We start from the raw sequence: 57,671 nt of genomic DNA, 5'->3' as shown, positions 1-57,671 counted from the left end.
GCGGCTGAAAGGCGGCGTCATTGCGCGGAGCCACGCAATGACGGCCGCATCACAAAAACTGCGACAGGCCCGGCACGCTGTCGGAAATTTCCTTCAGCTTCTCCTTGCCGATGAGGCCCTCTGCATGGGCGAAGAATTCCTTGGCGAGCGCCTGGCTCTGGTCGATCGAGAGGCCGATGCTGGAGAGGCGCCCGGCGAGCGCCATCAGATCGCCCTTGGAGCCGCCGACGAGGCCGCCGAGCCCGCCCAGCAATCCGCCGAGCAGACCGCCATCCGCGGCCGGAGCGGCCTCGGCGGCGGCGATCGTCTCATCCGCTCCGGGCAGCTTGGCGATGAGCTCGGCCACCGGGCCGTCGGGAAACTCCTTGCGGAAGAAGCCGAGCACATGGCCCACGGCGAGGCGCGCGGTCTCGGGCGCGACGCCCAGCGCCGCGGAAATGCGGGCGATCAATTCTTCCATGCTCTACTCCTCTTTCGAAAAAAGCTCGGCCTCGACGATTATTCGGCGATTGCGACAAATTCGCAGCCGGCTGCCTCGCCTCACTCGGCGTCGAGGCCGTAGAGCGAGTGCAGCGTGCGCACGGCGAGCTCCGTATAGGCGGCGTCGATCAGCACGGAGAATTTGATTTCCGAGGTGGTGATGGCGCGGATGTTCACGCCCTTGTCGGCGAGCGCCTTGAAAGCGCGAGCGGCGACGCCGGCATGGCTGCGCATGCCGATGCCGATCGCCGAGACCTTGGCCACATCCTTGGCGCCCGCGAGCCCGGCGTAGCCGATCGACGGCTTGGCCTTCTCCAGAATAGAGAGGCAACGCTCATATTCGGCGGCCGGCACGGTGAAGGTCATGTCGGTCATCGTATCTTCCGAGGCGACCTGCACGATCATATCGACATTGACGCCGGCCTCCGCCAACGGCACGAAGACGGCCGCGGCGACGCCCGGCTTGTCGGCGACGCCGCGAAGCGTGATCTGCGCCTCGTCGCGCGAGAAGGCGATGCCTGTCACGACCTGGGCTTCCACGATATCCTCCTCTTTGCAGATCAGCGTGCCGCTGTTGGGACGGGCCGGATCGTCGAAGGACGAGCGGACGAAGGTGCGGACCCCATGCACCATGGCCGCCTCGACCGAGCGCACCTGCAGCACTTTGGCGCCGAGCGAGGCCATTTCCAGCATCTCCTCGAAGGCGATGCGGTCCATGCGCCGCGCCTTGGGAACGACGCGCGGATCGGTGGTGTAGACGCCGTCGACATCCGTATAAATGTCGCAGCGGTCCGCCTCTATCGCCGCGGCGATGGCGACGGCGCTCGTGTCCGAGCCGCCGCGGCCGAGCGTCGTGATGCGGCCGCTCGGCTGGTGAATTCCCTGGAAGCCGGCGATGACGGCGACCTCGCCGCGCTCGAAGCCGGCGACGAGGGCGGAGCCGTCGATCGACTGGATGCGCGCCGAGCCATGGGCGTCGGAGGTCAGGATCGGGATCTGCCAGCCCTGCCAGGAGCGCGCCGCAATGCCGATGTTCTGCAAGGCGATGGCGAGAAGCCCGGCCGTCACCTGCTCGCCGGAGGCGACGACGGCGTCATATTCGCGCTGATCGTGCAGGGCGGCGGCGTCCTTGCACCAGGCGACGAGCTCATTGGTCTTGCCGGACATGGCCGAGACCACGACGGCCACGCTGTGCCCCGCCTCGACCTCGCGCTTCACATGCAGCGCGACATTGCGGACGCGCTCCACATTGGCGACCGAGGTGCCGCCGAACTTCATCACCAGACGAGCCATGACCGACCTAGATTGGAAAGACGGGCCCGGCTCGCGGGCGAGCCGGATGGCCGCTCGCATCCGACCAAAAGCGGGCGTATATGTGACGCCCCCGCCGCCGGTGTCAACGCCGCGGCGGAGTTCCGCGTGCTTCGAGACGCCCGCTGCGCGGGCTCCTCGGCATGAGAGCACCAGTGGTGAAGGGAGCAATCCGCTCCCTCATGCCGAGGTGGCTCCAAAGGAGCCGTCTCGAAGCGCGAGGGAGAGTTCCAGATGGCGAGAGCGGCCGCCGAGGCCGAACGAAAGAGGACCCGCGTGCCGCAGCATCATGACCGCCCCCGTTCCGCCAGCGTCGATCCCGCCGACGTCGACCGTTTCGACCGGCTCGGCGAGCTCTGGTGGGACGCCTCGGGCAAAATGGGCATTCTGCACGACATCAATCCGGTCCGCGTCCATTATATTCGCGATCTCGCGTGCCGGCATTTCCGCGTCGACGGCGCGCCGCGCGACCGCCATGAGGCGCAGCCGCTCGAGGGCCTGCGCCTCGTGGACATAGGCTGCGGCGGCGGCATTTTGAGCGAATCGCTGGCCGAGATCGGCGCGCAGGTGAGCGCGATCGATCCCGCCCCCAACAACATAGAGGTCGCGCGCCGTCACGCCGAGCGCTCCGGGCTCGACATCGTCTATCGCAACACCACCGCCGAGGCGCTGGCCGAGGACGGCGCCCGCTTCGACATCGTCGTCGCCATGGAGGTGCTGGAGCATGTCGAGGGCCAGCGCGACTTCATCGCCACGCTGGCTTCGCTCGTCGAGCCTGGCGGCCTGCTCTTCCTCGCCACCATCGACCGCACGCTGAAGAGCTATGCGCTGGCGATACTGGGCGCGGAATATGTGCTCGGCTGGGTGCCGCGCGGCACGCACGACCACGACAAATTCGTGCGGCCGGACGAATTGTCCGCCTGGCTGCGCCGCGCCGGAATGCGCGAGATCGACCGCGCCGGCATGAGCTTCCAACCGCTGACGCGCAGCTGGCGGAGGAGCCGCGACACCGACGTCAATTACATGATGGCGGCCGGGAAGCCGGAATAACGGCGACCTGTGCTCGGCCGGGCGGCGGACCAGAAGAGCGGTCAGACCAGCCTGACGTCAGCTCCGGCCGGCAGACTATGTCCCGATTGTTTCGGGAGCATAGACTAATGAGTCTGCATATTTCTCCGCCGTCGCCGCCGGACCTCGTCGACACACTCGCCGTCTGGCGCGCGCGCTTTCCACATTTCGCTGAAATGATCGACGCCGGCCAATCGCCGGTCAAGGCGCTGCGCTATCTCGGCCTCGGCCTCTGGCGGGAGGGCGACGTGACCGGCGCGGTCGCCGCGCTGACGACGGCGGCCTCGCTGACGCCGGAAGACCCCGCCCTGCTCGCGGACCTCGGCGCCGTGCTCTGGCTCGATGGCCGCAAGGCCGACGCGCTGGCCTGCTTCATCGCCTCGATCGAGCGCGATCCGAGCCGGATCCAGGTCTGGCTCACCGTCGCGAGCCTCTGCAACGACATCGGCGAGACCGCGACCGCCGAGCACGCCTACCGCGCCGCGCTCGACCTCGACCCCGCCTCCCCCGAAGCGGCGACAGGCCTCGGCCTCATCTGTCTCGAAAGCCGGCGCTATGACGAGGCGGTGGCGCTGCTGCGCGCCGCGATGGAGCGCGGCGCCGCCACTCCGGCGATCGCCGCCTGCTACGGCCAGACGCTTTATCTCATCGGACATTTCGCCGAGGCGCGCGCCGCATTCGAGCGCGCCGCCGAAGGCCTGCCCGACAAAGCGCCGATCATCCGCAAATATGCGCTGGCGCTCTGCGTCGAGACGGCGCTCCGGGAAACGCCCGAGCAGGCCTTCGCCGCCTATCGCCGCGCCGCCGGCCCTCACGCGGAGAGCGAGGAGCGCATCGGCCGCTTCGTTTTCCATGCGCTCTGCGGCTTCGGCCACAAGGAAGCGGCGACCCGCTTCGGCGAGGCGCTGCTGCGCGCGACGCCCGAGGATACGATCATCCCCTTTCATCTCGACGCGCTGCGCGGCCGGCAGCCAGAACGCGCCTCGCGCGCCTATATCGCCGACTGCTTCGACAAATTTGCGCCCCACTTCGACCGCCATGTCGTCGAGACGCTCGACTATCGGTTGCCGGACACATTGCGGCCGCTGCTGGCCGCGACCGGCCGCTCCTTCCCCCGCATCCTCGATCTGGGATGCGGCACGGGGCTGGCGGCGACAATGCTCGCCTCCTTCGGCGCGGAGCTCGTCGGTCTCGATCTCTCCCCCAAAATGCTGGAGAAGGCGCACGAGCGCCAGATCTACGCCCGGCTGATCGAGCAGGACGCCGAGGAGTTTCTCGCCGCCGCCGGCGAGCGCTTCGATCTGATCGTCGCGCTCGACATGCTCATCTATCTCGGCGATTTCTCGGCTTTGTTCGAAGGCGTGGCCTCCCGTCTCGCCCCGGACGGCGTCTTCGCCTTCAGCTTCGAGGCCGGCGTAGGAGCCGATTATACGCTCGCGCCCTCCGGCCGCTTCGCGCATGATCCGGCCTATGTCGCAAGGCGGTGGGAAAAGGACTTCGTCCCGCTCGCCTTTGAGGCGACGACGATCCGCATCGAGGCCAACCGGCCGGTCGACGGCCGGCTGGTCCTGCTGCGGCGGCGCGAGAGCCTATAATTCTTCGAGCGCCGCCTTCGCCTGCTTCAGCAGCGCGTCGGCGGCGATTATCTTGTCGGCGTCCGGATCATGGACGACGGCGCCGAAATCCACGGCGAGCGCGGCGCTGAAGGCCAGAGCCGCGATCTTCTCGCGGGGATCGCTCGACCACTTGATCGCGATCTGGGCGTCGCGGCCGCCGATCGCCTCGGCGAGCGACGGCGACAAGGGCGCCGCCGGATCGCGCTCGGAGAAACGAATGTCGAAGCCGGCGTCCTCGCCGTCGAATGTGCAGGGCAGATAGCCCTCGACGGCGAAGGGAGCATAGTCGTGATCCAGCGCGACTCCGATCTTGGTCGCGTCGATCGCCTTCTGATGCGCGGCGCGGTCCGGCAGTCCGCCGCGCTCGATATAGAGAACATGCCGTCTGGCCATGGAAACGCCCCGTCTCGCGCGAGAGTTTCGCGCGCTCGCTCCAAGCAGGAAACATTCCATACGGGCGACCATCGGACGCGTCTCCGCCACTGGTTCGCCACAGGCTCGGACGATAAACTTTGCTCCATGATTCGCCAGACTTTCCTTCCCCTCGTTCTCGCGGCCGGCCTCGGCCTTTGCGTCGCGGCTCCGGCGCTCGCGAAAGAAAAGCCGGCGGCCGACGAAGCGGCCTCCGACGCCAAGGCCGACAAGAAGAAGGCGGCCAAGCCGGAGGCGAAGAAAACGGACCTCGGCAAGCCGAGCGAAGCGAAAAAGCCCGACGCTTCGAAAAAGCCCGCAGACGCCAAGAAGCCGACGGACACGAAGAAAACCGCCGAAGCGAAAAAATCCGAGGCCGCGGAAGACGCCGGCGGCAAGGACAAGACCGGCAAGTCCGCGAAGGGCAAGGACGCCAAGAACGGCAAAGACGCCAAGAATGGCAAGGACGCCAGCAACGGCAAGGACAAGCCCGCCGAGAAGGAGAAGGCCGCCGCCAAAACGCCGACCGCCGTCGGCTCCTACGGCGACTGGAACGCGATGACCGCCCATGGTCAGGGCAAGGACAAGACCTGCTATGCGCTCGCCGAGCCGAAGGACCGCCAGCCGGCGAAGCTGCAACGCGACAAGGCCTATATTTTCATCTCGACGCGGCCGGCCGAGGGCGTGCGCAACGAGGTGGCGATCATCCTCGGCTTCACGGCCAAGGACGGCGGCGCGGCGAGCGCCGACATAGACGGCGACAGTTTCGAGCTCGTCACCAAAGGCGCCAACGCCTGGGTGAAGAATCCGGCGAAGGAAAAGGAATTCGTCGAGGCGCTGAAGAACGGCGCCAAGCTCACCGTCAAAGCCCCCTCCGCCAAGGGCAATATGACGACCGACCTTTATTCGCTGAAGGGCCTCTCCGACGCGCTCGGCCGCGTCCAGAAGGAATGCCCCTGACCTACGCCGTCATTGCGAGCGCAGCGAAGCAATGACGGGCCGGAAGCCGCGTCACTTCACGGCGATGACCATCGAATCCGGCCCAATGAGATGCTCGACGCGCGTCTGCGAGAAGCCGGCCTCGCGCATCCAGCCCTGGCAGTCCGCGCCGGTGTAATCGAAGCCGCCGGGCGTCTCGATCAGCATATTGAGACTCATCAGCAGGCCGAAGGCGTTGGTCCTGCGCTCGTCGTCGATGAGCGCCTCATAGACGATGAGCGCCCCGCCCTTCGGCAGCGCCGCATAGGCCTTGGCGAGGAGATGCCGCTTCTCATCGAGGTTCCAGTCGTGGAGAATATGCCCCATGACGATGACATCGACCTTCGGCAGCTCATCCTCGAAGAAATCGCCCGCATAGAAGCGCAGCCGATCCGAAAGCCCGTTCTGCGCGACGAAATCCTCGAAGATCGGCCGCACCTGCGGCAGATCGAAGCCGCCGCCCGTCAAATGCGAATGGATGCGCGCGACAGTGACCGGAACCATGCCCTGCGCCGCGCCGACGTCGACGAAGCTCTTATAATCCTTCCACGGAAATTTCGCGGCGATGGCCTGCGCCGGCCCGGCGCTGATGCCGCTCATCGCCGTCAGAAAGCCGCGCAGCCGATCCGGATCGGCGTAGAGGGAGCCGAAGAAATCCTTGTCGGCGGCGTTCTCGCTCTGCGCCTCGCCGGTCCTCAGCGCCTCGGTCAAGCGGCTCCAGCTCGCGAACAGCCGCGCATTGGACATTTCCAATATTTGCCCGACATAGCTCGGCTTGGCGCGATCGAGGAAGAGGTCGGTCTCCGCCGTATTGCGATAGAGGCCGTTCTCGCGCTCGAGCATTCCGAGCGCCACCAGCGCGTCGAAGAAGTCGCGCGCCGAGCGCTCATGCAGGCCGAGGCGGCGGCGCAAGGTTTCGGCGTCGGCCGGCGCTTCGGCCAGAACAGTGAAGAGGCCGAGCTCCACGGCCGAGAGCAAGGTTTTAGAATTCCAAAAGCCGAAACCGAGGCCGAGAATTTTTTCCGGGGAAAGCTCGTTCGTCATCTTTGTCCTCACAAGCGGCAATCGGCGCGCGTCTCCTTCTCCCACTCGTGGGAGAAGGTGGCCCCGCGAAGCGGGGTCGGATGAGGGCGGTCGCGGCTCTTCGAAAATTTTTCGAGATTGCCGCGACGGGTCGGTCCCTCATCCGACCCTCGCTGCGCGAGGGCGCGCCCTCTACTTTGAAATGACCGGGTCGTCTTACCATTTCGCGACACATCGGTCGACATGGCGAAGATCACTGCCCGGTGCGAGAAAACCATTCCTCCTCGCTGATGACCTCGACGCCGAGCTCCTTGGCCTTGGCGAGCTTGGAGCCCGCGCCCGGCCCGGCCACGACGAGATCGGTCTTCTTCGACACGGAGCCGGAAATCTTGGCGCCGAAACGCTCGGCCTGCGCCTTGGCCTCCTCGCGCGTCAGCCGCTCCAGCGCGCCGGTGAACACCACCGTCTTGCCGGCGACGGGCGAGGCGCTCTCGATCTGCGGCATGGGCTCGAGCGAGACATGCGCCAGCAGCGCGTCGATCTCGCGCTCATTATGCGGCTCGGCGAAGAAATCATAGAGCGCCTCGGCGACGACGCCGCCAATGCCTTCGATCGATTCGACGCGCTCGCGCGCCTCGCTTCCCGGCGCGGCCTCGCGCGCGGTCTCGCGCAGGCTCGCGAAATCCGCAAAATGCCGCGCGAGGCGCTTGGCGTTGGTCTCGCCGACATGGCGAATGCCGAGCGCATAGAGGAAACGATTGATCGGGGCGCTGCGCCGCGCGTCTATGGCGGCGAAAAGATTGCGCACCGAGGTCTCGCCATAGCCCTCGCGATTCTTCAACTTCGTGAGGCTCTGCTCGTCGCGCGCCTCGAGCGTGAAAATCTCGGAGGCCGTGCGGATGAGCCCCTCGTTGAAGAAGGCCTCGATCTGCTTGTCGCCGAGCCCCTCTATGTCCATGGCGTTGCGCGAGGCGAAATGCTTCAGCCGTTCGATCGCCTGCGCCGGGCAGACGAGCGAGCCCGTGCAGCGGCGCACGACATCGGCCTCGCCGGTCTTCTCGTCGATCTCGCGCAGCGCCGCCGAGCCGCAGGCCGGGCAGACATGGGGGAAATCATAAGGCTGCGTCCCCTCCGGCCTTTTATCGAGAACGACCTCGACGATCTGCGGAATGACGTCGCCGGCGCGCTGCACGACCACAGTGTCGCCGATGCGCACATCCTTGCGCGCGATCTCGTCCTCATTGTGGAGCGTGGCGTTGGAGACGACGACGCCGCCGACCGTCACCGGCTCCAGCCGCGCGATCGGCGTCAGCGCGCCGGTGCGGCCGACATTGACGTCTATGCCGCGCACGATGGTCATCGCCTGCTCGGCCGGAAATTTATGCGCCACCGCCCAGCGCGGCGCGCGCGAGACGAAGCCCAGACGAATCTGCAAGCCGATGTCGTCGACCTTGTAGACGACCCCGTCTATGTCATAGCCGAGCGTCGCGCGGCGCGCTTCGATATCGCGATAATGCGCGAGCATCTCGTCGGCGCTGGAGCAGATCCGGGTCAGCGGATTGGTCGGCAGGCCGAGGCTCGCCAGCGCCTGCACCATGCCATATTGCGTGTCGGCCGGCATGACGCTCACCTCGCCCCAGCCATAGGCGAAGAAGCGCAGCGGCCGGCTCGCGGTCACGCTCGGATCGAGCTGGCGCAGCGAGCCGGCGGCGGAATTGCGCGGATTGGCGAAGAGCGGCTTGCCCGCCGCCGCCTGCCGCTCATTGAGCGCGAAAAAATCCTCGCGCCGCATATAGACCTCGCCGCGCGCCTCGAGCGCGTCGGGCCAGACCTCGCCATGCAGGCGCTGAGGGATTTCCTCGAGCGTGCGGATGTTGGCGGCGATGTCCTCGCCCTCATAGCCGTCGCCGCGCGTCGCCGCGGAGACGAGAACACCCTTCTCATAGCGCAGCGAGCAGGAGAGGCCGTCGATTTTCGGCTCGGCGGTGAAGAAGAGCGGCGCTTCGTCGGCAAAGCCCAGGAACCGCCGCACGCGCGCGACGAATTCGTGGACCTCTTCATCCGCAAAGACGTTGCCGAGCGAGAGCATCGGCACGACATGGCGGATTTTGCGGAATTTTTCCGCCGGCGCGGCGCCGACTGTGCGCGTCAGTGAAGCGTCGGAAACGAGTTCGGGAAATGCCTTTTCCAGCGCCTCATAGCGCTGGCGCAGCGCGTCATATTCGGCGTCGCTGACCGCCGGCGCGTCTTCCTGATAATAGCGGCGATCGTGCTCGGCGATCTCCTCCGCGAGCCGCGTATATTCGAGCTTCGCACGGCGCGGCGAGAGATCTTCGATCGGCGTGGGGTCCCTTTCTCCGCGCTTACGGGAAGGACGACCATCATCAGCGCTCATGACGACTTCCGAGCTTCAAAACCAGCGCGCGCCCCTTCTCCCGCCTGCGGGAGAAGGTGGCCCCGCCAAAGGGCGACCGTGAGGACGCCCGTCGCAAACGACGGGCTCTGGCGGGGTCGGATGAGGGCTCGCGCCACATCAGCCGTTTACGATCATTCGCGCGGCGACGCAAAGAGGTCGAGATTGCGATATTCGCAGCGGCCCTCATCCGACCCGACTTCGTCGGGCCACCTTCTCCCACAGGTGAAAGAAGGGGACGTCCCAGGTCCGCGTCCCCGCCCTACGCGGCCTCCGGCGCCGCGCCGACGAGCCTGCGCGCCTCGACCGGGCTGATCGGGCGGCCGAAGGCGTAGCCCTGCGCATAGGCGCAGCCGAGCTGATAGAGCTCGATCGCATCCGATTCCGTCTCCGCGCCTTCCGCGACGACGTCCATGCCGAGATCATGGGCGAGCGCGATGAGCGAGCGCAGGATCACCGCGCGCGAGCCCTTGCCCGTCTGGCGCGTGAAGGAGCGGCCGATCTTGATCGTGTCGAACGGAAAGCTCTGCAGATAGCCGAGCGAGGAATAGCCGGAGCCGAAATCGCTCATCGCGAGGCCGCCGCCGAGCTCCTTGATCCGCGCCAGCATCTGCGCGGCATATTCCGGATTTTCCATCACCAGCCCCTCGCTCAGCTCGAGCTTGAGGCTGCCTTTGACGATGTCGTTGCGCATCAGCACGCTCTTGACGTCGCGCAGCAGATCGTGACGGAGCAATTGGCGCGAGCCGACGCCGACGCAAGCGAAGATCGGCGGATCGACGGCGAGCGCGCGTTGCCATGCGGCGAGCTCGCGCGCGGTGCGCTCGAGCGCCAAAAGGCCGAAATCGACGACGAGGCCCGTCTGCTCCGCGACCTGGCCGAATTCGCTCGGATCGAGCTGGCCGAGGCGCGGATGCTCCCAGCGCAGCAGCGCCTCGAAGCCGGCGATGGTCCGATCCTCGAGCCGCACCACCGGCTGGAAGAACACTTTGATCTCGCCGCGCTCGAGCGCGCGCCTCAGATCGGCTTCCAGCGTCAGCCGGTCGGAGCGCTGCGCGCGCATCGCCGGACGGAAGACCTCTATGCGATTGCCGCCGAGCTTTTTGGCGTGGCGCAGCGCGATCTCGGCGTCCTCGAGCATGTCGTGGCGGTCCGGATGCAGCTCCTTGTCGAAGAGCGCCACGCCGATCGACACGGAGAGGGAAATCTCGCGATCGGTGAAGCGCACCGGCGTCGCCAGCGTCCGGCGCACCGAATCGGCCAGCGCGATCACATGGTCGACATCGGTCTCCGAGACGAGGATGATGGCGAAACGATCGCCGTCGAGGCGCGCCAGAGTGTCCTGCGGCTGCAGCAGCCGGGTCAGGCGATGGGCGATGGTGAGCAGGATCGAATCGCCCGTCGCCACGCCGACCTGCTCGTTGATCTGGCGGAAACGGTCGATGTCGACGGCGAGCACGGTGGGCCGCAGGCCGGCCTCGAGCCCGGCGAAGACCAGCGCCGCCTCCAGCCGGTCGAAGAACAATTCGCGATTCGGCAGGCCGGTCAGATTGTCATGGACGGCGTCATGGAGCAGCCGCTCCCGCGCATTTCGCTCGTCGGTGACGTCGGTGAGCGTGCCGACGACGCGAATGACCTCGCCGTCCTGCCCGATGACCGGCCGCGCCCGCAACCGATAGCAGAAATAATGGCCATCCGAGGCGCGCAGCCGGAACTCCTGATTGATGCGCCCGCGCCGCTGCTCGAGCAGGGCGTCGAGGCAAGCGCGATAGCGGTCGTGCTCGAAAGGATGCAGCAGGGCGAGCCAGGAGGAGGCCGCGCCCTCGAGCCCGCCGCGATCGAGGCCCAATTGCTCCTCGACCTCCGGGCTCACATAGATGTAGTCGGCCGGCACGTCCCAATCGAAGACGATCTCGTTCGCGCCCGTCAGCGCCAGCGCCTTGCGCTCTATGTCGGAGATCGCGCCATGGGCGAGGCCGCCGCTCGCGAAGGCATTCTGCATAACGGTGAAGCCGATCAGCATCACGATGAGCACGAGACCGCCGACCAGCGCCGGCGAGACCAGATCATTGGTCAGCCAGCCGGCCACGGTGAAGCCCGCCGCGCAGACCCAGAGCAGAAGAAGAAACCATGTCGGAATCAACATGATAGCGCGATCGAAGCCATGCGTCGCCAGATAGAGGACGAGCACGAAGCCGACCGCCGAGACGGTGGCGAGCGAGATGCGGGCGACGCCCGCCGCCACCGGCGCGTCGAAAATGGCGAGGCCGACGAGATCGGCGAGGATGAGCAGCCACAGCGCCGCGACGTGCCAGGCGCGCACATGCCAGCGGTTGAGGTTGAGATAGGCGAAGAGAAAGACGACGAGCGTCGCCGAGAGCACCGTCTCGGCGCCCGCGCGCCAGATCCGGTCGGCGTTGGGATCGACGCCGAAAATCTTGGCCCAGAAGCCGAAATCGATGCAGACATAGGCGAGCACCGACCAGGCGAGCGCCGCCGCCGCCGGAAAGATCACCGCGCCCTTGACGACGAAGACGATCGTCAGGAACAGCGCCAGCAGGCCGGCGATGCCGATCACTATGCCCTTGTAGAGCGTGAGGCTCGTGACCTTGTCCTTATAGGCGTCGGGCTCCCACAGATAGAGCTGCGGCAGATTGGGCGTGCGCAGCTCGGCGACATAGGTGATGGTGGCGCCGGGATCGAGGGTGAGGCGAAAAACGTCGGCGTCCCCGCTCTCCTCATGCTCGGGCGGAAATCCCTGGCTCGCCGTGATCGCCGAAATGCGCGTCGCGCCGAGATCCGGCCAGATCACTCCCGACCCCTGCAAGCGGAAGTGCGGGGCGACGATCAGCCGCTCCAATTGCTCGTCGGTGTCGTTGGCGAGCGCGAAGACGATCCAGCTGGGGCGGGTCCCCGCCTCTTTCGCGCCCACTTCTATGCGTCGAATGATGCCGTCGGAGCCGGGGGCGGTCGACACCTGCAGGCGATCGCTTTCGGAGGAGTATTTCTCGACCGCATGGGTGAGATCGATCGCCGCCGCGTCCTGCGGCACGCGCACGGAGTCGATGGCCTGGGCCTGCGACCCGCAAAGGACGAGAAAGAGGAGAGCGATCAGATATCTGGGTAGCGGCACGAATCTCGTCTCTGGCGCTCAGGCCCGAAAATTCCGAATGTCGCGGGGCGGACCGATCGGCTTTCGGATTTCTTCTTGTCTGAAGTTTGACTGGTACCGGCTAAGTCGCCGGTCTGCAAGCCGGTATGGTCTTTGCGTATCGGCGCCCAGCCGATCGGCCGCGCTTGCGGAGGTCGGACGGCCCCAATATACGCTCAATCGGGAGCAGGCGGTATTTTAGAAATGCTCCAGATTTGGGGAAGTGCGGCCTCGCGGCGCCCTCGTCTGGCGGCTGCGGCGTGTCGAAACTAAGGAAAGTGGATGCGTAGCGCTCTCGGCGGACCCCGCTTGCTGCTCCGCCGGCTTCGCGAGGTCATGGCGGAGCCGGTGAGCGCGCAGGCGCGGCTCGACAAGATCGTCGTGCTCATCGCGTCCAATATGGTGGCGGAAGTCTGCTCGGTCTATGTGCTGCGCGCCGATCAGCGGCTCGAGCTCTTTGCGACCGAAGGCCTCAATCGCGAGGCCGTGCATTTGACCACAATGCACGCCGGCGAGGGCCTCGTCGGCCTCATCGCCAGAAACGCCGAGCCGCTCAATCTCTCCGAGGCGCAGGAGCATCCCGCCTTCTCCTACCGGCCGGAGACGGGCGAGGAAATCTACCACTCCTTCCTCGGCGTGCCGATCCTGCGCGGCGGCAACACGCTCGGCGTGCTCGTCGTGCAGAACAGGGTGCGGCGCATCTATTCCGAGGAGGAGATCGAGGCGCTGCAGACGACGGCGATGCTCGTCGCCGAGATGATCGCCTCGGGCGAATTGCGCTCGATCGCCAAGACGCCGGAGAGCCTGGCGCTCGACCGGCCCGTGGTGGTCAAGGGCGCGCCCATGTGCGAGGGCGTCGGCCTCGGCTACGCCGTGCTGCACGAGCCGCGCGTCGTGGTCAAGCAGCTCATCGCCGAGGACATAGCCGCGGAGGTCCAGCGCCTCGATTCGGCGATCGAGGCGATGCGCGTCTCGATCGACGAATTGGTCGCGCATGGCGACCGCATGGGCGCCGGCGAGCATCGCGATGTGCTGGAGGCCGTGCGCATCTTCGCCAATGACCGCGGCTGGGTGCGACGGCTGCACGAGGCCGTGCTGAGCGGCCTCACCGCGGAAGCGGCGGTGGAGCGCGTGCAGAACGACGCCCGCGCCAAGCTGCAACGCCAGACCGACCCCTATCTGCGCGATCGTCTCCACGATCTCGACGATCTCGCCAACCGCCTGCTGCATCAGCTCACCGGGCAGAGCTATGTCGCCGACCGCGAGTCGATCCCCGAGAATGCGATTCTCATCGCCCGCAACATGGGCCCCGCCGCGCTGCTCGACTATGACCGCTCGCGGCTGCGCGGCCTCGTGCTGGAGGAAGGCGGGCCGGCGAGCCATGTCGGCATCGTCGCCCGCGCGCTCGGCGTCGCCACTGTCGGGCTCGCCGCCAACGTGACCGATCTCGTCGAGGCGGGCGACGCCATCATCGTCGACGGCGTGACCGGCGACGTCCACATCCGCCCGCCGCCGGACGTGCAGACCGCCTATGGCGAGAAGGCGCGGCTGCGCGCCCGCCGCATGGAGCAATACGCCAAGCTGCGCGACGTGCCCGCCGTCACCAAGGACGGGGTGGAGATCGCGCTGCATATGAACGCCGGCCTCATCGTCGACGTGCCGCATCTGCACGAGACGGGCGCGCGCTCCATCGGCCTTTTCCGCACCGAGCTGCAATTCATGCTGGCGCCGCGCTTTCCGCGCATGAACGAGCAGTTCCTGCTCTATAAGGCGGTGTTCGACGCGGTGCAGGACCGGCCCGTCACTTTCCGCACGCTCGACATAGGCAGCGACAAGATCCTGCCCTATATGGCGACGATCGACGAGGAGAATCCGGCGCTCGGCTGGCGCGCCATCCGCATCGGCCTCGATCGGCCTGGCCTGCTGCGAATGCAGATCAGAGCCATGCTGAAGGCGGCCGGCGGACGCGACATTCGCATCATGTTCCCGATGATCGCCAATGTCGCCGAGTTCGAGGCGGCGAAGGCGATCACACAGCGCGAGCGCGCCTATCTCGAGCGCCATGGCCACAGGCCGCCGACCGATGTGCAGCTCGGGGCGATGGTGGAGGTGCCCTCGCTGCTATGGGAGCTCGACACCATCGCCGCGCGCGCCGATTTCCTGTCGGTCGGCTCCAATGATCTCGTGCAATACATGTATGCGGCGGACCGCGACAACACGCGCGTCTCCAAGCGCTATGACGCGCTCTCCCCGCCCGTGCTGCGCGCGCTGGAGCGCATCGCCGCCGCGGGCAAGCGCGCCGGCAAGACGGTGACGCTCTGCGGCGAGATGGGCGGTCGCCCGCTCGAGGCGCTGGCGCTGCTCGCGCTCGGCTATCGCTCGCTCTCCATGTCGCCTTCTTCCGTCGGACCAGTGAAGGCGATGATCCTCGCCGTCAATCTCGAGGAGGTCGAGGTGTTCCTCGCTTCGCTTCTCGCCAAGGAGGACGGCGCGCCGAGCCTGCGCGAGACGCTGCGCGAATTCGCTGCGGCGCGCGATATTCCGGTCTAGCGCCTTGCATCGTATCGCACGAGGAAAGGCCCCCTCCACCCTCCCCCGCGTTCCGCGGGAAAGGGGAGCGGCCGACGCGACGCCAAACCTCGATGACATGCCGAATCTGCCCCCTCTCCCGCGCAGCGGGGGAGGGCTTGGGAGGGGGCGTCCCCTGCCCTGCGCGTCGCTCGACGAAGGACGTTAGCGCCGCTCGCGCACGTCCGCCGTCCCCTTATCTCTCGCTCGGCAAGCCCCATGTTCGCCCAAGACAAGCTCGACCTCATTCTGCGCCGTCACGAGGAGATCGCCGCCAAGCTCAGCGCCGGTCCCGACGCCGCGAGCTTCGTCGCGCTCTCGCGCGAGCTCGCCTCGCTCGACGATGTCGTCGCCAAGATCAAGACCTATCGCGCGACCACGGCCGAGATCGCCGGCCTCGGCGAAATGCTCGCCGATCCCGCGATCGATCCCGATATGCGCGAATTCGTCGACGGCGAGTTGAAAGTCGCGCAAGAGGCGCTGACCAGCGCCGAGCGCGAGTTGAAGCTCGCTCTGCTGCCCAAGGACGCGGCGGACGAAAAGGGCGTCATTCTCGAAGTGCGCGCCGGCACGGGCGGCGACGAGGCCGCCCTCTTCGCCGGCGATCTCTTCCGAGCCTATCAGCGCCACGCCGCCTCCAAGGGCTGGAGCGTCGACATTCTCTCGGCCAATGAGAGCGCGCTCGGCGGCTATAAGGAAATCGTCGCCGAGATCGCCGGCCGCGGCGTCTATGCGAAATTGAAGTTCGAATCGGGCGTGCATCGCGTGCAGCGCGTGCCGGCGACGGAGACGCAAGGGCGCATCCATACCTCCGCGGCGACGGTCGCCGTGCTGCCGCAGGCCGAGGATGTCGACGTCGCCATAGACGACAAGGATCTGAATATCGAGACGATGCGCTCGGGCGGCGCCGGCGGACAGCATGTCAACAAGACGGAATCGGCGATCCGCATCACACACATCCCTTCCGGCATAGTGGTGATGATGCAGGAGGAGCGCTCGCAGCATCGCAACAAGGCCAAGGCGATGGAGGTCTTGCGCTCGCGCCTCTACGACGCCGAGCGCCAGCGCGTCGACAGCGCCCGCGCCGCCGACCGCAAGGCGCAGGTCGGCTCCGGCGATCGCTCGGAGCGCATCCGCACCTATAATTTTCCGCAAGGCCGCGTCACCGACCATCGCATCAATCTGACGCTCTACAAGCTCGATCGGGTGATGGAGGGCGAGATGGACGAGATTTTCGACGCGCTGACGACGGATCATCAGGCCAAGCTGCTAGCGCAGAGCGAGGAGTGATCAGCGGGGTGCGAAGACGCACATCCCCGACGCCTCACGCTTCGTAAGTTCGGGACGTTCACGAGAGAGGTGAACGACACCGACCCGATGGAGCGCGACATGACCAAGAAATTCCTCACCGCCGGCCTGCTGGCCGTCGCCATCGCCGCCTCGACCTTCACCGCCTCCGCCGCCCAGGCCGATCCCTATTGGCGTCATCGTCATCACGGCCATTATTGGGGCGGCGTCGCCGCCGCGGGCGCGCTGACCGCGCTGACGCTCGGCGCCATCGCCGCTTCCCAGGCGCCCGCCGACTGCTATATCGCCCGCCGTCCGGTGACCGACGATTGGGGTAATGTCCTCTATTTCCGCCGCATGCGCGTCTGCGAGTGAGCATTGCGGATGTTTGAGCGAAACGCGCGGCCCTTCGCCCGACGAAGCGGCCGCGCCCGCCGTCGGCTCGCGGCAAAGGCCGGTCAGTGCCGGAAGTGCCGCACGCCGGTCAACACCATGGCGAGGCCGGCCTCGTCGGCCGCCGCGATCACATCCTTGTCATTGACCGAGCCGCCCGGCTGGATGACCGCCGTCGCGCCGGCCGACGCCGCCGCCAGCAGCCCGTCCGCGAAGGGGAAAAACGCGTCCGAGGCGACGACCGAGCCCTTGGCGAAACTCTCCGTCACGCCGGCCTCGCGCGCCGCCTCCTCGGCCTTATAGGCCGCGGTGCGTGAGGAATCGACGCGCGACATCTGCCCCGCGCCGACGCCGACCGTCGCCAGATCGCGCGCATAGACGATGGCGTTGGACTTCACATGCTTGGCGACGCGAAAGGCGAATTTCAAATCGGCGACCTCCCCCGAGGTCGGCGCGCGCTTCGTCACCACTTCGAGCGTCAGATCGTCGACGACGCTATTGTCGCGCGACTGCGCCAGAAAGCCGCCCGCGACGCTGCGGAAGGTCAGCCCGCCGGCGCGCGGATCTGGCAGGCCGCCGGCCAGCAGCAGGCGCAGATTCTTCTTGGCGGCGATGATCTCGATCGCCTCCTCCTCCGCCTCCGGCGCGATGATGACCTCGGTGAAGATCTTAACGATCTCCCGCGCGGCCTCCGCGTCGAGCCGGCGATTGAGCGCGACGATGCCGCCGAAGGCCGAGACCGGATCGCAGCGCAGCGCTTTTCGATAGGCTTCGGCGAGCGTTTCGCCCTCGGCGACGCCGCAAGGATTGGCGTGCTTGATGATGGCGACGGCCGCCGCGCGCGCCGGATCGAATTCGGCGACCAGCTCATAGGCCGCGTCGGTGTCGTTGATATTATTGTAGGAGAGCTGCTTGCCCTGGCGCTGCGTCGCCGTGGCGACGCCGAAACGCTGCTCGCCGGTCAGATAGAAGCCGGCGCTCTGATGCGGATTTTCGCCATAGCGCATCGGCTCGGAAAGACGGCCGCCGATGGCGCGCCAGGGCGGCGTCGCCTCATCGAGCTCGGCCCCGAGCCAGTTGGAGATCGCCGCGTCATAGGCCGCCGTGCGCGCATAGGCCTTTTGCGCGAGTCGTCGGCGCGTCGCCAGCGTCGCCGCGCCGCCATTGGCCGAAAGCTCGGCGAGGAAGGACACGTAATCGGAAGGCTCGACCAGCACGGCGACATCGTCGTGATTCTTGGCGGCGGCGCGGATCATTGCCGGCCCGCCTATGTCGATATTCTCGACGCAGGTCTCGAAGGGCGCGCCCTTGGCCAGCGTCGCCTCGAAAGGATAGAGATTGACGACGAGCAGATCGATCTGCGGAATGTCATGGGCGAGCATGGCCGCCTCATGCTCGGGATTCTCGCGGATCGCCAGCAGCCCGCCATGCACCTTGGGATGCAGCGTCTTGAGGCGCCCGTCCATCATCTCTGGAAAGCCGGTGACGTCGGCGATGTCGCGCACCACGAGGCCCGCCTCGGCGAGCGCCTTGCGTGTGCCGCCGGTCGAGACCAGCTCGACGCCGTGGGCGGCGAGAGCCTTCGCCAATTCGACGAGTCCGGTCTTGTCGGAGACGGACAGCAGAGCTCTCGTGATACGGCGCAGATCGACCGGCATTCAGGTCCCTCGTTCAAGGAGCGAAGACGTCGCGGGAAACGATATCGACCCGGCGCTTAGCATAGATCGCCGGGGGGAGAAACCAACTGGCCGCGCGGTGTGTGGGTCGCTTGGATTTCTGCTGAAACTTTGCCGATTTTCGCCGGACCCAAATCAGGGCTTGATTTTTGCCAAGAACGTTAGACGCAGCGTAAACCATTGAAAATACGTGCTGCTAAAACTCTTGAATTTCCGACAACATTACGCTCGCACAGGTTCAAACTTCCGCTTAAACTCTTTGCGTTGGCAACCCAGCTCCTGATTCGGAGCCCAAACGAAAGCCTGGAACGATCAAGATGTCTTCGTTGCTTGAACAGCTTGGATTCATTAACAATCCGTTTGAGCATTATACTGCTGAAACAGAACCAAATATCGCGGAATACGCGGTTCGCCCTCCGTACTTGCAAACAACAAGATCTAGAGCAGTCAGCATTTCAACATTCATCCTTTTTGGTGACAGGGGTGTTGGAAAAAGTGCCACCCGCATAACGCTATTTGATGAACTGTGGGGAGTAAAAGATCATGCGCAGAGGCCGCTCGTTCTTAATTTTATCGATTTCTCTAACTTGCTTAAATCTCTCAAGGACGGAGAACCGCTCGAACGCAAAATTGTTGATGAGGTAGCGTTTCTAGTAATCGAACAGGTTCTTGGGTGGCTGGCGTCATTGACGGATGACGAACGAGATACTTACACACTAGCAATGGATGACTCTGAATCTGAGCTTTCGGTAGCTCTTTTGAAGAGTTTTTATCTTTCAAAGCCAGAAATAGATCGCCAAAATACAGCCAATAGTGCTCTTCGCCTACTAAATCGGGCCTGGAAGACAAAAAGCTCAGTTTGGATGTCCCAACGATGGGATGCTCTTGCCCGTCTAATGGGGGTGATCGGCGAGCTTATTGGCAAACGTCTCGGCTCAGCCGGTGCCGGCGAACCTATCGAACTGCTTATGAGGTCATTTGCGTCACATGAAAGCTCATCGTCACGACTAATTTTGACAAAACTTGTAGATTTTGTTAAAATATTTTCTTTTTCTGGTATAGTTATTTTAATTGACAAGGTTGATGAGACGGATGCCACACAAAGCTCGTCTGAAATGACCTCTCGCCTCGTCCATCCTATTTTGTCAAATATCCAGCTACTTGAGATCGATGGGTTTTCGTGGATGTTTTTTCTATGGGCTCAGGTAAAGCCTTATTTCGAGGGCAACTCGTATCCAGTTAGACTAGATAAAATTGCACATTCAACCATCGAATGGGAATATCGCTTTTTTCAGGAGATGCTGGACGCTAGAATTAGATATTTTTCTAATAGTCGCTTTCTGTTCAAGGATTTATTTTTACATACTGTAGACGTAAACGCAGCGCTTAAGTCTCTCGTTACGATTTCTATGAGGTCGCCCAGAGAACTTGTTAGATTGATGGACGTCATTATTTCTGAACATGATATCCGCAACTCCGAGACAAGTGATACGGTTTTCCTTGATGAGGAGGCGATCGAGCTTGGTCAAGATAAATATGTAAAAGAAAGGATAGGGTCTGTGTACGCAGACAAAACTCTGGGCCAGATATACCGCCTAAAAGATACAAAATTTATAAACAAAGATGTTCAAGGCGCTTTTCGTATCAACGCTCAAAGCGCGCGCGCAAGAATAAAAAATTGGGAAGATGCCGGAATCGTGAAAAGAACCGGGACAAGAACACCTGAAGGCGATCTGGGTGGTCAGCCTGCTCATGAGTTTTCGATCGTAGATGCGAGGGTTGAAAGAATTATCACTCGCAAGCTTATCCAATATGATGATTTGTCGGATGACGATACCCCATCTGACAATTAAAGCGTCCGCATTTGTTTGAAACAGTTTAAAGGCTTACGCCTCCTGACGCAGGATGGTCCGCCTCGGCGCATCGCACGATTCAACCCGCCCCCAACCCCTCCTCCTCCACCCGCGAAAACGACCACCGCAGATGCGCGTCCTTCACGCCGCGCCCATCCACCACGAGCTGCGCGCTTTTTCGCGCCGCGCCCACGCCGGCGAAGAAGACGCTCTCCTCCACCGCCACATCGGCGTTGGCCTCGAAGGCGAGTTCGACGCCGCCGCTCGTGAGCAGGACCTTGCGGCCCCCCGCCGCCACCGCGCGCACATTGGGATGGAGATGGAAGCGCAGAACGAAATTCTCGGTCCGCGCGCCGCGCCGCTGCGCGACGAGCCTGTCGTCGCCGAAGAGCTGTGAGCCATCGTCCGCCAGCGCGAGCGTGCGCTCATGGACGAGGCCGAGCTCGCGAACATAGCCGTCATGGGCGAGCTCGAGCTCATGGCTCGACGAGGTCGCGCGCCGCGCCGCCTTCACTTGGCTAGGGCCGGCGACGATACGCTCCTCGGTACGGCCGCGCCCGGACCGCGCCTCGATGCGGCAGGTGGAGCGATCCTCGACGACGAGGGTGGAATGGGCGGCCGTCGAGCGCGCCAGCCGGCGCAGCGCCTCGGCGCCGGCCGGCGGCGCGCCGCAATTGACGATGATGCGCTCGGCGCCGATCGAATATTCGAAGGCGAGGCACCCGGCGTGGGCCGCGCCGGAGAAGGCCGGCGGCGGCGGCGCGCCGGCGTCGACGATGACCACCGCCGCGCCCGCCTCCAGCCGGCGATAGCCCGATTGCGGCGCGTCGAGAACGGGCGCGGCGGCGGCGTCGGCATGGGCGAGGATCGTCGCCAGCCGGTCCGGCGGCGCGCGGCCCATGCCGTTGAACAGCGCCAGCGAACCGTCGCCGTGCTTCAGCACGCGCAAAAAGGAGATCATCGCGCCGATCGAGGCGAGCAGGCGCTCCGGCGGCCGGCGCCCGCGCGTGGCGTAGGCCTGGCGTAGCGGCAGCAGATCGAGCAGCAATTCGACCGGCGTCTCCGGATTGCGGCCGATATGGCCGCCGTCCGGCAAAATCTGGCGGAGCAGCTCGGCGTCGAGCAGGCCGGTCGCGCGAAGCTCGAATTTGCGGCCGGCGTCGGCGCTAACGCCGAAAGCGGCGAGCGCGATCGCGCAGAGCAGCCGGTCGGAAGCGCGGCGCTCCGAAGCCATGGCGCGCAGCAGAAAGCGGATGTTGCGCGCGAGCGCCTTCATGAAGCGCTCGTAGAAATCCTGATCGGCGCCCTCGAGCAGGATCGGCGATTGCGCGAGCCAGGACAGGGTGCGGCGCGCGACGACGCTGGTCTCATGGGCGGGATCGTCGATGAAATCGGCGCGCGTGCGAATGAATTCGTCGACCAGCGCGCGGGCATTGGCGCGCGCCAGCTCCCGATCGGCGGCGCGCAAATGGCGCAGCCACGAAAATCCGGCGAGCGAGCGCCGCCACGCCCGAGACGGCGGCGCGATGGCGAAGGGGGAGCGTCCGTTGGTCTCGACGACTTTTCCGTCGAAGGAGAAATAGCCGGCGTAGATTTCATCGGCGACGGTCGGATCGGCGGTGCGTATGTCCTGCGGGGCGACATAGAGCCGCTCCGGCGCGCGCACGCCCATCGCCTGAACGACATAGAAGGGCCCGCGCGCCGCGCGCGCGAAAGAGGCGACGCCGCGCGCGGCGGCGTTCGCCAATCGCATTCCCGAGCCGATGGCCGTTTCGCTCAGAGCGTCCTCCTCGCGCTCAGCCTCGCCGCACGAGCCGTGCGGCGAAGAAGCCGTCGAGGCCGGCGAGGCGCGCCTCCTCATGCGGCCAACAGGAGGGCAGCGTGCGCAGATCGCCCTCCGGCGTGACGAATTCGGCGGGAACGCCCTCCGCCGCCGGATCGATCGGCGCGCGCCGCATCTCCGGATGGCGGCGCAGAAAGCTCGCGATCTGCGCTTCGCCCTCCTCCGGCTCCAGCGAGCAGGTGCAATAGACGAGACGCCCGCCGGGCCGCAGCAGCACGGCGGCCCGCTCCAATATGCGCGACTGCAAGGCGACGAGAGAATCGAGATCGCCCGGCTTCTTGATCCAGGGCACGTCGGGATGACGGCGGATCGTCCCCGTCGCCGAACACGGCGCGTCGAGCAGAATGGCGTCGAAGGGGCGCGTGGAGGAATAAGAGGCGGCGTCGCCCACGGCGATATCGGCATGCAGGCGGACGCGCTGAAGATTGGCGGCGAGCAGCTTCAGCCGCTCGGCGGAGCGGTCGAGCGCCGTCACTTGCGCGCGGGCGAAGGCGAGCTGCGCGGTCTTGCCGCCGGGGGCGGCGCACATGTCGAGCGCGCGCTCGTCCGGCTCGACGGCGAGCAGGCGGGCCGGCAGGGCGGCGGCGGCGTCCTGCACCCACCATTCGCCGTCCTCATAGCCCTCGAGCTCGACGATGGGCGCGCGCGTGCGCAGCCGCACCGAGCCGGTCGGCAGCGCGACGCCGTCGAGGCGGCGCGCCCAGCCTTCGGCGTCCGACTTCACCGTGAGGTCGATCGGCGGCTCCTGCATATGGATCGCCGCCATGGCGCGCGCCTGGGCCTCGCCATAGGCCTTGATCCAACGCTGCGCGAGCCAGGCGGGCGTGTCGCGCTCCAGCGGATCGCCGCCGAGGAACTCCTCGCGGCGGCGGATGAGATTGCGCAGGACGCCATTGACGAGACCGGCGAAGGGCGTCGTCTTCGGCTCGAGCCGAACCGCGCGCACGGCGAGATCGACGGCGGCGTGGTCGGGCGTTTCGAGAAAGAGAATTTGCGCGGCCGCGGCGACGAGCGGCCATTCGAGCCGCGCCGCCTGCTTGGGCAGCCCCTTCTCGAGCAGAACCGAGAGCGCATGGCGAATGGCGCCGAGACGGCGCACGCCGACGCAGGCGATCGAGCGCGCGAGCGCCGCGTCGCGCGCGTCCATGCCGGAAAGGCGCGACGGAACCGCCTGCGGGGAAAAACGTTCGTCCAGCCGATGACCGCCCTGCGCGACATCCGCGATGACATTGGCCGCGGCGATACGCGCTTGGAGGCCGGGGACCTGGGCGGCCTCCGCCTCACGGGCGGCGTCGGCGGGGACAAAGCCCGCCCGCGCCTTGGCCTTGGCCGAGAATGGTCTATGGTCGCGCATTCACACCTTCGACGCGGATCGAATCGTCGTTTATATCACATGCGGAGCTGGTCCCAGGCGAGCGCCGCGGAGCCGATGTGATGGAGGACGAATGACCGAAGCGGAGAAACGCCCGGACGCAGCGACGGAGCGCGCCCCCTCGTCGCCCGCCGCCCTGCGCGCGCTCGCCGAGGCCGAGGAGCGCCGCCGCTCTCGGGAGAGCCGGACGGCCGTCTCGCCGCCGCGCGAGCTCGGCGGCCGCGGCGGACCGGATCCTGCTCGCTATGGCGACTGGGAGAGCAATGGAATAGCCAGCGACTTCTAGACGCCGCGCCCGAGCCAGCGCTCGAAACGGGCCTCCGCCGCCGGCGGCGCCCCGGCGCGTCGAACAATTCGAGGACCCTTGATGTTGGAAAAGCTCGTGGCCTGGTGTCTGCGCAGGCCCTGGACGGTGGTGGTCGTCACGCTCGCGCTCAGCGCCGCCGGCGTCTATCTGACCGTCACGCGTTTCGCCATAGATACGGATACGGCGCATCTCTTCTCGTCCGAGGTTCCCTGGCGCGCCGATGAGACGCGCCTCTACAGAGCCTTTCCGCAGATCGACGACATCATCGTGGCGGTCGTCGACGCCAAGACCAGCGAGCAGGCGGAAAAAAGCGTGAATGCGCTGCGCGACGCGCTGGCCGGCAAGCCGCTCATCTCGAGAGTCTGGCGTCCCGACGACAATCAATATTTCCGCGACAACGGCATTTTGTTCCTGAGCGTCGAGGAAATCCGCCGCGACATGAGCTCGCTCGTCGCCCAGCGCGAATTCCTGCAGCCCTTGGCCGAGGACCCGAGCCTGCGCGGCCTGTCGGACGCTCTGCTGTTCGGGCTGAAGCAGGTGGGAACGAGCGAGCGCGGCCTCGCCGCCTTCGCCAAGGGCCTCGACAGTTTCACCGACGCTTTCGACGCGGCGCTCGCCGGCAGGCCGGCCAAAGTCTCCTGGGAGAAGCTGCTCGCCGGCGGCCGCGAGCCGGAGCCGCCCTCGATCGGGCCGAGCGCCGAGCCGCGCCGCATTCTGCTCGTCAAGCCTATCATCGACTATTCCGCGCTGGAGCCCGGCCATCAGGCCGTGCAGATCATCCGCGACACGGTCAAATCGCTCGGCCTCGTCCCCGCCGAGGGCGTGACCGTGCGGCTCACCGGCCAGGTGCCGCTCGCCGACGAGGAATTCGCCACCGTCGCCGAGAATACCGGGCTGAACGTGTCGGCCACGCTCGCCGTCGTCACGCTCATCCTCTGGGCGGCGCTGCGCTCCAAGCGGCTCATCTTCGCCGTGCTCGCGACGATCATCGCCGGCCTCGCCATGACCTCGGGCCTCGGCATATTGCTCATCGGCCGCTTCAACCTCATCTCGGTCGCCTTCGCGGTGCTGTTCATCGGCCTCGGCGTCGATTTCGGCATTCAATTCGCCACGCGCTATCGCGAGGAGCGCCACAATGTCAACGATCTGCCGCAGGCGCTGCTCGCCGCGACGCGCGGCATCGGCCGGTCGCTGACGCTCGCCGCCGTCTCGCTGCTCGCGGGCTTCTTCTGCTTCCTGCCGACGGATTTCCGCGGCGTCGCCGAGCTCGGCCTCATCGCCGGCCTCGGCATGATCATCGCCTATCTCGCGACGCTCACTTTCCTGCCGGCGCTGATCCGCATTCTCGCGCCCAAGGCCGAGACGACGCCGGTGCAGACGGCCTCGCTCGCCGCCGTCGACCATTGGATCGCGCGTCATCGCAAGCTCGTGCTGGCGGCCACAGCCATCGTCGTGCTCGCCGGCGCGCCGTTTCTGCTGCGGCTGAAGTTCGACTCCAATCCGATGAATCTGCGCGATCAGAGCGTCGAATCGGTGGCGACCTTCCTCGATCTCGCAAAAAATCCGCAGACGGCGCCGAACAAGATCGAGGCGCTCGCGCCCTCCCTGACCGCCGCGCGCGCGCTCGCCAAGAAGATCGAAGCGCTGCCGGAGGTCGATCATGTGACGACGATCGACCAGCTCATCCCGACCGATCAGGACGAGAAGCTGCCGCTCCTCGAGAACGCCGCCAATCAGCTGCGCAAAGTGCTCGATCCGACGCTGAAGCCCGCGCCGACCGACGAAGAGACGAAAAAGGCCCTGACGCGCGCGGCCAAGACGATCCGCAAGGCCGCGAGCGCGCCCAAGGCGCCGCCGGGCCTCTCGCGCTTCGCCGATTCGCTCGACGCGCTCGTCAAGGCGAGCCCGGAGATTCGCAAGGAGGCGCAGACGGCCGCCCTCTCCGACCTCGGCCGGCTGTTCGGCGAGCTGCGCAAGGCGCTCGCCGTCCGAAAGATCACGCCGGACACGCTTCCCGCAGATCTGCGCGCCGAATGGATCTCGGCCGACGGCGACGTGCGCGTCGAAGTGACGCCCGAGGGCGACAGCAATGATCGCGAGGTGATGACGCGTTTCGCCGAGGCGGTGCAGACGCTCGCGCCCGACGCCGGCGGGCCGCCGGTCATCGTCGCCGAGGCGGGCAAGACGGTGGTCGACGCCTTCCTTCAGGCCGGCGTGCTCGCCTTCGTCGCCATTTTCCTCGTCCTCGTCGTCGCGCTGCGCCGGGCGAGCGACGTCGCGCTCACGCTCGGCCCGCTCGTGCTCGCCGGAATCATGAGCCTCGAAGCGGCCGATCTCCTCGGCCTGTCGCTCAATTTCGCCAATATCATCGCTCTTCCGCTGATGTTCGGCGTTGGCGTCGCCTTCCACATCTATTACGTCATCGCCTGGCGCAAGGGCGTCGCCGACATGCTCGCCTCCAGCCTGACGCGGGCGATCTTCTTCAGCGCGCTGACCACCGGGACGGCCTTCGGCAGCCTGTTCCTGTCGAGCCATCCGGGCACGGCCAGCATGGGCGAATTGCTGGCGATCTCCCTCTTCTTCACGCTGCTCGCGGCCTTCGTCGTCGTTCCGGCCTTCCTCGGTCCGCCGCGGCAGGAGGCGGACGCGACGCAGCCGATAGGCGAGGAAGCGAGCGCGCTGCCGGCTTCGCCTGTGCAGCCGTCCCGCGGCGTGATAGGGTCGGAGCCATGATCGTGAGAGGGTCCGAGCCATGATCAAGGCGGCGATTTCCTTGCTTCTCGGACTGGCTGTCGCCTCTCCCGCGGCGGCTGCGCCCGCGGAGGCGGCCGAGCCGATCTATGGCGTATGGATTCGCGGCGGCCATCAGCAGAAGCTCGAATTCTTCGACTGCGACGGGAAGCTCTGCGCCCGCGGCGTGTTTCCGCCGCCCCCGCCCGGACAGCCGCCCGCCCTCGTCCTGCGCTACGCGGCGAGGACCGAGCCCAATCGCTGGAAGGGCGATCTCTACAATCCCGAGAACGGCAAGGTCTATGTGGGGATCATCACATTGGACAGCCCGACGCAGCTGACGCTGACCGGCTGCCTGATCGCTTTCTTGTGCCAGAGCGAAAGCTGGAGCAAAGTGCCTGTCGAACCAGCGCCTTCGCAGAAGACGCCGACGCCGCGCCGACGAAATTAACAATCCGTAACTTGACCATAGTGGCCTGTTCCCCGCAGGTTCGAGCGGAGGCGGCGCCGCCGGATCGACGATTTCGACGGCTTCGCGACGCCACAAAAACACATCGGAAGTGGAAAATTCCTGCGCCTGCTATGACGCGGAAGTTCATTGGTCTAGGCCCTGTTCAGGGGTCGCGCGCCCGCCCCGGGCGCGAGGATGCGGATAGAACGGAATTGTCCTTGTCTGTCAGACGACGACCACGGCCGCCCCTGTTCCCCGGTCGCGCCGCGGCGCTCGCGGCCGCGACCGCCCTTTCCGGTTGCATGCTGGATTGGGAGAAGCCGGAAGCGACCGTCGAAATCCCGCCGACGTTCAAGGCGGAGAAGACCGCGCGCTCCGCTCCGCCGATTCGCGCGGCGAGGGAATGGTCGCAGGCCTTCGGCTCGCCCGAGCTGACCCGTCTCGTCGAAAAGGCGCTCGAGCAAAATCTCGACATCGCCACCGCCGTGGCGCGCATTCAGCAGGCGGACGCGACCGCGCGAATCGACAGCTCCCCGCTCTGGCCCTCGCTGACCATGAACGACATTGCGAGGCGCACGCAGACCCCCGCGACCATCACCAGCGCGACGAGCACCAGCGCCTCGACCAACGCCACGACGACGACGGGGGCCGCAGGATCGAGCGCGCTGCGCACGCGCCGCGCCAATTTCTTCCAGATGCAGCTCGACGCGAGCTATGAGATCGACTTCTGGGGCAAGAATCAGGACGCCTCCAACGCCGCGCGCCTGCTCGCCCAAGCGAGCCGCTTCGATCGCGACGTCGTCGAAATCTCCACCATCGCCTCGGTGGTGAACGCCTATTTTCAGGTGCTGACGGCCGAAGACCGCCTGCGCATCGCCCGCAACAATATCAAGATCGCCGAAAACGTGCTCAAGGCGATCAAAGCCCGGCTCGATGTCGGCACGGCGACCGCGCTCGACTATTCGCAGCAGGATTCGGTCGTCGCGCAGCAGCGCGCCGCCGTGCCGCCGCTGGAGCAGTCGCTGCGCCAGACGAAGAACACGCTCGCCGTGCTGCTCGGCGCGCCGCCGGAGAGCGCGATCATCAAGGGCGGCTCGCTGAGCCGGCTGCGATTCCCGAAAGTCGCGCCCGGCCTGCCCTCGGAGCTGCTGCTGCGCCGCCCCGACATAGCGGAGGCCGAGGCCAAGCTCGAATCGGCCGAATTCTCCGTGCTGCAGGCGCGGGCCGCCTTCTTCCCGTCGATCAGAATCACCGGCTATTACGGCGTGCAGAGCGTCGCGCTGCGCTCCTTGTTCCGCCCGGAGGCGATCGCCTGGCAGATCGCCGGCAATCTGACGCAGCCGCTCTTCGACGGCTATAATCTCCAGGGCCAATATCTGCTGCAGCAAGGCAGATACGCCGAGCTGGCGCAAGCTTATCAGAAACAGATATTGACGGCCTTTTCGGACGTCGAAAATGCGCTCATCGCCATACAAGAGACGTCTCGGCAGTTGAAGCTCCAGGGCGAGGCGGTGGCGGCGGCGCGGCGGGCCTATGAGGTCGCCGAGGCGCGGCTCCGCGAAGGGACGATCGACATCATCACGCTGTCGACGACGGAGACGACCTTGTTCCAGACCGAGGACGTGTTGGCGCAGGTGCGCCTCGCCTATTTCCAGGCGGCGACGAGCCTCTATCAGGCGCTCGGCGGCGGCTGGTCCGGGACGACCCGCGCGCTGGAGATCGCCACCGAAAACGCCGCCTACGAATCGGACAAAGGCCCCTGGCCATGAAGTCGCCGCGCGCCTTGCCGGCCTGGTGGCGCGCCAAGCGGCCGTCGCCGCTCGTCGCTCTGGCGACCGTCGCCGCGCTCGCGGCGGGATTTTATGTCGCCCGGCCCTGGCTCTTCGGCGAGGCCGGCGTCAAAGAGCGCTCCGCCGCGGAGAGCCGACGCGAGGGACGCCGCCGCGGCTTCGACGGTCCGGTCGCCATAACGGCGACGCCGGTGCGCGTCGACGATGTGCCGGTGACGATCGACGCCGTGGGCGCGGCGCAGGCGCTCAACACCGTCACCGTGCGCACGCAGGTCGACGGTCGGCTGATCAAGCTCGCCTTCGAGGAGGGACAGAACGTCAATAAGGGCGACATTGTCGCGCTCATCGAGCCGACGCTCTATCAGGCCGCCTATGACCAGGCGGTCGCCAAAAAGGCGCAGGACGAGGCCAATCTCGCCAACGCCCGCGTCGACGTCACGCGCTACCAGAAGCTCGCCGCGAGCAATTACGGCTCGCAGCAGCAATATGCGACTCAGCAGTCGCTCGTCGTCCAGCTCGAGGCGCAGCTGCGCGCCGATCAGGGCGCCATCGACAACGCCAAGGCGACGCTCGACTACGCCACCATCCGCTCGCCCATCGATGGCCGCACCGGCATCAGGCTCGTCGACGTCGGCAATATTCTGCACAGCTCGGACGCGACCGGCATCGTCGTCATCACCCAGCTCGAGCCGATCTATGTCGTCTTCACCGTGCCGCAGCAGTTCCTGCCCGCGTTGCAGAAGGCGCAAGCGCGCGCCCCCGCGGCGGCGGCGGCGCTCGGCCCGGACAATGCGAGCGTGCTCGACACAGGTCTCGTCTCGGTGATCGACAATCAGATCGATCAGGCCACAGGCACGGTGAAGGTCAAGGCGACCTTCGAGAACAAAGGCCTCGCCCTGTGGCCCGGCCAGTTCGTCAATGTCCGCGTGACGGTCGATGTGCTGCGCGACGCGCGGGTCGTGCCGAGCGCGGCCGTTCAGCGCGGCCCCAACGGCGCCTTCGTCTATGTGCTGAACGAGGACGAGACGGTCTCCATGAGGCCGGTCGCGGTCGGCCGCCAGGATGAGGCGCAGGCCGTCATCGTCTCCGGCCTCGAGGTCGGCGAGAAAGTCGCGACGACGGGCTTCGCGCGGCTCGTCGACGGATCGCAGGTGCGGGCGATGGAGCCGACAGAAGACGGCGGCGCAGGCGGCCCGCCAAACGCCCCGGCGACTTTGCGCAAGGAGCGGAGACGCGAGGCCGGCGGCGAGCGGCGCGGCGGCGAAGGCGGCCCCCCGCCGCAGGCGAGGTGACGCCCGGCCATGAGCGTGTCGACGCCCTTCATCGAAAGACCGGTGGCGACCTCGCTGCTGAGCTTGGCCGTGCTGCTGTTCGGCATATTGGGCTACGCCCGTCTCTCGGTGTCGCCGCTGCCGCAGGTCGATTTCCCGACGATCCAGGTCACGACGCGATTGCCGGGCGCCAATCCGGACACGATGGCGGCGCTGGTGACGGCGTCGCTCGAGCGGCAATTCGGCCAGATTCCGTCGCTGCAGACGATGTCGTCGCAGAGCTCCTTCGGCCTGTCGCAGATCACGCTGCAATTCGAGCTCGATCGCGACATAGACGGCGCCGCGCAGGACGTGCAGTCGGCGATCAACGCCGCCGCCTCGACGCTGCCGCGCAGCCTGCCCTATCCGCCGGTCTATGCGAAGGTCAATCCGGCCGACACGCCGGTCGTCACGCTCACCTTGCGCTCCAAGACCGCCAGCATGAGGCAGATGAGCGACGTCGCGGACACGCTGATCGCGCCGCGCCTCTCGGAAGTGTCGGGCGTCGGCCATGTCGCGGTGGAGGGCGGCGTGCGGCCGGCGGTGCGCATTCAGGCCGATCTCGCCCGGCTCGCCGCCAATCGCATGAGCATGGAAAATTTGCGCGCGGCCATTACGGCGGCCAATGTCGCCGGCGCCAAGGGCTCGCTCGACGGCCTGCACCAATCCTACACGCTCGACGCCAATGATCAGCTGCAGGCGGCGCGGCAGTTCGAGACCGTCGTCGTCGCCTATCGCAATGGCGCGCCGATCATGCTGCGCGACGTCGCCACCGTGCTCGACGGGCTGGAGAATTCGAGGGTCGGCGGCTGGTATCGCGGCGATCCGGCGATCATCCTCGACGTGCAGCGCCAGCCCGGCGCCAATATCATCAGCACTGTCGACATGCTCCACAAGGAGCTGCCCAATATCAGGCGCGCCCTGCCCAAGGGCATGTCGCTCGAGGTCGTCAATGATCGCACCCAGACGATCCGCGCCTCCATCGAGGACGTCGAGTTCACTCTCGTTCTCGCGACGGCGCTGGTCGTTCTGGTGGTGCTCTTGTTCCTGCGCAGCTGGCGGGCGACAGTCATCGCCGGCGTCAGCCTGCCGCTGTCCATCATCGCCACTTTCGCGCTGATGTCGCTCGCGGGCTTCTCGCTCGACAATCTGTCGCTGATGGCGCTCACCATCGGCGCGGGCTTCGTCGTCGACGACGCCATCGTGATGATCGAGAACATCGTCCGCAACATAGAGCTCGGCAAGACGCCGCATCGCGCCGCGCTCGACGGCGCGCGCGAGATCGCCTTTACGGTGATCTCGCTGACCGTCTCGCTCATCGCCGTGTTCATCCCGCTTCTGTTCATGACCGGCCTCGTCGGCCGCATGTTCCGCGAATTCGCGCTGACCCTCACCGCGCAAGTCATCGTCTCGGCGGTCATCTCGCTCACTCTGACGCCGATGCTCTGCGCCAAGCTGCTGAAGCCCGGCGCAGGGCTCAACGCCCATGAGCGGGCCACGGGGGGCTTTTCCGCCTGGCTCGACGAATTCTACGCGAGGACGCTCGCCATCGCGCTCGACCGGCGCAAGCTGATGCTGGCGCTGACATTCGGCACGCTGGCGCTCACCATCGCGCTCTACGCGCTCATCCCGAAGGGCTTCCTGCCGCGCCAGGACACGAGCCTGCTCAATGTCGTGCTGGAGGCTTCGCCCGATTCGTCCTTCGAGACGATGACGAAGCTGCAGGCCGCGGTCTCCAAGGTCTTCGAGGCCGAGCCGGAGGCGACCGGAACAGTCTCTGTTCTGGGCGTCGGCCCGCTCAACGCCACGACCAATGTCGCCCATATGGCCGTCACGCTGCGCGGGCGCGATATACGCAGCGTCGGCGCCGACGAGATCGCCGAGCGGCTGAAGAAGGCGGCCGAGCGCGTTCCCGGCGCCACCGTCTATATCGAGCCGGTGCAGGACATACAGATCACGACGCGCGCCAGCCGCTCGCAATATCAATATACTCTGACGGCGCCCGACAGCGCCGAGCTGCAGGCGTGGTCGCTGAAGCTCATCGAGGAGATGCGCCGCGACGACGTGTTCCGCAATGTCGCCGCCGAGACGCAGAATGGCGGTCTGCGCACCTTTCTGCGCATCGACCGCGCGCTGATGGGGCGGCTCGGCATCACCGCGCAGAATGTCGACGACACGCTGAACGACGCCTTCGGCCAGCGGCAGATCTCGACCATCTATGCGCAGTCCAACCAGTATCGCGTGATATTGGAGGCGGCGCCGCAATATCAGCGCGACCCGACCGCGCTCGACAAGCTCTATGTCGCGCCCGCCGGCGGCGGCCCGCAGACGCCGCTCTCGACCTTCGTCTCGGTGGAGCAGACGACCGCGCCGCTCGCCGTCGCGCATCAGGAGCAGTTTCCGGCGGCGACGATCAGCTTCGACTTGGCGCCCAAGGCCGCGCTCGGCGATGCGGTGGAGGCGATCGCCAAGGCCGAGCGCGCGATCGGCCTGCCCTCCTCCATCATCGGCCTGTTCAGCGCGGATGCGGCGGAGTTTCGCAAATCGCTCGCCAGCGAGCCCTGGCTCATTCTCGCCGCGGCGATCGCCATCTATGTCGTGCTGGGCGTGCTCTATGAGAGCTATGCGCATCCCTTCACCGTGCTGACGACGCTGCCCTCGGCGGGCGTCGGGGCGCTGCTCGCGCTGATGGCGACCGGGCTCGACATGTCGCTCGTCGCGCTCATCGGCGTCGTGCTGCTGATGGGCATCGTCAAGAAGAACGCCATCATGATGATCGACTTCGCGCTCGAGGCGGAGAAGAACGAAGCGCTCACGCCCTTCGATTCGATCGTGCGCGCCTGCCGGCTGCGCTTTCGGCCGATCATGATGACGACGCTCGCCGCTCTGCTCGGCGCGCTGCCGCTGGCGCTGGCGAGAGGCGCGGGCAGCGAGCTGCGCATACCGCTCGGCGTCTCCATCATCGGCGGCCTCGTTCTGTCGCAGCTGCTCACCCTCTACACGACGCCGGTCATCTATCTCGCCGTGGACGCGCTGCGCGTCAGGCTGCGTGAATGGCTGCGCGGGTCTTCGGCGCCGCGACCGCGGCCTGCCGCGCCCGCGGCCTCGCCCTCCGAACGTAAGGAGGCGGCCGAGTGAGCTGGCTTTCGGCCGATGGGGCTCGCGCCCGATGAATATTTCCGCGCCCTTCATCCGAAGGCCCGTCGGCACGAGCCTGCTCGCCGCCGCGCTGTTCATGGTGGGGGCCGTCGCCTATTTCTTCCTGCCGGTCGCCAGCCTGCCGGCCATCGACTTTCCGGCGATCGGCATCGTCGCCGCGCGGCCGGGCGCCGATCCCGCCACAATGGCGGCCTCCGTCGCCGCGCCGCTCGAGCGCCGCCTCGCCGGCATTTCCGGCGTCACCGAGCTCACCTCGGTGAGCTCGCTCGGCCAGACGCAGATCGTCGCGCAATTCGACCTCGCCCGAAGCATCGACTCCGCCGCGCGCGACGTGCAGGCGGCGATCAACGCCGCCGCGACCGACCTCCCCGCGGACCTGCCGATCCTGCCGACCTTCCGCAAGGCGAGCCAGGCGACGATCCCCTCCATCGTCCTCGCGCTGACGTCGCGGACGCTGCCGACGAGCGTCATCTTCGACGCCGCCGACACGGTGATCGCGCAGCGCATCTCGCAAGTGCCCGGCGTCGCCGAAGTGCGCGTCGCCGGCGCCGAGCAGCCGGCGATCCGCGTGCAGGCCGATCCGGCGCGGCTCGCCGCAATGGGCATGAGCATGGATCAGGTGGCGAGCGCCATCGCCTCCGCCAATGTGCTCTCCCCGCTCGGGGCGCTGAACGGCGACCGGCTCGGCCGGACTCTCGGGGCGAACGACCAGCTGTCGAGCCCACCGGAGTTTCGCGACATCGTCGTCACCGCCGCCAATGGCGCGGTGGTCAGGCTCGGCGACATCGCCACCGTCGATCGCAGCGTGCGCAACAGGCTCGCGGCCGGTTGGTTCAACGGCAAGCCGGCGGTGCTCATCATCGTGACGCGGCAGCCCAACGCCAATGTGATCGCCATGGTCGATCAGGTGAAGGCGCTGCTGCCCGAGCTGCAAAAATGGATTCCGAGCGGCGTCGAAATTTCGGTTCTCTCGGACCGCACGCAGTCGATCCGCGCCAGCGTCTCCGAGATTCGAAACACTCTGCTCGTCTCGATCGCTCTCGTGATGGCGGTGGTGTTCGTCTTTCTGCGCCGCGCGACGCCGGTCTTCGCCGCGGCGGTGACCGTTCCGCTGTCGCTCGTCGGCTCCTGCGCCGCAATGTGGCTGGCGGGCTTTTCGATCGATAATCTGTCGCTGATGGCGCTCACCATCGCGGTCGGCTTCGTCATCGACGACGCGATCGTGATGATCGAGAACATCGAGACCAATGTCGAGCGCGGCATGGGGCGGCTCGAGGCGGCGCTCGTCGGCGCGCGGCAGATCGGCTTCACGGTCGTGTCGATCAGCCTGTCGCTGATCGCCGTGTTCATCCCGCTGCTGCTGATGGAGGGGATTTTCGGGCGCCTGCTGCGCGAATTCGCCTTCACCCTGACCTTCGCCATCGTCATCTCGACCATCGTCTCGCTGACGGTGACGCCGATGATCTGCGCGCAGCTCCCCTCGCCGAAACGCGACGCGCCCTCGCGTTTCGACAGGCTCGTCGAGGGCGCATTGACCCGGCTCGTCGGCCTCTATGCGAAAAGCTTGCGGCCCGTCGTCGACCATCCTTGGGCGGCGCTCGTCGCGATCGTGCTGACGATCGGCTGGACCGTTCATCTCTACGGCTCGATCCCGAAGGGCAATCTGCCGCAGGACGACATCGGGCTGCTCAACGGCGCGACGGAAGCCTCCGCCGATATTTCCTTCACGGACATGGTCGCGCTTCAGAAAAAGGCCGCGGCCATCGCCGCGGCGGATCCGGACGTCGTCAATGTCGGCTCCTTCGTCGGCGCCTCGAACATGTCGATGTCGGGCAATCAGGGGCGACTGTTCCTGGCGCTGAAGCCGGCCAATGAGCGCAAGGCGTCGAGCTTCGAGGTGCTGGCGCGGCTGCGCAAGGAATTCGCCAAGATCGCCGGGTTCAGCGTCTTCATGGCGCCGTCGCAGGATCTGAGATCGGGCGGTCGGCAGAGCAAGGCGCAATTTCAATTCACCCTCACCGCGACCTCGGTCGACGACCTCGAGGAATGGGCCCCCAAGCTCCTCGCCCGCCTGCGGCGTCTGCCGGAGCTCGCCGACGTCACCACCGATCGGCAGCAGGGCGCGTTGAAAGCGAAAGTCGTCATCGACCGCACCGCGGCCTCGCGCATGGGCGTTCCGATTCAGTCGATCGACGCGGCGCTGAACAGCGCCTTCGGTCAGCGTCAGGATTCGATCATCTATACGCAGCGCAACCAATATCGCGTGATCGTCGAGGCGCCTTTGTCGCGCCAGCGCGATCCCCGCGACCTCGCCGGCCTCTATGTCTCGGCGAGCGACGGAACCAAGGTTCCGCTCACCGCCGTCGCCCGCATAGAACGCGGAACCATGCCGCTCGTCGTCAATCATCAGGGCGTGCTGCCGGCGGCGACGATCACTTTCAACATCGCGCCGGGCCATACGCTGGACGGCGCTGTGAAAGCCGTTCTCGCGGCGACCGACGAATTGCAGCCGCCCAATGGCGTGCAGGCGGAATTCGCGGGCGACGCCAAGGATTTCCGCAAGCTCTCGGGCGGCATGGCTTGGCTGATTCTGGCTTCGCTGCTCGCCGTCTACATTATTCTCGGCGTGCTCTATGAGAGCCTCGCCCATCCGGTGACGATCATCTCCACCTTGCCCTCGGCCGGTCTCGGCGCGCTGCTGGCGCTCGAAGCCTTCGACACGGAATTCACGCTCATCGCCTTCATCGGCATTCTGCTGCTCATCGGCATAGTGAAGAAGAACGGCATCATGCTCGTCGACTTCGCCCTGCACGCCGAGCGCGAGAAGGGTTTTTCGGTGCGCGACGCGGCGCTCGAGGCGGCTGTGGAGCGCTTCCGGCCGATCCTGATGACGACGCTCGCCGCCATGCTCGGCGCTCTGCCGCTGGCCTTCGCCGACGGCATAGGCGCGGAGCTGCGCCGACCGCTCGGCGTCACCATCGTCGGCGGGCTGCTGCTGAGCCAAATGCTGACGCTCTACACGACGCCGGTCATCTATCTGCTGATGAGCAAGCTGGAGCGCCGGCGCGCGCGGCCGGCTCCGGAAGCGCCGGGCCTGGAACCTCCGCCGGCGGAAGGGCTCACGGTTTCCCGATGAGCCGCATAATGCGAGCCTTCAGGCTCGCTTTCGTCCGCCAGACGGAGCCGGCCTTTTAGTGCGAGAAATCGCCCTGCGTCTCGAAAAACAGCCGCAGTATCGGATGCTCGCCGCAATCCTCGACCGGAATGTGCCAGAACTTCGAGTCCATCTGCGGGAAACGCGCCATGGGCAAATGGATCTCGGTCAGCCGCGCATGATTGCCGCGCCCCTCGATCATCGCCTCGCCGAGCAGATGGAGCAAATCTTCGAGCCGATCCGGAACTTCCGCGACGGTGAGAGTCGTCGTGTTGGAGAGCGGGAGGGCCTTGTCGCGAACGAGCTCGTAATCCGCTGGTTTCATAAATCCGACCCCCAGGACTGCCGGCTAAAGCCTAGCAAGACGCATGCCGCAGGCGGAACAATTGGCCCCGTCTCAGCGCGCCAGCCGCTTCGCGTCGCGCCCACTATAGGACCCTTCAGTCGAAGGTCAAAAGCAGAGCCGCAGCGATCAGGTTCAAAAAAATCACAAAACCTTGTAGTTTTTGTAACGCCTTCAACCCTTGGAATTATTTACGTGTTTTCCCCATTGATCGGAGAAGATCAATTCCTCGAGCGGCAGCCGTTTCGCCCATTGTCGGACTTCGAGCTCGGGCCGCGCATAGGCCCGGGCGACGCGGCCGACGCAAAGATAGGCGACGATCGCGATTTCGGCCGGAACACCCAGGATTTCCCTCAGATCCTGGTCGCGCAGAATGCTGACCCAGCCGACGCCGATCCCCTCCGCGCGCGCCGCCAGCCAGAAATTCTGCACTGCGCAGGCTGTGGACAAGAGATCGGCCTCCGGCTGCTGGGTGCGCCCGAGGCCCGTCGTTCCATGCCGCGAGCGGTCGCAGGTGATGCAGACATTGAGCGGCGCCTTCAGAATTCCCTGCAGCTTCAGGCTTCGATACTGCGCGCGCCGCTCCGGCGGCAGCAGCGCCTCCTCGGCGGCGGCGGCGCGCTCGAAGGCGGCGTGAACCGCCTCGCGCCGCGCGCGGTCGCGAATCAGCAGAAAATTCCACGGCTGCATGAAGCCGACCGACGGCGCATGATGCGCCGCGTCGAGCAGGCGCATCACCGCCTCGTCCGGCAATTCGTCGGGCAGGAATTCGTCGCGAACGTCGCGGCGGGTGTGAATGGCGCGATAGACGGCGGCGCGCTCCTCGGCGGAGAAGGGCGCGCTGGCGACGAGCGCCGCCTCGGCCGCTTCGGGATCATTCGCCGGCTCAAAGGCCATTTCGTCCGCTCTCCAATGCGCGCTCGAGCCGCTCCCAGGCCGCTTGCGCCGCCGGCAGGCCGAAACGAAGCCGATCCGGCCGCTCGCCGAACCTACGCGTCAATATGCCGCGCCGGGCGAGATGCGCAAACCATCGATCGGCCGCCGCATGGCGCGCGAGGCGAAAAAGCGCGACGCCGCCGATGATTTCGAAGCCGGCGGCGGCCAGAAGCGCATCGAGCCGGGCGGCGTCGCGCGCGAGCTGCGCGCCGCGGGCCGCGAGCCAGGCCGCATCGGCGAGCGCCGCGGCGCCGATCGCCAGCGCCGGACCAGCGACGCTCCAGGGTCCGAGCGACGCCCGCAGGCGCTCGGCCATCTCCGCCTCGCAGAGGGCGAAACCGAGCCGCACGCCCGGCAGCCCATAGGCCTTGCCGAAGGAGCGCAACAGAACGAGCCCCGGCTCGCCCGCGAAGGATGCGAGACTGGCCTCGGGGGCGAGAAAATCCGCGAAGGCCTCGTCGACGACGAGAAGACCGCCCTTCGCCGCCATGCGCCGGGCGATCTCCGCGAGCGCTCCGGCCGGCGCGAGACGGCCGTCGGGATTATTGGGATTGACGACGACGCCGACCTCGGCGGCGGACAATTCCTCGAGGCTTTGCGCGTGGGCGACGCTCGCGCCGGCCGCGCGCCAGGCGGCCGGATGCTCTTCATAAGTGAGGCCGAGAACGGCGACCCGCGCCGCCGGCCGGATGCGCGGCAGCCATTGGATGAAGGCTTGCGTCCCCGCCCCCGCCACCACAAGCGCCTGCGACCCGGCGCGATAGGCGCCGGCCGCGATCCGCTCGAGGGCGGCGAGCGCCGCGACATCCGGCAGGCGGGTGAAGACCTCCGGGGCGAGAGGCGGAAAAGGATAGGGATAGGGGCTGACGCCGGTCGAGAGATCGATCCAGGGCTCCGGCGCCTCGGGAAAGCGCGCTTGCGCCAGATCGAGCCGGCCGCCATGGAGAATCGGCGGCGATGGGCTCATCGCGCCAGCTCCAAGAGCGCGTCCACGTCCAAATGGCGCTCGAAATGTTCGGCGAGGCCGTCCAGCGTCGCCTCGATCGACGCCTCGTAGGAAAGGTCCGAGGCGAAGCCGCCATGCGAACTCAAGAAGGCCGCGCGCAGACGATCATCGGCGAAGACCCCATGGACATAGACGCCCGCGCAAAGGCCGTCCGCCGATGCGGCGCCGTCGACGCGCCCATCCTCGAAGCGCAGCAGCGGAAAAGCGCAATCCGGCCCATCGGTGCGGCCGGCGTGCATCTCATAGCCATAGAATGGAACGCCGTCGGCGATCGTGGCGCCCCTCACCTGCTTCAGCACTTTCTCGGCCTCGAAGACCGTCTCCATGTCGAGGAGGCCGAGCCCTTCCACCGCGCCGGGCGGTCCTTCGAGGCCATGCGGATCGGCGATGCGGCGGCCCATCATCTGATAGCCGCCGCAAATGCCGAAGACGCGCCCGCCCCGACGCATATGGGCCGCGAGATCGATGTGCCAGCCGGCTTCCCGAAAGGCGGAGAGATCGGCGATCGTCGCCTTCGACCCCGGCAGAATGACGAGCTGGGCCTCCGCCGGCAGCGGCTCGCCGGCGCGCACTTGGACGAAACGGACGTCGGGCTCCGCGCGCAAGGGATCGAGATCGTCGAAATTGGCGATATTGGGCAGGATCGGCATGGCGATGGTGAGGCCGCCCCCCTGCTCCGATTTCGAGGCGCGCAGGCCGAAGCCGTCCTCCGCCGGCAGACGCGCGGCGTCGGGAAAGAAGGGCGCGAGGCCGAGCGGGCGCCAGCCGGTGCGCTCGGCGATGAAACGCATCCCTTCGTCGAAGAGCGAAGGATCGCCGCGAAACTTGTTCACGATGAAGCCGCGGATGAGCGCCGCGTCTTCCGGATCGAGCACGACCTTGCAGCCCACGAGCTGGGCGATGACGCCGCCGCGATCGATGTCGCCGATCAGGACGACCGGCGCGTCGACGCGGCGCGCGAAGCCCATATTGGCGATGTCATTGGCCCGCAGATTGATCTCCGCCGCGCTGCCCGCCCCTTCGACGAGCACGATATCCGCCGACGCCCGCAGCCGCTCATAGCTCTCCAGCACGGCGGACATGAGGCCGGCCTTCCATTGCTGATATTCGCGGGCGCGGGCCGCGCCGACGATTTTTCCGCGCAGCACGACTTGCGCGCCGGCGGCGCCTTGCGGCTTCAGCAGAACGGGATTCATGTCCGCCGTCGGCTCGCGACGCGCGGCGCGCGCCTGCAGCGCCTGGGCGCGGCCGATCTCGGCGCCGTCGGCCGTCACCGCGGCGTTGTTCGACATGTTCTGCGGCTTGAAGGGCGCAACGCGCAAGCCCCGCCGCGTCAAAGCGCGCGCGAGGCCGGCGACGACGAGCGATTTGCCGACGTCCGACCCCGTGCCCTGGAACATCAGAGTGACGCTCATTTACGGCTCCTCGAAAAAGAGGAAGGCGGCCGCGGTCTCGACGTCGTGAACGACGCGCGCTCCGCCGCCGCCCGGCGGCGTGATCATCACGACCTCGAGGCCGAGCGTGCGCGCGGCTTCGATCTTGGCGTAGGTGTCGCGGCCGCCGCTGTTCTTCGAGACGATCATGTCGATCCCGGCCTCGCGCATCAGGGACAATTCGCTCTCGACTGTGAAAGGACCACGCTCCAGGATCAATCCGTTGCGTGGCGGCAGATCGTTTTCCGACGGCCGCTCGATCGTGCGGATCAGATAATAATGCTGCGGGGCGCCGAGAAAATCCGCGAGTCCCAGACGACCGATGGTGAGAAACACGCGCCGCGGCGCCTCCCCGAGGGCGGCGACGGCGCCGGCGTTGTTCGCCGCCTCGATCCAACGATCCCCCTCCATCCGGCTCCAGGGCGCGCGCGTGAGGACGAGCAGCGGAAGGCCGAGCGCGGCGCAGGCCTCGCGCGCATTGGCGGAAATGCGGGCGGCGAAAGGATGCGTCGCGTCGATCACGCGATCGACGCGCTCCTCCTCGAGATATCGCTTCAGCCCCTCTACGCCGCCGAAGCCGCCGATGCGCGTCGGAAGGCTCTGCGCGAGCGGCGCGCTGGTGCGGCCGGCGAGCGAGACCGTGGCGTGAACACGCGCGTCGCCGGCGATGCGGGCCGCGAGCGCGCGCGCTTCGCTCGTCCCGCCCAAGATGAGCGCCCGGATCGGCGCGGCCCTCCGCCGCGGCGCAGCGAGAGGCGAGGCGGCGGGCGTCTTGGTCTGCGCCGTCTTGGTCTGAGGCATGGCTTAGCCCTATACTCCCGCCCCTGATTATTCAAACGGAGGCTCGAGATGAAGCGGTCCTGGATTTGCGCGTCGATCGTCACCGTCGCCGCGCCCGCGGCGCTCGCCGATCCGATCGGCGAGTGGCGGGTCGCCGACGGCACCGCGCATATACAGATCACCCGCTGCGGTCCGGCGATCTGCGGGAAGATCGCCTGGCTCTCCGAAAAAGGCGTCGACGAGAACAATCCCGATCCCCGTCAGCGCAATCGCTCGCTGCTCGGCCTGCCGATCCTCAGTCTGAGGCCTGCGGGCGCCAATCAATGGATCGGCACCATCTACAACGCCAAGGACGGGCAGAGCTACGCCGCGAACCTCGCCATGCGCAGCGAAAAAGTGCTGCGCCTCGAAGGCTGCGTGAACGGCACCAATATCTGCGGCGAAGAGGATTGGACGCGGGTGAGGTGAGCGGCGCGCGGCTGGTTCGCGCCGCAGCGCGCGCTACTTGCGCTTTGCGTTCCCCTGCCGGAGGCCGGGATGGATCTCGACTATCTCGTCTCGGCCTTCGTGACCCTGCTCGTCGTCGTCGAACCGCTCGGCCTCGCGCCGGTCTTCGTCGCCGCGACCTCGGGGCTCGAAGGGCGGATCAAGCGCGCCATCGCCTTTCGCGCGAGCGTCTATGCGCTCGCCATTCTCACGGGCTCGGCCCTCATCGGCCAGCGGCTGCTCGGCGCAATGGGCATATCCATTCCGGCCTTTCGCATCGCCGGCGGCTTTCTACTCTTCTCCATCGCCTCGGAAATGGTGTTCGGCGTGCGCATCCAGCGCGACTCCAAGGCGGCGGAAAAGGCGCTCGCCGAGCATGTCCACAATATCGCCGCCTATCCGCTGGCCATACCGCTGATGGCCGGGCCCGGCGCGATCACCGCGACCGTGCTGCTCGCCGGCGCCGCGCATGGCAGCGTCACGCTCCTCGCGACGCTGATCGCCGTCATCGCCGCGATCATGACGATTTGTCTGATCTTTTGTCTGATCGCCGGCGAGGTGGCGCAATTCTTCGGCACGGCGGCCAATGTCGTGCTGACGCGGCTGCTCGGCGTGCTGCTCGCCGCCCTCGCCGTGCAATTCGTGGCGGATGGCGTGCGGGCGTTCTTGCAAGCGTGAGCGGCGGCGCGTTGTCGGGGACCGCGCCGCCGCCTCGGCGTCAATGAACGGACGACCAGATCTTGCGCTTGGTGAAATAGACCAGGAAAGACAGCACGATCAGGAAGCCCACCACCTTCAGGCCGATCGATTTGCGCGCCTCGAGATGGGGCTCGGCGGTCCACATCAGAAAGGCGCTTACATCCTTGGCGTATTGGTCGACCGTCTGCGGCGCGCCGTCGTCATAGGTCACGACGCCGTTTGAGAGCGGCGGCGGCATGCCGATGCGATGGCCGGTCATATAGACGTTGTAATACTGGCCGGGTGGCAGCTCGACGCCATTCGGCATATCCGTGTAGCCCTCGAGCAGAGCGACGATGTAATCGACGCCATGCTCCTGATAGGAGAAACCCGGCAGCGCGTCGGCGAGGAACAGCGGGAAGCCGCGCGAATAGCCGCGCGCCTTGGCGAGCACGGACATATCCGGCGGATAGGCGCCGTTCATCGCCGCCCGCGCCGCCTGCTCATTGGCGAAGGGCGGCGGGAAGCGATCGCTGAGCCGGCCCGGACGCTCGAAATAATCGCCCGCGTCATTGGGCCCGTCCTTGACCTTGTAGCTCTCGGCGATCTCCTTGGCCTGCGCCACGGAGAGCTCCGGCCCGCCCTTCTCGGCGAGATTGCGGAAGGCGACGCGCGAAAGCGAATGGCAGCTCGCGCAGACTTCCCGATAGACCTTGAGGCCGCGACGCAGCTGCCCTTGATCGAAGCCGCCGAAGGCGCCGGCGAAGCTCCATTGCTGGCGCGGCGGCTTGGGCTGCGAATGCGCGCCCTCCTCCGCCAGCGCCGGAGCGGCCCCCGCGAGCGCCGCGGCCAACACGATCGATTTCCACGACATGATCGATGCTCTCCGACGCGCGTCACGCATGGGACTTCTCCTCCGGCGTGGCGGCCTGGCCGAGGGAGGCGGCGATCGACCGCGGCTCCGGCAAGGTCTGCTCATATTTGCCGAGCAGCGGCAGCACGACGAGGAAGTGGAGGAAGTAATAGGCCATCAATATGCGGGCGGCGACGAGATAGACGCCCTCCGCCGGCTGCGCGCCGAGATAGCCGAGCCCGACCGCGACGAAGACGAAGCCCCAGTAGAACTTCTTGAAGGCCGGGCGATAGACGCCCGAGCGCACCTTGGAGGTGTCGAGCCAGGGCAGCGCCGCGACGATGAGGATCGAGGCGAAGAGCGCGATGACGCCGATGAGCTTGTTGGGGATGGCGCGCAGGATCGCGTAGAAGGGCAGGAAATACCATTCCGGCACGATATGCGGCGGCGTCACCAGCGGATTGGCCTCGATGTAATTGTCGGGATGGCCCGTATAGTTCGGCACGAAGAAGGTGAGCCAGGCGAAGAGCGCGACGAAGACGGCGAGGCCGACCGCGTCCTTCAGCGTCGCATAGGGCGTGAAGGGCACGGTCTCCTTCTTCATGTCCTTGACCTCGACGCCGGTCGGATTGTTCTGCCCCGTCACATGCAGCGCCCACACATGCAGGCCGACGACGGCCACGATGACGAAGGGCAGCAGGTAATGCAGCGCGAAGAAGCGGTTCAGCGTGGCGTTGTCGACCGAATAGCCGCCGAGCAGCCAGGTGGTGATGGAATTGCCCACATAGGGAATGGCGGTGAAGAGATTGGTGATGACCGTCGCCGCCCAGAAGGACATCTGCCCCCAGGGCAGCACATAGCCGAGGAAGCCCGTCGCCATCATCAAGAGGAAGATGACGACGCCGAGGATCCACAGCACCTCGCGCGGCTCCTTGTAGGAGCCGTAATACATGCCGCGGAAGATATGGATATAGACGGCGAGGAAGAACATGGAGGCGCCATTGGCGTGCGCATAGCGCAGCGCCCAGCCCCAGTTCACGTCGCGCATGATGTGCTCGATCGAATCGAAGGCGAGCGTCGTCTCCGGCGTGTAATGCATCGCCAGAACGATGCCGGTCACGATCTGCGCGACCAGCATGAAGGAGAGGATCGCGCCGAAGGTCCAGAGATAGTTCAGATTCTTCGGGACGGGATAGGCGACGAAGGATTCGTGGATGAAGCCGATGATCGGCAGGCGCCGCTCGAGCCAGCGCGCAAAGCCGCTCTTCGGCGTATAGGTCGAATGTCCGGTCATGGATGGTCGTCTCGGAGGTTGGGACGGCGACGGGGCCGCGGTCAGCCGATCTTGATCTTGGTGTCGCTCAGAAAGGCGTAGTCGGGCACTTCGAGATTGGTCGGAGCCGGGCCGCTGCGGATACGGCCGGAAGTGTCGTAGGTGGAGCCGTGGCAGGGGCAGAACCAGCCGTGGAACTCCCCCTCAAAGCCGGTGGGGATGCAGCCCAAATGCGTGCAGACGCCGACGACGACGAGCCATTCGGGCTTCTTCACGCGCGCCGCATCGGTCTGCGGATCGGGAAGCTCGGCGAGCGCCACATTCTGCGCCGCCGCGATCTCCTGTTTGGTGCGGTGCCGCACGAAGACCGGCTTGCCGCGCCATTTGACGGTGACGATCTGCCCCTCGGGAATGGCGGAGATATCGAGCTCGGTCGACGCCAGAGCCAGCGTCGAAGCGTCCGGATTCATCTGCGCGATCAGCGGCCATACGGCGGCGCCCGCGGCGACAGACGCCGCCGCCCCGGTGGCGAGGAACAAAATATCCCGGCGGTTGGGCTCCGCCTTTGTCGCATTGCTCACTTTGTGGAACCTCTTTCGCGAGTTCGACCCCTGGCCCCCTGCCTCTCGGCTCGTAACGCGAATAGAAACAATTCTATCCACGAAGGGCGCGCCTGTTTTGAGCAGTTTGGCGTGAGACCGCAAGCGGCCTTCGCGTCGCTGCGACAAATTGCGCGCTTGCCGCCGCCTCGAGGATCAGTGACGCAGCCCGCCGCACTTGTCCACAAACGGCCCTCGGGAAAATTTGTCAACCGCCCGGCCGGTCGAGGCCGGTCGAGGCCTTGACGCGACCGGCGCGACCGGGGCTCATGCGGGAACGTCCGAGAGAGGAGCGCGTTGGAGGTCGTGAGCGGTCGTTATCTGGTTTTCGTGGCGACGGTCGTCAGCCTGATCGCCGTTCCGGGGCCGGACATGCTCTATGTGCTCGGCCGCTCGCTGGGGTCGGGCGGACGGGCGGGCTGCTTCTCGGCCGCCGGCATAGCCTCGGGCTATGCGCTGCTCACTCTGCTGGTGGCGGCGGGCTTTCAGCTCGTTTTCGAGGCGTTCCCGTCGCTCTTCCTCGCGCTCAAATATATCGGCGTCGCCTATCTCTCATGGCTCGCTTTTCGCCTCATTCGCTCGGACGGCGGCTTCGACGCGCCGAAGCCGGGCCGGGGCCACACGGATTGGGCCGCCTTCTCGTCCGGCGTCGCGACCAGCCTGCTCAACCCGAAGGGGCTGCTGTTCTATTTCGCCATATTGCCGCAGTTCTTCGCCGCCGCCGACGGGCCGTTCTGGCGCCATGCTCTGCTCTATGGCTGGACGACGAGCCTTCTGTGCCTGACGCTCTATTCGGCGCTCGGCTGCGCGGCGAGCTATGGCGCGCGGCGATGGACGCCGGAGCCCGCCGCGAGCCGCAATCTCTCGCGCCTCGCCGGCGGTCTGCTGCTGCTGTCGGCGCTGGCCATGCTCGGCGCCGAATGGAGCGGCGGCGCGATTTCTCATTGACGCGCCCGCGGCCGAAGAGGCCGCGGGCTTTCCATCTCACGCGCTCATCGATCGGCTTACTTGGCCACGATCGGCGCAGGCGCCGGAGCGGCGGGCGTCGCGAAATGATAGTTGACGCCGCCGCGCACGATATGGCCGGCGCTGCGAAGATTGAGCGGGACCACGCCGAAATTGGTCGAATAGGCGACGCCCGAATCGGCGAGCTCCGCGTAGAGATACTCGCCTTTCACCGATATCTTGTCGGACCAGGCGTATTCGACGCCGGCGCCCGCCGTCCAACCGGCGCGCACGGTCGTTCCCGTGTTCAGCCGGCCTATGGTCAGCGGAAGACGGGAGGTGAAGCTCGTGGGAGCGAAGTCGGTCCCATAGGCGAAACCGGCCGTGCCATAGACGAGCCAGCGGGGGGCGAAAGCGTAGCCGAGGCGTCCGCGCGCCGTGCCGAACACGCCGGTCTCCGTCGCGCTCGGCGTGTTCCAGCCCGCCGTCTCCGAATTGAGCGACCCGCGATAGCCGAAATCCGCCTCGACGCCGAGCACCAGAGTCGGCGTCCACTGCCAATTATAGCCGAGCGCGCCACCGCCGACGAAAGCCGAGCCGCGCAGAGGCGTGTCGCGGAAATAGGTGAAGGTCCCCTCGCCCAGCAGCGCGCCGGCATAGGCGCCGATATAGAATCCCTGCCAGCTGAAGGCCGGCTGCGGCGGCGGCGCGGGGGCCGCTTTGGTGGACGGAAGGTCCGCCGCCGCGGCCGAACCCGCCGCCAGCGCGCCGGCGACGGCGCCGATCAACCGAAGTTTCTCTTTCATAATTCGCATGGTCCACTCCTCGAACTCTCCTCGTCGCGCGACGCTCCGCCGCGCGGCGAAAAGAACATGAACTTCAATAGAGCTTGACGGTCAGCGTGCCGCCGAAGGTTCGCGGCTGCGCCGGCAGGCCGATCGTCGCCGGCCCGGTGGCGGAGCCGGGGCTCCACGTGCCGTAATAGCGCTCGTCGAAGAGATTTTTCGTCCACAGCATCAGCTGATAGGATTCGTCATCCGCGCGTAGCCCCAATCCCGCATTCACCAGCGCATAGGCGGGCTGCCAATATTGGAAGACGGAATAGGGATTGGTGAGCCGCTGCTTGTCGCGCCAAGACACGTTCACATAGACGATTCCGGTCACTGGACGATTCGCCCAGGCGCCGAAATCGGCGAAGAGATCGCCGAGCGGATGCTCGTAATTGGCGCCCGCGTTGAACGACCAGATCGGGAAGTTCTCGAAGCGCGAATTGTCGCGATCGAGCGACGCCGGCGCCCGCACGGGCCCGGACGTCGCCGCCCACAACCAATCGGCGGGCGGCGGCGATTTGTCGAAATTGATGTAGCGCGCCTCGGCATAGGCGCCGTTCAGAGTGAGCCACAGGCGCTCAATCAGGCTCCAGCGCGCGTCGAGCTCTATGCCGCGCAGACGCACATGCCCGATATTGCCGAGATAGTTGCGACGCAGGACCTGGCCGGTGCTGTCGAGATAGTCCGTGTTGACGAGCTGCGCCTGATAATTGAAAATGTCGTTCCAATAGAGGTTCGCATTGACGATGAGCTTATTGTCGAACCAATTGGTCTTGACGCCGAGCTCATAGTCCCAGGACACTTCGGGCTTCGTGATGACAGGCTGGAACTGCTTGAAGTTGCTCTTGTCGTCGAGGATCGGCTGCGCATCCGTGTTGGTCGCTCCGGATTTCTCGCCGCGCGCCACCGAGCCGTAGACGAGAATGTTCTCGTTGTAGCGATAGGACGGATTGAAGAGGCCCGAGAGCGAGTTGAAATATTTCGTCACGGCGCCCGTGTCGTAGAAGCCGACCCCGCCGCCGCCGCGGATCGCCGCATCGACGACGAAGGGATCGAGCCCGGGACCCCAGGCGTCTTCCCAGGCGAACACCGAGCCTTCGCGGATTTCATAGGTGTCGCGCAGGCCGAAGGTCAGCGCCCATTGCTCGTCTATGTGATAAGTGCCCTGCCCGAAGGCCGCGACGCTGAAGGTCGTCGCCTTGCCGTCGCGATGGTTCTTGAAGCCATTGAGCAGCGAATTGCGCCGCGCGATCGCCGTCGCCGTGCTGCCCGGATTGAACCAGCGTCCCGCGTCGGAACCGAAGTCGAAATGATTGAGCGACCAGACGCGCTCATAGAGCGAGAACAGCCCGGTCTGCCATTCGAACGTCTGCTCCTTCGGCGAGGTGAGGCGTAGCTCCTGCGTGAGCTGATCGACGGTGACGTCATAGGCGTTGGAGGTGATCTCCGTGAGCTGCTCGCCGAGCGAATTGCGCGGATGCAGGCGGAACTCGCGCCAGGCGGAGATCGATGTGAGCGTGTTCTCCCCGAGGCTCCAGGTGAATGTGTCGGAGACGCCGATCGTGCGCTGATCGAGCGTGCCGACGCGCGTCTGGAAGCGCGTGTAGGGATCATAGGTGAGGATCGGCTTGCCGAGGCGGCTCGCGAGCGTCGTCGCATAGGACGCGCCGAGCGTTCCATTGGCGAAGAGCGGCACGGAATCGCCGATCACTCCGCTGCCGGAATTATTGTATTCGTGCGAAGTGGAGCGATCGAAGATGAGACGGTTGGTGATCTCGTCGCCGACGTAATAGAGCTGGCCGCGCACGCCCCAGCGATCATTGTCGAGATAGCTCGCGCCCGAAACGGCGTCGCGAATCCAGCCGTCGCCCTTGTCGAGATAGAAGGTCACGCGGTAGGCGAGCGTGTCGTCGATGATCGGGCCGGTGACGTTGAGCTTCTCGATGAAGCGATTGTAATTGGCGAAGGCCGTCTCGATCGTCGCCGAACGCGTGAAGGCCGGAAGCTGGGTGCGGATGACGACGGCGCCGACGGTCGTGTTCTTGCCGAGCAATGTGCCCTGCGGGCCGCGCGCGACCTCGAAGGATTGCAGATCGACGAAGTCCTGCCACTGAAAGCCGACATGGGTGTAGAAGACGTCGTCGACGATATAGCCGACCGACGCCTCCGAGCCGTCGGCGCCGCCCGACGACGCGCCCGTCCCGCCGGCGACGCCGCGGATCGCGGTGCCCGAGGTGCGCGGGTTGGAGATGTTCGGACGGTAATTGGGGACCTTTTCGGCGAAGTCGGAAAGACGCTCGAGGCGCTCGCGCTCGGCGGCCTTGGGGCCGACGACGCTGACGGGCAGAGGAACGTCCTGGGCCTTTTCCTCGCGATTGCGCGCTGTGACGGTGACGTCGTCGACCTGCGCATTCACCGCGGCGGCGCCGACCTGGGGCGTTGTCACTGGCGCAGGCGCCGATTGCGCCGCGGCCGGGCCGGCCGCGACCATTCGGAAGGCCACAACGCCGGCCGCCGCCAATGACGCGAAACCGACGCTGCGCAACAAATTCGCACGCGACTCACTTCTTGCTCCACTCGCTCTCGACATCACCGATTTTTCCCCATGTCCCGCCGCGCGCGGCCCTCGCGGGCCACGACGACGGTCTACGTTGCGCTCCCCCATGGCGCACTTACGTATATTCCCTATAGACTACGTAGCTTTAGTAGGGGACGTCAACAGCTTCGCTCGACCTTCGCCGGAAGCCGGGGCCTTTCGCCGCACGCCTGTGGCGCCGGCGCAACAACGGGAGACGCTCGCAAAAGAAAAGAGCCCCGCCTCCTCGCGGGAGACGGGGTTCTAGTTTCCAAAATCTGTAACAAAAATAGAGATATCCGGCGCCCGTCAGGCCGTCTGGGCGGCGCGGCGCGCCCGTCGCTCGCCGCGCGCCGCCTCGGCGACAGGGATCGAGCGGCGCAGACGCCGCCACGCCAGAACGACGGCGCTGGCGCTGAGCGTGACGCCGAAGGAGACCCAGAGGCCGATCCAGCCCCACCAGAGCCAATGATTGCGGAACCAGCCGAAATCCCAATGATGAACGGCAGAATAAAGCCAGCGATAGGCGCGCCGGCTCGCGTCGAATTTCGCGAGCAGGCGCCCGTCCGCCGGATCGATGTAGAGCGAGCTGCGCTCAGCGTCGGCGAAGTCGACGCGCAGCACGGGCAGCGGCTTGTCGAGCGCCGTCTGCCGATGATTGGCGAAATAATAGGAATCGTAATCGACGAGCTTCTCCGTGGAGGCGATGTCGACGCCCTCCTTCAGTCGGCGCGCCGCGGCGAGAAGCGACTCCTCCCCGAATTCTGCGACGGCGCCGGGCGCGGCGATCGCGCGGCGGGCGCCGTCGCGCGCCTCAGCGACGAGCAGCGCCTGCTCGCCGAGACGGCTCCAGGCGAGCTCGACGACATCGCCGGCGAGGCCGAGCGCGGCGGAGGGCCGCCAGTCGACGACGGCCTGCGGCAATCTCGCGCCGCGATAGCGCGCGAGCTCCTCGCGGCTCGCCGTCGCCTGCGAGAAAATCTGCCCCGGATTGGTGGCGAAAAAACCGCTCGCCGCCCAGCCGAAGGCGAAAGTCCCGCCGATGAGGCCGGCCCAGAAATGATATTTCAGCCAGGTTTCGCGATAGGGCTGCGCGCGCCCGCGCGCATAGGTCGGACGGCCGAAAAATCCCGGCTTCCATTTGATCCAGCCGATGACGAGGCCGGTGAAGGCGCCGATAGCGGCGAAAAATCCGGCGTAGGTCAGCGCGTCGCGCCGATAATCGCCGGCGCCGAGCGCATCGAGCCAGCGGAAGAGATGCATCCAGCTGCCGGCGTAGACGAAAGCGCGCTCGAGACGCGTCGCGACTTGCGCCACCTCGCCGGTGCGCGCCGAGACGACGATCTGCGTTCCCGCCGAATCGCCGATCGCGAAACGATGAAACGGCTTCAGCGTCTCCGCGTTGCGCAGGCCGACGCCCGCGTCCACCGTGGCGAGATAGAGCAGCGACGGAGCCCCCAGCCAGTCGCGCGCGATGCGCTCGGCAGCTTCTCGGTCGAATTCGATCAGCGCGCCATTCGTCGCGGAGAGAGCGAAGCGGCGGCCGACATCGTCCTCGACGAGCCAGACCGGCTCGCCGCCCACACGCAGCAGCCGCGCCTCGGCGACGCCGCGCTCGCCCTTCGCGCCATCCTCATGCGCGCGGCGTCCCATGCCTTCGCCGCCGCCGTGCATCGTCTTGGCGGCTTGCGACTTTCCGCCTCGAGCGCGCGCCGCGGCGCTCGCGCTCAGCGCCTCGCCGAGCGAGATCCAGCCGTCCTGCGGCGCGAGCGTCTGCGCATGGGCGAGCCGCTGCGCGCGATCGAGCGTGGGCGAGCCGATGAAGGCGATGGAGAGGCCGGTCGAAAACCAGACCAGCATGAACAGCGCCAAGACGACGCCGACCCATCGGTGAAGGAAAAGCAAGATCGGCATTCGTGACGCTCCGCCTCACGCTGAATGGCCGCCGGCGGTTCCGCCGCCGGCGAGATCCGAAAAAATGACGATAAAATTTAATTCATGAATATGACTAGGTAAATAGGAATATGCCCGTTTTCTCGCGCCATTGCAGAGCGATGCGCGCCGTTCGCCCCGCGGCCGCGCGGCCCTGCCGCTCGGCGACATGCGGGATCGCCACAAGAGGAAACTCCACAATCGCGGAGCCGTCGACTTCGGCGCTAGCGTTTCTTCGGCGCCTGAAGACGATCGCGGCGCTTCCCGAGATCGCGATCGATCGGTCGAGGCGCTCTGCGGAGGAGCGGCGTGGGCACTTACATCGCGCATACTCGACGCAAGATGAAATCGACCAAGCCGGAAGCCTCGACGACCGACGCGGCGGCGATCGCGGCGCGCGAGCAGGCGCTCGCGGCGTTGCGCGAGCAGCAGCGTCTCGAAGCCGAGCGCGCCCGCGCCGAGAAAGCCGCGCGGGCGCTGCGGCGCGCGGTCGGCAAGCGCCTGACCGCCGCCGATCCCGACACGTCGGGTCGCCGCCGCACTGCGGCGCGCGCGGCCGGAATCATGCTGATCTCGGCGACGGGCGGATTGCGCACGCAGAGCGTCTCGCTGTTTCGAGGGTCGGGACGCGCGGGCAGCGAGCTCTGGCTCGCCGACGTGCAATTCGAGCAGGAGAAAGGCGTCGCGCATTTCATCAATGATCTCGCCACGCCCGCCGACAAGGACGCGCTGCATGCGATGCGAGCGCTGGCGCCGCGCATCGCCGAACATGTTTTCATCGGCGATCCCCCGCAGGACGGCGTCGACGATCGCAATCTGAACACGGCCTTTCGCTTGGCGCAGTCCTTCATGCACAAGACCCATTACACGGCTTCGCTCTCCGAGGAGGAGAAGCATCGGCTGAGCCTATCGATCTTCGAGGAGCTGCAATCCGTCACCGCCCTGCGCCTGCGGCATTTGCACAAGGAGTGCGAGCGGATCGTCGAGGCGCTGATGCACAAGACGAAACTGTCGCGCTCGGAATGCAACGGCGTTCTCGCGCCGATCTATGAAGGATTCGAGGAGTTCCGCCGCGCCGAGCAGGAAGACCGGCCGTGGCGCGCGCCGCAACGCGGCGAGGCGCCCGCCGAGCAGCCGGCGGCCGTCCTCCTCGAGGACGATCTTCCCGCAACGGGAACGCATGGCCGCTGAGCGGCCTCAGCCGATCGCGAGATAGACGACGAATCCCGAACCGAGCAGCAGGAGCGCGGCGAGAACGACGAGCTCGCCGGTTCCCGCGTCGAAGCCATGCTGCGCCTCGTCCGCGATGAGACGTCGCGTGTGAATGAAACGCAAGGTGGCGACGACGATCAGAGCAACTCCGCCGAGCGCCAGCACGCCGCCGCCCCCGCTCGCCAGCGGTCCCGACAATTTGTCGAAACGTCGCAGAATCGGCCCTCGCTCGGCGGCGGGAAGCGTGATGCTGATCGTATGCACGAAAAGATCGAATTTTTCGATCACGAAGCCGAGCGCCATGATCGCTATGCCCGTGCGCACCCATGCGAGAAACGTCCGCTCATTGGCGGCATGGCTGACATAGTCGCGTATCATGGCGTCTCCTCTCGCGGCTTCCGTGCGAACGATTCGCATGATGCGCGAAGCGGCGAATCGCGGCGCATTGATCCTCTTCGGCTGCGCGATAGATAGCCGGTAGCCGATCCGCCCGGAGCATACGCCATGAAATATCCGATGAGGAGCCTTGCGGCCGCCATCGTGATCGCCACGAGCGCCGCCTCCGCCCAGGATTGTCGATCGACGAGCGATTCCGGCGCGACGCGATGCGTCGCCGGCGTGCTCTATCGATGCACATGCACGCGCGGAATCGGGGCGACGACCTGCACATGGGACAACGCCGCCGCGCTGTGCTCGGCGATTTCCGAAGGCCCCGCGCCCGCGGGCGTCGCAGCGGCGAGCGACCTCGCGCCGGCGACGCCGTGATCCTCAAATGCCGGCGCCGAAGGCGAAGGATTCGCTCAGAGGCTTCGCCTGCGTCACATTGCTGCCCGGCGGCACGCTGTGCGTGAGCCAGACATTGCCGCCGATGACCGAGCCGCGGCCGATGGTGACGCGGCCGAGCACCGTCGCGCCGGCGTAGATCACCACATCGTCCTCGATGATCGGATGGCGCGCGCCGCCCTTCACCAAGGCGCCCGTCTCGTCGACCTCGAAACGCTTCGCGCCGAGCGTCACGGCCTGATAGAGGCGCACATTCTTGCCGATGATCGCGGTCTCGCCGATGACGACGCCGGTGCCGTGATCGATGAAGAAGCCCTCGCCGATCTCGGCCCCGGGATGAATGTCGATTCCGGTCGCCGAATGGGCGATTTCAGAAACGAGACGCGCGAGCATGGGCGCGCCGAGCAGATAGAGACGATGCGCGAGCCTGTGGCGGATGATCGCGGCGAGGCCGGGATAGGAGAACACCACTTCGTCCAGGCTCTTGGCCGCGGGATCGCCCTCATAGGCCGCGCGAATATCGGTGTCGAGCAACGCCCTCATCTGCGGCAGCGCCTCGGCGAAGGCGGCGACGATCTCATGCGCGCGCGGACGATAGTCGGTCTTTCCGTCGTCGGCGCCATTGGCGAGCAATTGCAGCTCGCGGCGCACCTGCTCGCGCAGCGCGCGCAGGCTCTTGTCCAGCGTATAGAGCACGAAACCGTCGGCGCCGTCGGTCGTCAGCTCCGGCGGACCGAAATGGCGCGGATAGAGGCTCGCGGCGAAATCCTCGATGATCTCGATCGTCGCCTCGCGCGAGGGCAGCTCGGGCAGACGCCCGTCGCGATAGCGCCGCTTCTGCGAAGCGCGACGCAGCTCGCCGAGCTCCGCGACGATGCGGCCGAGCTGCGGAAAGCCGCCGGTCGGCGGAGCGCCGTCGGCTCCGGCCCCTTGGTCTTGCGGCCCATGCCTTGCTTGCTGCGTCACCGCCGCTTCTCCGAAAGGCGGCAGGAAACCCCCGCCAGTCTATAAAACTACTACACTAATCAAGGATAGGCGGCAACCGCCGAGATCGCTGGCGCAACGACGCCCGAATCCTTAAATCTGGCGGCGACGACCGAGGAGCCCGATGACGACCGACAATCCACTGCTCTCCGCCTGGACGAAAGCTTTCGGCCTGCCGCCATTCGGCGCGCTCGAAGCCGAGCATTATCGGCCCGCCTTCGAGGCCGGCATGGCGGAACATCTCTCCGAGATCGCGCGCATCGCGGAAGATCCCTCCCCGCCCGACTTCGAGAACACGATCGCCGCGCTGGAGCGCTCCGGCCGCCTGCTGGCCAAGGTCGGCGGGGTGTTCTGGAATCTCGTCGCGACCGATGCGACGCCCGAGCTTCAGGAGATCGAGCGCGACATGTCCGGCGCCCTCGCCCGCCACGAGAATGAAATCCTGCTGAATGCGGCGCTTTTCGCGCGCGTCGACGCGCTCTACGCGCGCCGTGACGCTCTGACTCTGACGCCCGAGCAGGCGCGTGTGCTGGAGCTCACGCATAAGCGCTTCCTGCGCGCCGGCGCGAGGCTCGACGAAACGGCGAAGCGCCGCATGGCGGAGATATCCGAGCGCCTCGCCAATCTCACCACCGCTTTCGCGCAGAATGTGCTCGCCGACGAGGCCGATTATCTGCTGCTGCTCGAGGAGGCCGATCTCGACGGCCTCTCCGAGGATTTTTGCGCCGCGGCGGCGCATATCGCGCGCGAGCGCGGCGCGCCGGGCGAATATGGCGTCACACTCGCCCGCTCTAGCGTCGAGACCTTTCTGCAGAGCTCGACGCGCCGCGATCTGCGCGAGATCGCCTTTCGCGCCTGGACCAGCCGTGGCGAGAAAGGCGGGACGACGGACAATCGCATGCTGATCGCCGAAATCCTGCGGCTGCGCGAAGAGCGCGCGCGCCTCAACGGCTTCGCGAATTTCGCCGCCTATAAGCTCGACGACGCCATGGCGAAGACTCCCAGAGCCGTGCGCGATCTCCTCGACCGCGTCTGGGCGCCGGCGCTCGCCGCGGCCAAGGCCGAACGCGATGATCTACAGGCGCTCGCCGAGCGCGACGGCGCCGATTTCACGATCGCCGCCTCCGATTGGCGCCATTACGCCGAGCGCGTGCGCAAGGAGCGCTATGATCTCGATCAGGCGGAGCTGCGCCCCTATTTCCAGCTCGATCGGATGATCGCCGCCGCCTTTCATGTCGCCGAGCGGCTGTTCGGCCTCTCCTTCGTCGAGGTCGAGGGACTCGATCTCTATCATCGAAGCGTGCGCGCCTTCGACGTCCGCGACGCGAAGGGCGAGCATGTCGCGCTTTTCCTCGGCGATTATTTCGCGCGGCCCTCCAAGCGCGGCGGCGCCTGGATGTCGGAGTTCCGCAGCCAGGAGAATCTCGACGGCCGCATTCGTCCGATCGTCGTCAATGTGCTGAACTTCACGCCCGCGCCCGAGGGCGCGCCGACGCTGCTCAGCCTCGACGACGCGCACACTCTGTTCCATGAATTCGGCCATGCGCTGCACGGCATGTTGTCGGACGTCACCTATCCGCTCGTCGCCGGCACGAATGTCGCGCGCGATTTCGTCGAGCTGCCTTCGCAGCTCTACGAACATTGGCTGCTGGAGCCGCAAATTCTGCGCGCCTTCGCGCGCCAAGCGGAAACCGGCGCGCCGATGCCGGAGGAGCTTGTCGACCGCATCGTGAGAGCCCGCCATTTCAATCAGGGCTTCGCCAGCGTCGAGTTCTGCGCCTCGGCCTTTGTCGATCTCGATCTACACGAAAGCGCGATCGACGCCGATTTCGATGCGCTCGCCTTCGAGCGCGAGAGCCTCGCGCGCATTTCCATGCCGCAGGAGATCGTCATGCGGCACAGGACGCCGCATTTCACCCATGTCTTCGCCGGCGACGGCTATTCGGCCGGCTATTATTCATATCTGTGGGCGGAGACGCTCGACGCCGACGCCTATGAGGCTTTCATCGAGGCCGGCGATCCTTTCGCGCCGCAGGTGGCGGAGCGTCTGCGCCGTTTCATCTACGCCGCCGGCGGAACGCAGGATCCGGCCGAAGCCTATGTCGCTTTCCGCGGACGCATGCCGAGCGTCGACGCGCTGCTGCGTCATCGCGGCTTCGCGGAGCAATCGAATAAAACCGCTTAGATGTTTGTTAAGACCTGCGTGTGACTATGCGGACCGCGAAGCCTCCGATCGAGGACGGCTCCGCATTCGCGCCGAACAGGACAGATGATCTGTCCGCCGCCGGCCCGGCACAGGACCCTCGAGCCCGCCCGGCTCGCGAGGCTCCGCCGGCGAGGGCACGGCCTGGCGCGACGGTGTTCCTCTGAACAATGCGAAAAGACGAAGTCGAAGGCGGCTCGCGCCGGAGCGATCGCTCGCGCGTCCCTGCTGCGTCTTTCGTTCATGCTCGATGCCTTCCGAGCCGTCGCGGCTCTGACCAAGAACCGTAACGCCGTCTACTTTCGTTCTTCGTAAACAGCTTCATTGGAAGCGGAGCGCCCGATGACCTCTATCTTCACCTCCCTCACCGCCACTCAGGTTGCCGGGCTCACCACGACGATCATTTCCAATCTGACGACGACCGACGTCGCCGCGCTGAACACGACGCAGGCCGCGGCGCTGACCGCCACTCAGCTCAACGCCCTCAATTCGACCGATCTGCAATATTTCGCGCAGACGCAGATCGCCGCGCTCTCGGCCAACGCCATAGCGGGCCTCTCGCTCGCTCAGATCGGCAATCTGACGACGACGCAGGCGGACGAACTCACCGCGACGCAGATATCCGCGCTCAACTCCTCGCAGATCGGCTCGCTCACCTCGACCGAGCTGCAAGGCTGGGACGCCACGCAGATCGGCGCGCTGAGCTCCGCGCAGATCGGCAAGCTGACCACGACGGCGATCGGCAATTTGTCGACGACGCAAATTTCCTCGCTCAGCCAGACGCAGGTGCGCGGCTTCACCGCGACACAGCTCAACGCGCTGAGCACCGACCATCTCATCGCGGTCAATCTCGCCAATCTGACGACATGGCAGATCTCGGGCCTCGACGGAACCACCGCCGCCAATCTCTCGACCACTCAGGCGGAAGGGCTGACCGCGACGCAAATCGGCGCGCTGACGGCGACGGCCTTCGGCGGCCTCGAATCGACGGAAATCCAGGCCTGGAGCACGACCCAGCTCGCCGGCCTCACGGCCGCCCAGATCGGACGACTGACGACCACCGCCTTCGCCGATCTCTCCACCACCCAGGTCACCGACCTCACCGCGACCCAGGTGCGCGGCCTCACCGCCACGCAGATCGCCGGCCTCGCCGCCGATTACCTCGACGCCATCGACGCGACCGACTTCTCCACCAGCCAGATCGCCGCGCTGAACGCCACCAGCGCCGCCAGCCTCTCCACCACCCAGGTCGCCAATCTCACCGCCGCCCAGATCGGCGCCCTCTCGGCCACCGCCTTCGGCGCGCTGACCTCCACCGAGGTGCAGGCCTTCTCCTCCACCCAGCTCGCCGGATTGACCGCCACCCAGATCGGCAAGCTCACCACCACCGCCTTCGCCAATCTCTCCACCACCCAGGTCACCGACCTCACCGCGACCCAGGTGCGCGGCCTCACCGCCACGCAGATCGCCGGCCTC

43 protein-coding genes and 1 pseudogene (1 of these 44 running past the window's edge) are annotated in these 57,671 nt (G+C 66.4%); 22 read left to right on the top strand and 22 right to left on the bottom strand.

Translation table 11 applies throughout. The annotated features are described in order from the left end of the window. Positions 1–8, top strand: the 3' portion of a protein-coding gene (murJ, locus tag Mspo_RS06620) for a murein biosynthesis integral membrane protein MurJ (protein ID WP_159728071.1). It extends 1,531 nt beyond the left edge of the window; 8 of the gene's 1,539 nt are visible here — the last part of the coding sequence; its start codon lies off the left edge, out of view; its stop codon occupies positions 6–8. Between the two features lie 41 nt (positions 9–49). On the opposite strand, the gene Mspo_RS06615 is transcribed toward murJ, so the two are convergent. Continuing rightward, complete coding sequence (locus Mspo_RS06615; RefSeq protein ID WP_159728069.1) at positions 50–460, bottom strand: DUF2267 domain-containing protein; 411 nt, start codon at positions 458–460, stop codon at positions 50–52. Positions 461–540: 80 nt separating this feature from the next. Further along, positions 541–1,773, bottom strand: a complete 1,233-nt coding sequence (locus Mspo_RS06610) for an aspartate kinase (RefSeq protein WP_159728067.1) — start codon at positions 1,771–1,773, stop codon at positions 541–543. 294 nt (positions 1,774–2,067) lie between these two features. Here Mspo_RS06610 and ubiG point away from each other — a divergent pair, with 294 nt between their 5' ends. Both ubiG and Mspo_RS06600 read left to right on the top strand, forming a co-directional pair. Then, on the top strand, positions 2,068–2,841 hold the full coding sequence (ubiG, locus tag Mspo_RS06605; RefSeq protein WP_159728272.1) for a bifunctional 2-polyprenyl-6-hydroxyphenol methylase/3-demethylubiquinol 3-O-methyltransferase UbiG: 774 nt from the start codon (positions 2,068–2,070) through the stop codon (positions 2,839–2,841). Between the two features lie 107 nt (positions 2,842–2,948). Continuing rightward, positions 2,949–4,454 carry a methyltransferase domain-containing protein gene (locus tag Mspo_RS06600; protein ID WP_159728065.1) on the top strand — a complete coding sequence of 502 codons (1,506 nt, stop codon included), beginning with the start codon at positions 2,949–2,951 and terminating at the stop codon, positions 4,452–4,454. Here Mspo_RS06600 and Mspo_RS06595 read toward each other — a convergent pair. After that, the gene (locus Mspo_RS06595; protein ID WP_159728063.1) at positions 4,449–4,868 is read right to left on the bottom strand and encodes a hypothetical protein; all 420 of its coding nucleotides are present in this window, start codon (positions 4,866–4,868) and stop codon (positions 4,449–4,451) included. The two genes, Mspo_RS06600 and Mspo_RS06595, sit on opposite strands and share 6 nt — an antisense overlap. A gap of 126 nt (positions 4,869–4,994) precedes the next feature. Here Mspo_RS06595 and Mspo_RS06590 point away from each other — a divergent pair, with 126 nt between their 5' ends. Further along, the gene (locus Mspo_RS06590) at positions 4,995–5,846 is read left to right on the top strand and encodes an invasion associated locus B family protein (RefSeq protein WP_159728061.1); all 852 of its coding nucleotides are present in this window, start codon (positions 4,995–4,997) and stop codon (positions 5,844–5,846) included. A gap of 51 nt (positions 5,847–5,897) precedes the next feature. Here Mspo_RS06590 and Mspo_RS06585 read toward each other — a convergent pair whose 3' ends face one another. The 3 genes from Mspo_RS06585 to Mspo_RS06575 form a co-directional block, all read right to left on the bottom strand. Further along, a complete protein-coding gene (locus Mspo_RS06585; RefSeq protein ID WP_159728059.1) occupies positions 5,898–6,908 on the bottom strand; it encodes a methyltransferase in 1,011 nt (336 codons plus the stop codon). A gap of 232 nt (positions 6,909–7,140) precedes the next feature. Continuing rightward, entirely contained in the window at positions 7,141–9,282 is a 2,142-nt protein-coding gene (gene ligA / locus Mspo_RS06580) for an NAD-dependent DNA ligase LigA (RefSeq protein ID WP_159728057.1), read from the bottom strand. A gap of 280 nt (positions 9,283–9,562) precedes the next feature. Next, positions 9,563–12,433, bottom strand: coding sequence for a sensor domain-containing phosphodiesterase (locus tag Mspo_RS06575; RefSeq protein WP_159728055.1), 2,871 nt, complete (start codon positions 12,431–12,433; stop codon positions 9,563–9,565). Between the two features lie 300 nt (positions 12,434–12,733). Between Mspo_RS06575 and ptsP the strand changes: the two genes are divergently transcribed. The 3 genes from ptsP to Mspo_RS06560 all read left to right on the top strand — a co-directional run bounded on the left by ptsP (position 12,734) and on the right by Mspo_RS06560 (position 16,681). After that, complete coding sequence (gene ptsP / locus Mspo_RS06570) at positions 12,734–15,001, top strand: phosphoenolpyruvate--protein phosphotransferase (RefSeq protein WP_159728053.1); 2,268 nt, start codon at positions 12,734–12,736, stop codon at positions 14,999–15,001. Positions 15,002–15,238: 237 nt separating this feature from the next. Further along, the gene (gene prfA, locus Mspo_RS06565) at positions 15,239–16,309 is read left to right on the top strand and encodes a peptide chain release factor 1 (RefSeq protein WP_159728051.1); all 1,071 of its coding nucleotides are present in this window, start codon (positions 15,239–15,241) and stop codon (positions 16,307–16,309) included. Positions 16,310–16,408: 99 nt separating this feature from the next. After that, positions 16,409–16,681, top strand: a complete 273-nt coding sequence (locus tag Mspo_RS06560) for a hypothetical protein (protein ID WP_159728049.1) — start codon at positions 16,409–16,411, stop codon at positions 16,679–16,681. Between the two features lie 83 nt (positions 16,682–16,764). Here Mspo_RS06560 and purH read toward each other — a convergent pair whose 3' ends face one another. Next, on the bottom strand, positions 16,765–18,357 hold the full coding sequence (gene purH / locus Mspo_RS06555) for a bifunctional phosphoribosylaminoimidazolecarboxamide formyltransferase/IMP cyclohydrolase (RefSeq protein WP_159728047.1): 1,593 nt from the start codon (positions 18,355–18,357) through the stop codon (positions 16,765–16,767). Positions 18,358–18,692: 335 nt separating this feature from the next. On the opposite strand from purH, the gene Mspo_RS06550 reads away from it, so the two are divergent. Continuing rightward, positions 18,693–20,228 (top strand): hypothetical protein, encoded by a 1,536-nt coding sequence (locus Mspo_RS06550; RefSeq protein WP_159728045.1) that lies wholly within the window; start codon positions 18,693–18,695, stop codon positions 20,226–20,228. A 79-nt stretch (positions 20,229–20,307) separates the two neighbouring features. On the opposite strand, the gene Mspo_RS06545 is transcribed toward Mspo_RS06550, so the two are convergent. Both Mspo_RS06545 and Mspo_RS06540 read right to left on the bottom strand, forming a co-directional pair. Continuing rightward, positions 20,308–21,981 carry a heparinase II/III family protein gene (locus tag Mspo_RS06545; RefSeq protein ID WP_159728043.1) on the bottom strand — a complete coding sequence of 558 codons (1,674 nt, stop codon included), beginning with the start codon at positions 21,979–21,981 and terminating at the stop codon, positions 20,308–20,310. Positions 21,982–22,024: 43 nt separating this feature from the next. Further along, entirely contained in the window at positions 22,025–23,425 is a 1,401-nt protein-coding gene (locus Mspo_RS06540; protein WP_159728041.1) for an RsmB/NOP family class I SAM-dependent RNA methyltransferase, read from the bottom strand. Between the two features lie 91 nt (positions 23,426–23,516). On the opposite strand from Mspo_RS06540, the gene Mspo_RS06535 reads away from it, so the two are divergent. The 7 genes from Mspo_RS06535 (at position 23,517) to Mspo_RS06505 (ending at position 36,326) form a co-directional block, all read left to right on the top strand. Next, positions 23,517–23,729: a DUF1674 domain-containing protein gene (locus Mspo_RS06535; RefSeq protein ID WP_159728039.1), complete on the top strand. Its 213-nt coding sequence runs from the start codon at positions 23,517–23,519 to the stop codon at positions 23,727–23,729. 81 nt (positions 23,730–23,810) lie between these two features. Further along, positions 23,811–26,483 carry an MMPL family transporter gene (locus Mspo_RS06530; RefSeq protein WP_159728037.1) on the top strand — a complete coding sequence of 891 codons (2,673 nt, stop codon included), beginning with the start codon at positions 23,811–23,813 and terminating at the stop codon, positions 26,481–26,483. 19 nt (positions 26,484–26,502) lie between these two features. Further along, positions 26,503–26,931, top strand: a complete 429-nt coding sequence (locus Mspo_RS06525) for a DUF2147 domain-containing protein (protein ID WP_159728035.1) — start codon at positions 26,503–26,505, stop codon at positions 26,929–26,931. Between the two features lie 212 nt (positions 26,932–27,143). Next, entirely contained in the window at positions 27,144–28,700 is a 1,557-nt protein-coding gene (locus Mspo_RS06520) for an efflux transporter outer membrane subunit (RefSeq protein WP_244613204.1), read from the top strand. Further along, complete coding sequence (locus tag Mspo_RS06515; RefSeq protein ID WP_159728031.1) at positions 28,697–30,013, top strand: efflux RND transporter periplasmic adaptor subunit; 1,317 nt, start codon at positions 28,697–28,699, stop codon at positions 30,011–30,013. Before Mspo_RS06520 ends, Mspo_RS06515 begins: the two co-directional genes overlap by 4 nt. A 9-nt stretch (positions 30,014–30,022) precedes the next feature. Continuing rightward, positions 30,023–33,169: an efflux RND transporter permease subunit gene (locus Mspo_RS06510; RefSeq protein WP_159728029.1), complete on the top strand. Its 3,147-nt coding sequence runs from the start codon at positions 30,023–30,025 to the stop codon at positions 33,167–33,169. 31 nt (positions 33,170–33,200) lie between these two features. Further along, complete coding sequence (locus Mspo_RS06505) at positions 33,201–36,326, top strand: efflux RND transporter permease subunit (protein ID WP_159728027.1); 3,126 nt, start codon at positions 33,201–33,203, stop codon at positions 36,324–36,326. Positions 36,327–36,381: 55 nt separating this feature from the next. On the opposite strand, the gene Mspo_RS06500 is transcribed toward Mspo_RS06505, so the two are convergent. From Mspo_RS06500 to Mspo_RS06480, 5 genes are all read right to left on the bottom strand, one after another. Further along, positions 36,382–36,669, bottom strand: a complete 288-nt coding sequence (locus Mspo_RS06500) for a hypothetical protein (protein ID WP_159728025.1) — start codon at positions 36,667–36,669, stop codon at positions 36,382–36,384. A 192-nt stretch (positions 36,670–36,861) separates the two neighbouring features. Beyond that, positions 36,862–37,584 carry a 5,6-dimethylbenzimidazole synthase gene (gene bluB / locus Mspo_RS06495; protein ID WP_159728023.1) on the bottom strand — a complete coding sequence of 241 codons (723 nt, stop codon included), beginning with the start codon at positions 37,582–37,584 and terminating at the stop codon, positions 36,862–36,864. Beyond that, positions 37,574–38,590 (bottom strand): threonine-phosphate decarboxylase CobD, encoded by a 1,017-nt coding sequence (gene cobD, locus Mspo_RS06490; RefSeq protein ID WP_159728021.1) that lies wholly within the window; start codon positions 38,588–38,590, stop codon positions 37,574–37,576. The genes bluB and cobD overlap by 11 nt, the downstream gene beginning before the upstream one ends. Next, positions 38,587–40,044: a cobyric acid synthase gene (locus Mspo_RS06485; protein WP_201281644.1), complete on the bottom strand. Its 1,458-nt coding sequence runs from the start codon at positions 40,042–40,044 to the stop codon at positions 38,587–38,589. The genes cobD and Mspo_RS06485 overlap by 4 nt, the downstream gene beginning before the upstream one ends. Further along, positions 40,045–40,863 carry a cobalt-precorrin-6A reductase gene (locus Mspo_RS06480; protein ID WP_159728020.1) on the bottom strand — a complete coding sequence of 273 codons (819 nt, stop codon included), beginning with the start codon at positions 40,861–40,863 and terminating at the stop codon, positions 40,045–40,047. Between the two features lie 48 nt (positions 40,864–40,911). Here Mspo_RS06480 and Mspo_RS06475 point away from each other — a divergent pair, with 48 nt between their 5' ends. Both Mspo_RS06475 and Mspo_RS06470 read left to right on the top strand, forming a co-directional pair. Beyond that, positions 40,912–41,310: a DUF2147 domain-containing protein gene (locus Mspo_RS06475; protein WP_159728018.1), complete on the top strand. Its 399-nt coding sequence runs from the start codon at positions 40,912–40,914 to the stop codon at positions 41,308–41,310. 69 nt (positions 41,311–41,379) lie between these two features. Beyond that, on the top strand, positions 41,380–42,006 hold the full coding sequence (locus tag Mspo_RS06470) for a MarC family protein (protein ID WP_159728016.1): 627 nt from the start codon (positions 41,380–41,382) through the stop codon (positions 42,004–42,006). 40 nt (positions 42,007–42,046) lie between these two features. On the opposite strand, the gene Mspo_RS06465 is transcribed toward Mspo_RS06470, so the two are convergent. From Mspo_RS06465 to petA, 3 genes are read right to left on the bottom strand one after another with little or no spacing between them, the layout of a single operon-like run. Next, positions 42,047–42,880 carry a cytochrome c1 gene (locus tag Mspo_RS06465; protein ID WP_201281643.1) on the bottom strand — a complete coding sequence of 278 codons (834 nt, stop codon included), beginning with the start codon at positions 42,878–42,880 and terminating at the stop codon, positions 42,047–42,049. Positions 42,881–42,902: 22 nt separating this feature from the next. Next, positions 42,903–44,153, bottom strand: a complete 1,251-nt coding sequence (locus Mspo_RS06460; protein WP_159728014.1) for a cytochrome b/b6 — start codon at positions 44,151–44,153, stop codon at positions 42,903–42,905. Positions 44,154–44,194: 41 nt separating this feature from the next. Beyond that, positions 44,195–44,713 carry a ubiquinol-cytochrome c reductase iron-sulfur subunit gene (petA, locus tag Mspo_RS06455; protein ID WP_159728012.1) on the bottom strand — a complete coding sequence of 173 codons (519 nt, stop codon included), beginning with the start codon at positions 44,711–44,713 and terminating at the stop codon, positions 44,195–44,197. A gap of 324 nt (positions 44,714–45,037) precedes the next feature. Here petA and Mspo_RS06450 point away from each other — a divergent pair, with 324 nt between their 5' ends. Further along, on the top strand, positions 45,038–45,679 hold the full coding sequence (locus Mspo_RS06450; protein WP_159728010.1) for a LysE family translocator: 642 nt from the start codon (positions 45,038–45,040) through the stop codon (positions 45,677–45,679). A gap of 56 nt (positions 45,680–45,735) precedes the next feature. Here Mspo_RS06450 and Mspo_RS06445 read toward each other — a convergent pair whose 3' ends face one another. The 3 genes from Mspo_RS06445 to Mspo_RS06435 all read right to left on the bottom strand — a co-directional run bounded on the left by Mspo_RS06445 (position 45,736) and on the right by Mspo_RS06435 (position 50,995). After that, entirely contained in the window at positions 45,736–46,482 is a 747-nt protein-coding gene (locus Mspo_RS06445; protein ID WP_159728008.1) for an outer membrane protein, read from the bottom strand. 73 nt (positions 46,483–46,555) lie between these two features. Then, a complete protein-coding gene (locus tag Mspo_RS06440; protein ID WP_244613202.1) occupies positions 46,556–48,952 on the bottom strand; it encodes a TonB-dependent receptor in 2,397 nt (798 codons plus the stop codon). 438 nt (positions 48,953–49,390) lie between these two features. Further along, positions 49,391–50,995 (bottom strand): PepSY domain-containing protein, encoded by a 1,605-nt coding sequence (locus tag Mspo_RS06435; protein ID WP_159728005.1) that lies wholly within the window; start codon positions 50,993–50,995, stop codon positions 49,391–49,393. 327 nt (positions 50,996–51,322) lie between these two features. Between Mspo_RS06435 and Mspo_RS06430 the strand changes: the two genes are divergently transcribed. Beyond that, positions 51,323–52,204, top strand: a complete 882-nt coding sequence (locus Mspo_RS06430) for a hypothetical protein (protein WP_159728003.1) — start codon at positions 51,323–51,325, stop codon at positions 52,202–52,204. A gap of 6 nt (positions 52,205–52,210) precedes the next feature. Here Mspo_RS06430 and Mspo_RS06425 read toward each other — a convergent pair whose 3' ends face one another. Beyond that, positions 52,211–52,603: a YidH family protein gene (locus Mspo_RS06425; protein ID WP_159728001.1), complete on the bottom strand. Its 393-nt coding sequence runs from the start codon at positions 52,601–52,603 to the stop codon at positions 52,211–52,213. Between the two features lie 126 nt (positions 52,604–52,729). Between Mspo_RS06425 and Mspo_RS06420 the strand changes: the two genes are divergently transcribed. Next, the gene (locus Mspo_RS06420) at positions 52,730–52,990 is read left to right on the top strand and encodes a hypothetical protein (protein WP_159727999.1); all 261 of its coding nucleotides are present in this window, start codon (positions 52,730–52,732) and stop codon (positions 52,988–52,990) included. 3 nt (positions 52,991–52,993) lie between these two features. On the opposite strand, the gene epsC is transcribed toward Mspo_RS06420, so the two are convergent. Then, entirely contained in the window at positions 52,994–53,884 is an 891-nt protein-coding gene (epsC, locus tag Mspo_RS06415) for a serine O-acetyltransferase EpsC (RefSeq protein ID WP_159728266.1), read from the bottom strand. 232 nt (positions 53,885–54,116) lie between these two features. Here epsC and Mspo_RS06410 point away from each other — a divergent pair, with 232 nt between their 5' ends. Continuing rightward, positions 54,117–56,177, top strand: coding sequence for a M3 family metallopeptidase (locus Mspo_RS06410; protein WP_159727997.1), 2,061 nt, complete (start codon positions 54,117–54,119; stop codon positions 56,175–56,177). Positions 56,178–56,537: 360 nt separating this feature from the next. Continuing rightward, a pseudogene (locus tag Mspo_RS06405) lies at positions 56,538–57,671 on the top strand (hypothetical protein); the annotation flags it as partial.

It is taken from the genome of Methylosinus sp. Ce-a6 (genome assembly GCF_009811655.1).
Classification (GTDB): domain Bacteria; phylum Pseudomonadota; class Alphaproteobacteria; order Rhizobiales; family Beijerinckiaceae; genus Methylosinus.
The sequence above is the reverse complement of the archived record's forward strand: the minus strand, read 5'-3'. Positions and strand labels throughout refer to the sequence as shown.

What these genes read in the sequence shown, in the direction of transcription:
- Mspo_RS06615 (WP_159728069.1), bottom strand. Translation starts at nt 460, where the DNA reads ATGGAAGAATTGATCGCCCGCATTTCCGCGGCGCTGGGCGTCGCGCCC.
- Mspo_RS06610 (WP_159728067.1), bottom strand. Translation starts at nt 1,773, where the DNA reads ATGGCTCGTCTGGTGATGAAGTTCGGCGGCACCTCGGTCGCCAATGTG.
- Mspo_RS06600 (WP_159728065.1), top strand. Translation starts at nt 2,949, where the DNA reads ATGAGTCTGCATATTTCTCCGCCGTCGCCGCCGGACCTCGTCGACACA.
- Mspo_RS06595 (WP_159728063.1), bottom strand. Translation starts at nt 4,868, where the DNA reads ATGGCCAGACGGCATGTTCTCTATATCGAGCGCGGCGGACTGCCGGAC.
- Mspo_RS06590 (WP_159728061.1), top strand. Translation starts at nt 4,995, where the DNA reads ATGATTCGCCAGACTTTCCTTCCCCTCGTTCTCGCGGCCGGCCTCGGC.
- Mspo_RS06585 (WP_159728059.1), bottom strand. Translation starts at nt 6,908, where the DNA reads ATGACGAACGAGCTTTCCCCGGAAAAAATTCTCGGCCTCGGTTTCGGC.
- ligA (WP_159728057.1), bottom strand. Translation starts at nt 9,282, where the DNA reads ATGAGCGCTGATGATGGTCGTCCTTCCCGTAAGCGCGGAGAAAGGGAC.
- ptsP (WP_159728053.1), top strand. Translation starts at nt 12,734, where the DNA reads ATGCGTAGCGCTCTCGGCGGACCCCGCTTGCTGCTCCGCCGGCTTCGC.
- prfA (WP_159728051.1), top strand. Translation starts at nt 15,239, where the DNA reads ATGTTCGCCCAAGACAAGCTCGACCTCATTCTGCGCCGTCACGAGGAG.
- Mspo_RS06560 (WP_159728049.1), top strand. Translation starts at nt 16,409, where the DNA reads ATGACCAAGAAATTCCTCACCGCCGGCCTGCTGGCCGTCGCCATCGCC.
- purH (WP_159728047.1), bottom strand. Translation starts at nt 18,357, where the DNA reads ATGCCGGTCGATCTGCGCCGTATCACGAGAGCTCTGCTGTCCGTCTCC.
- Mspo_RS06550 (WP_159728045.1), top strand. Translation starts at nt 18,693, where the DNA reads ATGTCTTCGTTGCTTGAACAGCTTGGATTCATTAACAATCCGTTTGAG.
- Mspo_RS06545 (WP_159728043.1), bottom strand. Translation starts at nt 21,981, where the DNA reads ATGCGATTGGCGAACGCCGCCGCGCGCGGCGTCGCCTCTTTCGCGCGC.
- Mspo_RS06540 (WP_159728041.1), bottom strand. Translation starts at nt 23,425, where the DNA reads ATGCGCGACCATAGACCATTCTCGGCCAAGGCCAAGGCGCGGGCGGGC.
- Mspo_RS06535 (WP_159728039.1), top strand. Translation starts at nt 23,517, where the DNA reads ATGACCGAAGCGGAGAAACGCCCGGACGCAGCGACGGAGCGCGCCCCC.
- Mspo_RS06530 (WP_159728037.1), top strand. Translation starts at nt 23,811, where the DNA reads ATGTTGGAAAAGCTCGTGGCCTGGTGTCTGCGCAGGCCCTGGACGGTG.
- Mspo_RS06525 (WP_159728035.1), top strand. Translation starts at nt 26,503, where the DNA reads ATGATCAAGGCGGCGATTTCCTTGCTTCTCGGACTGGCTGTCGCCTCT.
- Mspo_RS06515 (WP_159728031.1), top strand. Translation starts at nt 28,697, where the DNA reads ATGAAGTCGCCGCGCGCCTTGCCGGCCTGGTGGCGCGCCAAGCGGCCG.
- Mspo_RS06510 (WP_159728029.1), top strand. Translation starts at nt 30,023, where the DNA reads ATGAGCGTGTCGACGCCCTTCATCGAAAGACCGGTGGCGACCTCGCTG.
- Mspo_RS06505 (WP_159728027.1), top strand. Translation starts at nt 33,201, where the DNA reads ATGAATATTTCCGCGCCCTTCATCCGAAGGCCCGTCGGCACGAGCCTG.
- Mspo_RS06500 (WP_159728025.1), bottom strand. Translation starts at nt 36,669, where the DNA reads ATGAAACCAGCGGATTACGAGCTCGTTCGCGACAAGGCCCTCCCGCTC.
- bluB (WP_159728023.1), bottom strand. Translation starts at nt 37,584, where the DNA reads ATGGCCTTTGAGCCGGCGAATGATCCCGAAGCGGCCGAGGCGGCGCTC.
- cobD (WP_159728021.1), bottom strand. Translation starts at nt 38,590, where the DNA reads ATGAGCCCATCGCCGCCGATTCTCCATGGCGGCCGGCTCGATCTGGCG.
- Mspo_RS06485 (WP_201281644.1), bottom strand. Translation starts at nt 40,044, where the DNA reads ATGAGCGTCACTCTGATGTTCCAGGGCACGGGGTCGGACGTCGGCAAA.
- Mspo_RS06480 (WP_159728020.1), bottom strand. Translation starts at nt 40,863, where the DNA reads ATGCCTCAGACCAAGACGGCGCAGACCAAGACGCCCGCCGCCTCGCCT.
- Mspo_RS06475 (WP_159728018.1), top strand. Translation starts at nt 40,912, where the DNA reads ATGAAGCGGTCCTGGATTTGCGCGTCGATCGTCACCGTCGCCGCGCCC.
- Mspo_RS06470 (WP_159728016.1), top strand. Translation starts at nt 41,380, where the DNA reads ATGGATCTCGACTATCTCGTCTCGGCCTTCGTGACCCTGCTCGTCGTC.
- Mspo_RS06465 (WP_201281643.1), bottom strand. Translation starts at nt 42,880, where the DNA reads ATGTCGTGGAAATCGATCGTGTTGGCCGCGGCGCTCGCGGGGGCCGCT.
- Mspo_RS06460 (WP_159728014.1), bottom strand. Translation starts at nt 44,153, where the DNA reads ATGACCGGACATTCGACCTATACGCCGAAGAGCGGCTTTGCGCGCTGG.
- Mspo_RS06445 (WP_159728008.1), bottom strand. Translation starts at nt 46,482, where the DNA reads ATGAAAGAGAAACTTCGGTTGATCGGCGCCGTCGCCGGCGCGCTGGCG.
- Mspo_RS06435 (WP_159728005.1), bottom strand. Translation starts at nt 50,995, where the DNA reads ATGCCGATCTTGCTTTTCCTTCACCGATGGGTCGGCGTCGTCTTGGCG.
- Mspo_RS06425 (WP_159728001.1), bottom strand. Translation starts at nt 52,603, where the DNA reads ATGATACGCGACTATGTCAGCCATGCCGCCAATGAGCGGACGTTTCTC.
- Mspo_RS06420 (WP_159727999.1), top strand. Translation starts at nt 52,730, where the DNA reads ATGAAATATCCGATGAGGAGCCTTGCGGCCGCCATCGTGATCGCCACG.
- Mspo_RS06410 (WP_159727997.1), top strand. Translation starts at nt 54,117, where the DNA reads ATGACGACCGACAATCCACTGCTCTCCGCCTGGACGAAAGCTTTCGGC.